The organism is Microseira wollei NIES-4236, from assembly GCF_020521235.1.
GTDB classification, from domain to species: domain Bacteria; phylum Cyanobacteriota; class Cyanobacteriia; order Cyanobacteriales; family Aerosakkonemataceae; genus Microseira; species Microseira wollei.
This window is the reverse complement of the sequence record NZ_BLAY01000016.1, coordinates 1-57671: the sequence shown is the minus strand read 5'-3', so window position 1 is coordinate 57671 and position 57671 is coordinate 1. Positions and strand designations below refer to the sequence as shown.

General features: G+C 45.9%; 43 protein-coding genes and 4 pseudogenes (1 of these 47 running past the window's edge). 12 read left to right on the top strand and 35 right to left on the bottom strand.

The genetic code is table 11. The features are described 5' to 3' along the window. Positions 1 to 50 carry the end of a hypothetical protein gene (locus MiSe_RS07430; protein WP_226576833.1) on the top strand. The gene continues 109 nt to the left of window position 1, outside the view, so only the last 50 of its 159 coding nucleotides appear in the window; the start codon falls outside the window, past its left edge; the stop codon is at positions 48 to 50. 1246 nt (positions 51 to 1296) lie between these two features. Continuing rightward, positions 1297 to 1710 (top strand): gamma-glutamylcyclotransferase family protein, encoded by a 414-nt coding sequence (locus MiSe_RS07425; protein WP_226576830.1) that lies wholly within the window; start codon positions 1297 to 1299, stop codon positions 1708 to 1710. Here the strand turns inward: MiSe_RS07425 and MiSe_RS07420 are convergent. Both MiSe_RS07420 and MiSe_RS07415 read right to left on the bottom strand, forming a co-directional pair. Beyond that, the gene (locus tag MiSe_RS07420; RefSeq protein WP_226576827.1) at positions 1707 to 2282 is read right to left on the bottom strand and encodes an anti-sigma factor family protein; all 576 of its coding nucleotides are present in this window, start codon (positions 2280 to 2282) and stop codon (positions 1707 to 1709) included. The genes MiSe_RS07425 and MiSe_RS07420 overlap by 4 nt on opposite strands. A 169-nt stretch (positions 2283 to 2451) precedes the next feature. After that, positions 2452 to 3114, bottom strand: a complete 663-nt coding sequence (locus MiSe_RS07415; RefSeq protein WP_226576824.1) for a sigma-70 family RNA polymerase sigma factor — start codon at positions 3112 to 3114, stop codon at positions 2452 to 2454. 236 nt (positions 3115 to 3350) lie between these two features. On the opposite strand from MiSe_RS07415, the gene MiSe_RS07410 reads away from it, so the two are divergent. Continuing rightward, positions 3351 to 3905 (top strand): L,D-transpeptidase, encoded by a 555-nt coding sequence (locus tag MiSe_RS07410; protein ID WP_226576821.1) that lies wholly within the window; start codon positions 3351 to 3353, stop codon positions 3903 to 3905. Positions 3906 to 3942: 37 nt separating this feature from the next. On the opposite strand, the gene MiSe_RS07405 is transcribed toward MiSe_RS07410, so the two are convergent. Together MiSe_RS07405 and MiSe_RS07400 are read right to left on the bottom strand one after the other, a co-directional pair. Further along, complete coding sequence (locus MiSe_RS07405; protein WP_226576818.1) at positions 3943 to 4266, bottom strand: cache domain-containing protein; 324 nt, start codon at positions 4264 to 4266, stop codon at positions 3943 to 3945. Next, positions 4239 to 4772: a hypothetical protein gene (locus MiSe_RS07400; protein WP_226576815.1), complete on the bottom strand. Its 534-nt coding sequence runs from the start codon at positions 4770 to 4772 to the stop codon at positions 4239 to 4241. Before MiSe_RS07400 ends, MiSe_RS07405 begins: the two co-directional genes overlap by 28 nt. A 430-nt stretch (positions 4773 to 5202) precedes the next feature. On the opposite strand from MiSe_RS07400, the gene MiSe_RS07395 reads away from it, so the two are divergent. After that, positions 5203 to 5343 (top strand): hypothetical protein, encoded by a 141-nt coding sequence (locus MiSe_RS07395; RefSeq protein ID WP_226576812.1) that lies wholly within the window; start codon positions 5203 to 5205, stop codon positions 5341 to 5343. 48 nt (positions 5344 to 5391) lie between these two features. On the opposite strand, the gene MiSe_RS07390 is transcribed toward MiSe_RS07395, so the two are convergent. From MiSe_RS07390 to tnpA, 4 genes and pseudogenes are all read right to left on the bottom strand, one after another. Further along, positions 5392 to 5955: a late competence development ComFB family protein gene (locus MiSe_RS07390; RefSeq protein WP_226576809.1), complete on the bottom strand. Its 564-nt coding sequence runs from the start codon at positions 5953 to 5955 to the stop codon at positions 5392 to 5394. Between the two features lie 81 nt (positions 5956 to 6036). Beyond that, positions 6037 to 6389, bottom strand: a pseudogene (locus MiSe_RS07385) (zinc ribbon domain-containing protein); the annotation flags it as partial. 16 nt (positions 6390 to 6405) lie between these two features. Next, a complete protein-coding gene (locus MiSe_RS07380; protein WP_444980470.1) occupies positions 6406 to 7344 on the bottom strand; it encodes a M23 family metallopeptidase in 939 nt (312 codons plus the stop codon). Positions 7345 to 7547: 203 nt separating this feature from the next. Then, positions 7548 to 7908 (bottom strand): annotated as a pseudogene (gene tnpA / locus MiSe_RS07375) (IS200/IS605 family transposase). A gap of 177 nt (positions 7909 to 8085) precedes the next feature. On the opposite strand from tnpA, the gene MiSe_RS07370 reads away from it, so the two are divergent. The 3 genes from MiSe_RS07370 to MiSe_RS07360 all read left to right on the top strand — a co-directional run bounded on the left by MiSe_RS07370 (position 8086) and on the right by MiSe_RS07360 (position 13097). Next, positions 8086 to 8277 (top strand): hypothetical protein, encoded by a 192-nt coding sequence (locus tag MiSe_RS07370; protein WP_226576802.1) that lies wholly within the window; start codon positions 8086 to 8088, stop codon positions 8275 to 8277. Positions 8278 to 8490: 213 nt separating this feature from the next. Beyond that, entirely contained in the window at positions 8491 to 8655 is a 165-nt protein-coding gene (locus MiSe_RS07365; protein ID WP_226576799.1) for a hypothetical protein, read from the top strand. A 647-nt stretch (positions 8656 to 9302) separates the two neighbouring features. Continuing rightward, complete coding sequence (locus tag MiSe_RS07360; RefSeq protein WP_226576796.1) at positions 9303 to 13097, top strand: hypothetical protein; 3795 nt, start codon at positions 9303 to 9305, stop codon at positions 13095 to 13097. A gap of 884 nt (positions 13098 to 13981) precedes the next feature. Here the strand turns inward: MiSe_RS07360 and MiSe_RS07355 are convergent. The 9 genes from MiSe_RS07355 to MiSe_RS07315 all read right to left on the bottom strand — a co-directional run bounded on the left by MiSe_RS07355 (position 13982) and on the right by MiSe_RS07315 (position 24069). Further along, positions 13982 to 14662: an SAM-dependent methyltransferase gene (locus MiSe_RS07355; RefSeq protein ID WP_226576793.1), complete on the bottom strand. Its 681-nt coding sequence runs from the start codon at positions 14660 to 14662 to the stop codon at positions 13982 to 13984. A 31-nt stretch (positions 14663 to 14693) separates the two neighbouring features. Next, the gene (locus MiSe_RS07350) at positions 14694 to 16025 is read right to left on the bottom strand and encodes an APC family permease (RefSeq protein WP_226576790.1); all 1332 of its coding nucleotides are present in this window, start codon (positions 16023 to 16025) and stop codon (positions 14694 to 14696) included. Between the two features lie 364 nt (positions 16026 to 16389). Further along, the gene (locus tag MiSe_RS07345; protein ID WP_226576787.1) at positions 16390 to 16989 is read right to left on the bottom strand and encodes a nucleotidyltransferase family protein; all 600 of its coding nucleotides are present in this window, start codon (positions 16987 to 16989) and stop codon (positions 16390 to 16392) included. 182 nt (positions 16990 to 17171) lie between these two features. Beyond that, positions 17172 to 18329 (bottom strand): XdhC family protein, encoded by a 1158-nt coding sequence (locus MiSe_RS07340; protein ID WP_226576784.1) that lies wholly within the window; start codon positions 18327 to 18329, stop codon positions 17172 to 17174. A 206-nt stretch (positions 18330 to 18535) separates the two neighbouring features. Then, positions 18536 to 20791, bottom strand: a complete 2256-nt coding sequence (locus tag MiSe_RS07335; protein ID WP_226576781.1) for a xanthine dehydrogenase family protein molybdopterin-binding subunit — start codon at positions 20789 to 20791, stop codon at positions 18536 to 18538. Positions 20792 to 21020: 229 nt separating this feature from the next. Further along, positions 21021 to 21992, bottom strand: a complete 972-nt coding sequence (locus tag MiSe_RS07330; protein ID WP_226576779.1) for an FAD binding domain-containing protein — start codon at positions 21990 to 21992, stop codon at positions 21021 to 21023. Then, entirely contained in the window at positions 21979 to 22464 is a 486-nt protein-coding gene (locus tag MiSe_RS07325; protein ID WP_226576777.1) for a (2Fe-2S)-binding protein, read from the bottom strand. Before MiSe_RS07325 ends, MiSe_RS07330 begins: the two co-directional genes overlap by 14 nt. Before the next feature lie 390 nt (positions 22465 to 22854). Next, positions 22855 to 23268 (bottom strand): type III secretion system chaperone family protein, encoded by a 414-nt coding sequence (locus MiSe_RS07320; RefSeq protein WP_226576775.1) that lies wholly within the window; start codon positions 23266 to 23268, stop codon positions 22855 to 22857. Between the two features lie 462 nt (positions 23269 to 23730). Next, positions 23731 to 24069 (bottom strand): hypothetical protein, encoded by a 339-nt coding sequence (locus MiSe_RS07315; protein ID WP_226576773.1) that lies wholly within the window; start codon positions 24067 to 24069, stop codon positions 23731 to 23733. Between the two features lie 98 nt (positions 24070 to 24167). Here MiSe_RS07315 and MiSe_RS07310 point away from each other — a divergent pair, with 98 nt between their 5' ends. The 3 genes from MiSe_RS07310 (at position 24168) to MiSe_RS07300 (ending at position 26508) form a co-directional block, all read left to right on the top strand. Continuing rightward, positions 24168 to 24374 carry a hypothetical protein gene (locus MiSe_RS07310; protein WP_226576772.1) on the top strand — a complete coding sequence of 69 codons (207 nt, stop codon included), beginning with the start codon at positions 24168 to 24170 and terminating at the stop codon, positions 24372 to 24374. A gap of 262 nt (positions 24375 to 24636) precedes the next feature. Beyond that, complete coding sequence (locus MiSe_RS07305; RefSeq protein WP_226576770.1) at positions 24637 to 25548, top strand: hypothetical protein; 912 nt, start codon at positions 24637 to 24639, stop codon at positions 25546 to 25548. Positions 25549 to 25554: 6 nt separating this feature from the next. After that, on the top strand, positions 25555 to 26508 hold the full coding sequence (locus tag MiSe_RS07300; protein ID WP_226576768.1) for a DUF1822 family protein: 954 nt from the start codon (positions 25555 to 25557) through the stop codon (positions 26506 to 26508). A gap of 731 nt (positions 26509 to 27239) precedes the next feature. On the opposite strand, the gene MiSe_RS07295 is transcribed toward MiSe_RS07300, so the two are convergent. The 4 genes from MiSe_RS07295 to MiSe_RS07280 all read right to left on the bottom strand — a co-directional run bounded on the left by MiSe_RS07295 (position 27240) and on the right by MiSe_RS07280 (position 30771). Beyond that, positions 27240 to 27953, bottom strand: a complete 714-nt coding sequence (locus tag MiSe_RS07295) for a peptidylprolyl isomerase (RefSeq protein ID WP_226576765.1) — start codon at positions 27951 to 27953, stop codon at positions 27240 to 27242. Between the two features lie 271 nt (positions 27954 to 28224). Next, entirely contained in the window at positions 28225 to 28983 is a 759-nt protein-coding gene (locus MiSe_RS07290; RefSeq protein WP_226576762.1) for a PPC domain-containing protein, read from the bottom strand. 283 nt (positions 28984 to 29266) lie between these two features. Continuing rightward, the gene (locus MiSe_RS07285) at positions 29267 to 29674 is read right to left on the bottom strand and encodes a HetP family heterocyst commitment protein (RefSeq protein ID WP_226576759.1); all 408 of its coding nucleotides are present in this window, start codon (positions 29672 to 29674) and stop codon (positions 29267 to 29269) included. A 689-nt stretch (positions 29675 to 30363) separates the two neighbouring features. Next, entirely contained in the window at positions 30364 to 30771 is a 408-nt protein-coding gene (locus MiSe_RS07280; RefSeq protein WP_226576757.1) for a HetP family heterocyst commitment protein, read from the bottom strand. Positions 30772 to 31253: 482 nt separating this feature from the next. Between MiSe_RS07280 and MiSe_RS07275 the strand changes: the two genes are divergently transcribed. Beyond that, positions 31254 to 33659: a CHASE2 domain-containing protein gene (locus MiSe_RS07275; protein WP_226576754.1), complete on the top strand. Its 2406-nt coding sequence runs from the start codon at positions 31254 to 31256 to the stop codon at positions 33657 to 33659. Then, entirely contained in the window at positions 33626 to 34450 is an 825-nt protein-coding gene (locus tag MiSe_RS07270; RefSeq protein ID WP_226576751.1) for a DUF928 domain-containing protein, read from the top strand. The genes MiSe_RS07275 and MiSe_RS07270 overlap by 34 nt, the downstream gene beginning before the upstream one ends. Before the next feature lie 574 nt (positions 34451 to 35024). On the opposite strand, the gene MiSe_RS07265 is transcribed toward MiSe_RS07270, so the two are convergent. The 14 genes and pseudogenes from MiSe_RS07265 to MiSe_RS53700 all read right to left on the bottom strand — a co-directional run. Next, a complete protein-coding gene (locus MiSe_RS07265) occupies positions 35025 to 37700 on the bottom strand; it encodes a CHAT domain-containing protein (protein WP_226576748.1) in 2676 nt (891 codons plus the stop codon). 1 nt (position 37701) lies between these two features. Continuing rightward, positions 37702 to 38142: an HNH endonuclease gene (locus MiSe_RS07260; RefSeq protein WP_226576745.1), complete on the bottom strand. Its 441-nt coding sequence runs from the start codon at positions 38140 to 38142 to the stop codon at positions 37702 to 37704. An 8-nt stretch (positions 38143 to 38150) separates the two neighbouring features. Next, positions 38151 to 38405 carry a hypothetical protein gene (locus tag MiSe_RS07255; RefSeq protein WP_226576742.1) on the bottom strand — a complete coding sequence of 85 codons (255 nt, stop codon included), beginning with the start codon at positions 38403 to 38405 and terminating at the stop codon, positions 38151 to 38153. 378 nt (positions 38406 to 38783) lie between these two features. After that, positions 38784 to 41537 carry a beta strand repeat-containing protein gene (locus MiSe_RS07250; RefSeq protein WP_226576739.1) on the bottom strand — a complete coding sequence of 918 codons (2754 nt, stop codon included), beginning with the start codon at positions 41535 to 41537 and terminating at the stop codon, positions 38784 to 38786. Between the two features lie 167 nt (positions 41538 to 41704). Beyond that, positions 41705 to 42487: a PEP-CTERM sorting domain-containing protein gene (locus tag MiSe_RS07245; protein ID WP_226576736.1), complete on the bottom strand. Its 783-nt coding sequence runs from the start codon at positions 42485 to 42487 to the stop codon at positions 41705 to 41707. A 119-nt stretch (positions 42488 to 42606) separates the two neighbouring features. Then, a complete protein-coding gene (locus tag MiSe_RS07240; RefSeq protein WP_226576734.1) occupies positions 42607 to 42849 on the bottom strand; it encodes a hypothetical protein in 243 nt (80 codons plus the stop codon). Between the two features lie 71 nt (positions 42850 to 42920). Then, positions 42921 to 46346: a hybrid sensor histidine kinase/response regulator gene (locus MiSe_RS07235; protein WP_226576731.1), complete on the bottom strand. Its 3426-nt coding sequence runs from the start codon at positions 46344 to 46346 to the stop codon at positions 42921 to 42923. Between the two features lie 277 nt (positions 46347 to 46623). Beyond that, a pseudogene (locus MiSe_RS07230) lies at positions 46624 to 46836 on the bottom strand (four helix bundle protein); the annotation flags it as partial. A 258-nt stretch (positions 46837 to 47094) separates the two neighbouring features. Then, entirely contained in the window at positions 47095 to 50625 is a 3531-nt protein-coding gene (locus tag MiSe_RS07225) for a GAF domain-containing protein (protein WP_226576728.1), read from the bottom strand. Between the two features lie 46 nt (positions 50626 to 50671). Further along, the gene (locus MiSe_RS07220; protein ID WP_226576725.1) at positions 50672 to 51211 is read right to left on the bottom strand and encodes a chemotaxis protein CheW; all 540 of its coding nucleotides are present in this window, start codon (positions 51209 to 51211) and stop codon (positions 50672 to 50674) included. A gap of 84 nt (positions 51212 to 51295) precedes the next feature. Then, complete coding sequence (locus MiSe_RS07215) at positions 51296 to 51658, bottom strand: response regulator transcription factor (protein WP_226576723.1); 363 nt, start codon at positions 51656 to 51658, stop codon at positions 51296 to 51298. Between the two features lie 69 nt (positions 51659 to 51727). Next, entirely contained in the window at positions 51728 to 53038 is a 1311-nt protein-coding gene (locus tag MiSe_RS07210; RefSeq protein ID WP_226576720.1) for a response regulator, read from the bottom strand. A 492-nt stretch (positions 53039 to 53530) separates the two neighbouring features. Then, complete coding sequence (locus MiSe_RS07205; RefSeq protein WP_444980469.1) at positions 53531 to 56782, bottom strand: GAF domain-containing sensor histidine kinase; 3252 nt, start codon at positions 56780 to 56782, stop codon at positions 53531 to 53533. Next, a pseudogene (locus MiSe_RS53700) lies at positions 56780 to 57295 on the bottom strand (GAF domain-containing protein); the annotation flags it as partial. The pseudogene MiSe_RS53700 and the gene MiSe_RS07205, both read right to left, overlap by 3 nt. Positions 57296 to 57671 lie beyond the last annotated feature (376 nt).

Genomic DNA, 57671 nt, shown 5'->3' with positions numbered 1-57671 from the left:
TTCGTTCCTTAAAACGAAAAACTAAGAAGAGTCCAGATAAGTGCCAATGACCGGAAATGTCCTGTTAATCATGAATTAAATCGCTGCTTCACAGAACTTGGCTAAACTTGCTTAAAGTTCACCATTCAACCAGAAACAGTTTTTGGAGGGTCTGCTTCCTGCTTCAACCTTGGGAGTCGGCTCCTTCTTGTCCACAGGCGTTGAGTGCAGACTTTGCCAGCCGTACTATACCAACAAGTATAACTGGGATCCAGCACCAGTCAATTTTTGCCGCTTTGGAGCTTTGAAACTTACCTAAAATAGCCAAGTTTAGATAAGTTTAGGAAAGAAATTCGTTATGCAAGTCTACCTCCTCCTATTGGTTTGGCGATAATCGCGTCTGCTTCAGTATTTTTACATATCTCAGGTTTGAGAATGTGGGGCGGATCGCTTCGCTATGTGCGATATTGCTCCGCACGCTGTATGCGTTCGCTTTCCGCGAGTGCGTGCGCTGAACTCGCTCAGCCTGCGGTCGGCATATCGATCTTATACTACTTATTGTATTATGTAAATTTCCGATTTACAGGGATGAAGCTAAGCGCCTCTCTTCCTTAAGGCCGAGTCTGGTAACGCGGAATGCTCACCCGATAACTATGCTGGCGATCGCTCAGTCATCATTCATAGGAATTACGCAACAACACTAAATATAGTGTAATGGTGCCTTACTCTCATGGCTAACGCACCCTACATATAGAAAATTTGCGTAAGCCCTAATTCATACAATACTTTACACAGCATTCAAATTTACTTTCTAGTTTGCGTCCCCTTACGGGTAATTCTGAATAGAAATCTTCTAGGACTGCCATCCCCTCTAGGTCATCCTTATAAGTTTCCATCCCCGTGAGGGGAAGAGTTAGAAGCAGATTCGGATATTTGAAATATCTGAAACGGTCACTTTTTTTGTTAATAAGTTTCCATCCCCTTACGGGTAATAAGCAACCACAACTCTGCTTTTTTAATACCGTTCGCAACCTGATTCAGAGGGAAATATCTGAATCAGTTGCTTTTTTTGTTAATAAAGTCAGAGTTAATGTCTGAACTCTATTAATTTCAAACGCTTACATGGTAAGCTGTCTGAGGTGGTTAGCAAATTTGTGCAATTTGCCAGATTATAGCAACCGCTTCAGATATATTACTCCCTTCCCCGTCTTCTCTTCGTGTCCTAGCGCTAACGCGCGTCCAATAACACGAATTATTCGGGAGGGAAATGAGTAATTATTATTCTACTGGAGATGGCGGAAATTGTCTAGCTAGCAAATGTTAAAAGTTTTTGTATACGGAACTCTCAAACCTGGGGAAATAAATTATCAACGATTGTGTGCGGGTAAGGTAATCGAGGAAAAAAAAGCGATCGCCCAAGGTCACTTATTTGCCTTACCATTTGGTTACCCAGCAATGACCCCAGGCGATGGACGAGTTCAAGGATGTGTGCTGACTTTTGCTGACCCAGAAGTTCTACAGGCGCTCGATCGGCTAGAAGATTACCATCCAGAGCGTCCACCCGAACATAACGAGTATAATCGACAACTTATAGAAACATTTAACTTATCTGGCGAACCCTTAGAAACTGCTTGGGTTTACTTAATGAGTCCCTTGCGAGTCCGCAGCTATGGAGGTATATTTTTACCCTCTGGATCTTGGAGTAATTGCGGAGATTCTCCTTCTCCTTAGTGTAGCTCCTTACCGTGGCTGGGAGCGGTGCTAGAATGCGGCAAAGACTTGACGGGGGATGCAACCGCAGCTTTGGGAATATAGACCAGCGGTTCGTTCAAAGCGACCATCAGGGGTTCGGCAGTTGGGGTGGGAGATTGGGCTAGCTGGGGCGAGAATGAATTGCGACCGGGCAAAACAGTTGCCAAAGCGCCGACGAACAAGGCAGCGATCGCTACTCCACCCCATCGCAAGGCGCGGGTTGGACGGCGGCGGTCAAGTTTAGCAAACACTGCATCTACTGTTTGTTGCACAGGCACTGCTTGCGGCGCTGACATTGTGGTTAGGGTTTGGCGCAACTTCAGCAGCCGATTATACAGGCGCTGCACTTGCGGGTCGGTATCGAGCCATTCCTGGACTTGGCGGCGTTCTGCGGCTGTTACCTCGCCATCCAGGTAGGCACTGAGTAACTCAAAGCGATCGCGTTTTTGCATATCCAGGGTTCCTAAAGGGGAATTTTCCACCTTTGGAGATGGCAAATCTTCAAAAGAATGGGATGACAGATTTTTGTGAGATTCAAACTCAGGGGTCATTTTAAATCACTTCCAAGTCAGACAAATAAAACACAGCGGTTGCGTGCGCTCTAGTTTACTACGGCTCTCAAAATTCTACTACCGATCTTAGGTAACAAGAAAGTCCTTTGCTTCTAGCAGTTGACAGATTTCCATCAGGCAGTTGCCAAAATTGGCTCTCAAGAGAATTTTAACGCTCGTCCAGATATTTTTGCAACTGGGACTGGAGTCTAGACCTTGCTCTAGCGATTCTCGATTTTACCGTTCCCAAGGAAACCCCGGTGATTTCGGCAATTTCCTCGTAGGCCATGCCTTCGATTTCCCTTAATACAATTGTAGTGCGAAACGCTTCGGGCAACTCGGCGATCGCTTGGTGCAACTGCTCGTAGAACTCGCGGGTGGTCAGCTGATCGAAGGGTCCGGGATCGTCGGTGGCAATTTCCCAGTCCATCTCGCCATCTTCCAGGGTTCTGGGGGCATCTAACGACAGGGGTGGAGACACGCGCTTGCGCTTGCGTAACTCATCGTAAAACAAGTTCGTCGCGATGCGGCCCAGCCACCCCCGGAACTTGACAGGATCTTGCAAGCGTTTGATATGGCGATACACTCGAATCCAAACTTCTTGGGCTAAATCGGCGCGGTCTTGCCAATCGGGGGCCAAGTGATACAATAGGCGGTCAACGTGGGACCCATAGCGACGCATCAGTTCGGCAAAAGCCGAGCGATCGGGACGCAGTCCAGATTGACAGCGTAAAACTAAATCGTGGTTAGGGAGGTTTTCAGGTGTTGGCACTTGCCTGTTATGAACCCTTACCTCAACGGTAGAGCAGGATATGGGAATTGACTGAGTCATGGGCAACTATTGGCTCTACAAGTTTCATTGCCAATGACGCTGCCCCATTTTGAGAAGTTCCCCCAATTTGTCCCACGAGTCAAGCCCCGATCCCCCCTAACCCTCCTTGTTGCTACAGCATGGATGGGGCATTTCCGGAAACAGCGGCCAAAAATCCGCGAAAATTCGGAATAATGGGTCAATCTTGTGGTTTTACAATCCCTAACACAGGCAAAAAGATATCGCAAGTAACGGCTATGTTAAAACATGACTTTCTCCGCCGCAGCTTGGTGCTGTTCTGTGCTGGTACTGGCATTCTCTTAATTTTGGCGCAGTGGCGGACGGTTGCTTCCACGACTGCAACTGCTGTTGATTCATTGTTAGCGCCGTCACTTGCGCCTGTTCCCCCGCCTGCTAGAGTGAATGGGTTGCATTTGAGGGTGGATTTAAGCTTACGCCGCGTTTTTCTATATCGAAGCGATCGCCAGTTAGCCAGCTACCCCATAGCAGTCGGTCAGCGGGGATGGGAAACGCCTCTCGGCGCTTACCAAGTGATGGAAATGCAAAGATACCCGGTTTGGCGTCATCCCCTCACCGACGAGATCGTACCCCAAGGACGAGATAATCCTTTAGGCAGTCGCTGGATCGGTTTTTGGGATGACGGACGCCATCACATCGGATTTCACGGTACTCCTGACGCTAAATTAGTCGGACAACCTGTTTCTCACGGTTGTTTGAGAATGCGAAATGCAGATATCCAAACGTTATACGAGCAAGTTTCTCTCGGCACGCCAGTCATCGTCGAGGACTAGGCTACCGTTGAGCCAATCCGCTTCAGTATCACCAAAGTTATATCATCAAACACCTTTTGTTCAAAACTCCTACAAGCTTCTTGTTATCATCGTAAACTGGATAGCTAGAAGAGATAGATAAAATCTCTTGATTGTCTCCTCCCCCTGTCCAGCGATAAATTTTACTCCACAGGGGTTTACCGGCTTTAACTGCATCTGCATACCAGGGTTCTAGGGTAAAATCATATTCCCCAGTAATATCGTGTCCGGTTGCATCGGTTGCGTTTGGAGAGCTGGGGGAGCAAAGGGGATGGGGGAGCAAAGGGGAGAAAAAACGCTTTTTCGCACAATCAACTATACACAACTGATCTCTCGCGGACATGATATAAAAAGCAAGTTCGTGCGGTTTCCCTTATCGTCAGTAGCATACCTGGAAAGCTTGTTACTCTGAGAGCGGTTAAAAACCTCAACTACTACCTGATTCCGGTTTTTAGAGTCAAAGGTGACTCCAATAAATTCACCTTTCTGATTTGCATAGTTAATATAGCCTACCTGAAAAACCTGGAGTTGTTTTCTGAAAACCCGCTCGATAGTGCGAAAGTCTTCTAGATTAATTAAACCTGAATTAAGCGCATCCAAATTAATTTGATTGCTCTGATGCGGAGTTTTGAGGTAATTGTTAAGGTACTGGTGTACGCGGGTTGAAGCTTCAGATTGAAGTTGGTTAACTAGCTGCTGAATTCCTCGTTGTCCCTTGGGAAAGGAAAACCAGCCCACCAGTTTGGTCGCAGCCACAATCGGAATAATGAAAGGAATAACCAAGACATTACTCAGGCGAAATTTTTCCCTAAACTTGCCTTGATTCTGGCTCGCTACTTCTTCAGACATTGTGTTTTGACTATTACTTTAGTTCATAGCCTAACACTTATATCCGGTAATTGGTGGCTTTAGCGGAATTGAAATATTACTAATGTTTAAGGTTGTCACTGCCTTTTCCATATCAAGCAATAGTTTATTTAACGCAAGTTGCTAGTTATAAAATTGGGCGTTGCTAATGGCTAATTGCCAGCTGGCTAATTGCTAAGGGAGCATTTTTCCCGAGGGATCCATTAGCCATTAGCCATTAGCCGCTCCCAGAGAGATAACTAGCAACTTGGGTTATTTAGTTTGTCATTATCAACCACCTGTTGTACAACAATGAGAAGAACCTGAGTGCCATTTTGAGGTAAATTTAGAATATATAGCCATTTTCAGTCGCATCAACAGGGGGTAGGGACACGGCAGGAGAAAAACTTTGAGTTAACGACAAAATTTACTGATGCCCTGTCCCTACAATGTTATGCTGCACCCAATGGAAAACCGCTGTATATCCTTTTTGGATGTATTGCGCTCGCGGGGAGCAAGTTTATCTGCAACGCTGCCAACAGACAAAAAAAATAAGTTATTAGTTATTAGTTGAGCGCGAAAACTAATAACTAATAACTAACAACCGATAGCTAATAGGGAATCAGAGATCGCTGGAAGAACTGACATCGGGTTTAGCTTCAAAATTAGGGGCGTAAGCCTGAAGCAGAGAACTCACCTGTTGGATCATATCCCTTGGCATACTCTTGCCGATGGGTTGCCGTTCTGGGAAGATATCGGGGCGATCGAGATTGCGAAGCAGCGCTTCCCTGACTTGGTGAGCTATTAAATCAAGTAGCTCTTCTTTGGCTCGCTTGCGCTGGTAAGCTGCGCCTTCTTCCGTCGTAGCATAGAGCGGGGGAAGCCGATTGAGGGCATAAGCCGCGATGTCGCCCACATCGAGAACGTGTTCGGTGGTGGCTTCAATTTCCGCTACCCTTGCGATCGCCTCTGTCAACACCAATTCTTCCATCACGTTGATAAACTGCTTGCGCGGAACTGCGACCACTTCCCCAGTTAACAAAGCACCCATCAGCCGATCCAGAGCCATATACTCTTCAATCGAAAGCTCACTCGCCGTGTCGCAGATCCGCGCCACCTCGGCTTCCATCGCTGGGGTGAGATAACCATCTTGCAACGCCTGTTCCACAATGTTTTCAATACTCATAATGCCTCAACCACTTCCAGGCTTTGTTGCGCGAGCAACATCGCTCTGATTTTTGCTTACTTTTTGACATTCCCCGCTCTCAAGATACGGGGATTCTTGGAGAGCAGACTCACCTAAGAGCAGCAGGGTAGCCCCAACTGCCCAAGATGGTAAGTCTCCACGGCAGTCGCTCATGGGGCAGACCCCCAAGACCGCGCTGCCTCCCAAGCGTAGGTTCCCGTGTGCCCCACGGTACGCAGTCCTAATCTAAGGATATTGACACTGGCGTTTACATCTCTATCTGCTACATACCCGCAATGCAGGCAAATATGGGTCCTGACTGACAAAGATTTCTTGAGTACTTTCCCACAGTTGGAACACTTTTGACTGCTATAGTGTCGCAGGACTGCAACCGTCACTTTTCCATAATTAATTCCAAAGTATTCCCACCAGCTTAAGACGATCATCGCGTTATTCAAAAGTTTGATTTTTCCAAGGTAGCGGATCGACGGACTTTCCGTTGACGTATAACCCCCAGTGCAGGTGGGGACCCGTCGATGCACCTGTGGAACCTATAGCACCGATGACTTGACCTGGCCCGACAAAATCTCCCTCCTGCACGTCGATGCGGCTGAGGTGCAGAAACACGCTGGTCACGCCTTGACCGTGGTCGATGCCGATGGTGTTCCCGTGCAGGCGGAACCCGTCGGCAAGGCGTCCTACCAGCGCTACCCGCCCCGCTGCTGGCGCAAATACGGGGGAACCCATCCCACCGGCATAATCAAGCCCGCGATGGAAATAATCGTTGGCAAACACCCCATTGTAGTAGCGGCGGACGCCGTAGACAGTGCTGATGCGACCTCGGTTTGGCCTCACAAACGGTCCACTCCAGTATTTTTCTGGTGTCACTAATTGCCGAAAAGCCCTGACGCGGTTTAGTTCGTACTCGGTTGGTCGCATCCCGCCGCTGGCTGAAGAACGTATGCGCAGGCGTTGCACGGGAAAGGTTCGCCCATTCACTCGCAACGATAGGTTTTGCACCTGACCGTCTCCGGGGTTGACTTTAAGATCCCAGGTTCCCGGTTTGTCTAGGGGTGTCGTTGGTAACAAAGCCCGAAATCGATTTTGACCGATGGGAAAGGTTGGGTAGGTTTGCTGTTGCATCGAAACCGTTGGAGGTGTTCCACCCGCCTCTGTTTCAATTACGACTTTTATGGTATCGCCCAGCAATGCGGTGCTAGGTGTTACCTGCACTTGAGGGGCGACTGCTGCCGTTGCAGTTATTGTGGCGATACTGATGGCAATTCCTAGTGCAAGGCTGGTGGTAATTTTGTTTAATCTTAAACGGGGGATTTGCTGGGTTAGCTGAGATTTGGGTAACGCCTTCCGCTGATGTCTGGATTGATGCAATGGATACACGATAGACCCTTTTGAATGTAAAACTATTGCTGCTATTGACTGTTTTCCACAACAAGTTAAATGTACGATAGCGCGAGCAGCTTTTGCCAAAAAATTTATCAACCAGGACGAGACGCGCTTGCACCCCCTCTAAGAGGGGGGATTGGGGGGAGCGGGACTTTTAAGTCCCGTCAGGTAACGTCGTGATGACGCTGCTACTCAATATATCTCCTCACAGTCTCGCTACTAACATTCCCAGCAGTGGAAACAAAGTAAGGTAGTTTCAATAAGTGCGGAAATTCTTGTTGCAAATATCTAGAACTCCTGCCTTTATACGCACTAGCAACGCAAGTGCTACTCTCCGCAAGGCGGAACGTTGATCAACAAATGCACGTAGTCGGGCATAATCTCCAAAGCGATGATATTCGATTGATTATCTGGGCAAACCTCCCAGATAATCTGCCATTGCCTAGTTTCTACATCGCTGGCTAAAACCTTCTTCCGTCTTTTTGGTATCCAGACTAAATGATAGTTTACCAAGGCGACGGAATTTTTGTTTCGGCGGTACTGTTGCATTTTTGGTTGGCATCGATTAGTATTTACTCTATACAAAAATAATACAGCTACAAAGAGAACAGTTCATTCAGGGTAACTACTGCGATATCAGGACTAGAGCTACTGCTTGTCCACTAAGGTGCTTTGTCAGCAAGAACGGTGCATCTCTTGAACCTTGGAAGGACACCAAAGTAGACTTTGAAGCGAAGGCCAAAAATCCTCGCCGCAGCGAGTCGTGACATTCAAATTACGGCATTACCACAGTTAAAACTAGCTAGACCCTGGTACGGAGAAATTGATTCAACCGTAATGCAACCAGAGAATGTAAAACGGTTAGATGTTGCCTACAATAATTTTTTTGAAGGCAGGGGTTTTCCGAAACAGGACTGACGCAGGTCGATGCCATCACCAAAGTTTCGACCATGATCTCTAGTTTCCCAAGCCACGATTTTTCCAAGAAACTTTGGTGTTTGCGTCAGTTTTGCGAAATTCAAAAACCACAGCAATTTCACCGACTTCACATACGCGGTTGGGGTAAAAATTAAAGCGAATAAAGTCTATTTACCCAAACTGGGTTGGATGGGGTTTCACAACTCTAGACCTGTGCCGGATGGGTTCACCATTAAATCCGTTACCGTCCGGCAGCGCCAAGATGGTTGGTATATTTCGGTCAGAATTGAGGAGAAAACCGTACCCGATTATGCTGCCTTTGTCTTGAGGGGAAGTCAAGTCGATTATTGGTGGCGATTTAGGCATCACCAAGTTTGAAAATCCTAAGTTTGCTACCAATAAAAGGACGAAACATCTGCTTAAAGTTAGACAGTGCCGAGTCAGTCGCAAGGTTAAAGGTAGCAACAAACGCTTGCAAAGCGTCCCAGAAGATTGGGCGCTTGCATAAAAAGATTGCTGCTCAACGGCAAGCTCGCTCAGTGGTGGGTTGCGAAGACTATTACCTGAGATAAGTTTAGCCAAGTTCTGTAGAGCAAATAGTTACAATATTACTCCAGGCGCGCCGGAAGAATAACTATTTAAGAAACCGCGTTAGCGTTCGCTAACGCTTGCGGATGCGCTTAGGGATTCAAGGGTAGCGAATTAGACAGGAAGAAGAAAGAGGTAGATAGTCTTCTATCGCGAAAGGAGTAATTATGCAAAGAAACCGGGTTGCTACGATCGTCGTGGGTAAGTCCTGTACAAAATACCTGGAACGGGTGAGGCGTTGATACAGAAACCTGTGTATAGCTGGAAGTAACATCCTACCACGCTGACTGCCAGCAGTACAGCGATCGCTCTGCCAAATTCGCTATCGCGCCGCTTCGCTAACAGGATGGGGGATTCCTATTTACTTCCCCTTCCTGATGTCGTAACTTTTGCCAGCAGCTTCACATCTAAAATATCGGTTTTGAGGCTCTCCACATATGACATATCGCGCCAATCGCCCGATTGAAATTATTCTCAGAGTCTACCCTGATTCCGCTTTGCTGGAAGGCTTAGACCTATGGCTAAGTCTGGGATTATTAACTGAAATTCAAGTTAGACGCTTGTGTCAAGAACATCTAACTTGTCCCCTTCCCACTATTGCGCCTGTTGTTACCTCCTCACCCAGTGAAACTGCTGATATCGTCACAGTCCCAGATTTGGTTCTCCCAACCCCGCCTACGCCTGCTGCAAGCACAACGATCGCTAAGAGCAAACCCGCTCGTTCTAGTGGGTTGTTGCAGTCTTTTATGGCAGAAGTTAGCGTTTTGTGGCTGCTATTTTTGGGTGTATTTCTCATAGTTGTATCCTCAGCAGTTCTGGCGGCGAGTCAATGGCGTAATTTCTCTCCTGTCGGACAATACGGGATTTTATTCGCTTACACTTTAGTATTTTGGGTAATTAGTGCTTGGGCGAGAAGACAGTCGAATTTACAGCTAACTGCCAGAATGCTGCAAGTAACGACGCTATTAATTATTCCCGTCAATTTTTGGATGATGGACGGGTTTAAATTGTGGAATTTCCCGTTGGGATGGATTGTCGCACCAGTAGCAGCATTGTCTCTCACGGCTATTTTAGTTAATCTACTGGAACGAAGTCTTTCCGCCTCCCGCCTAACTTTAGCGAACAGTATCGGTTTAAGTTGGCTGCATTGGGGTTGGTCGCTGACGAATTTTCCCCTAATTGCGACGTATATCGGTACAATTGGCACGGCGTTAACGCTGTTTTATCAAAGTCGAAGGCGCAGAGTAGAAGCAGGAGTAAGCATCTCTAATTCTATTTCTCTTGGCGGTATTACTATCACCTTTGCGACGCTTTTGCTGGTGGGGAGAGCAATTTTAGCCGCGAAAATTCCTATCAGTAACCTTGGTTTGGCGTTGGGAATTTGTGGTTGGTTGCTAGGTTGGTTATCTCGGCGCGAACGCACGGGTGAAATCTGGTCAAACCTTGGCTGGGTGTTACTTTTAGCTGGTTGGTTGGTTGCGGTTGCGGAAATACCCCAACAAGCGATCGCCGTCAGCGTTTTAGCTTTATGGCTACTAGCAGATAGACTCTTCCTACTCAAGCAAGCTGCCGATTTAATCGCGCTATTTTTAGTTGGGTTACAAAGTTTTTGGTTGCTGTGGCGCGCGATTCCTTTCCCATTGCGGCAAGAAGTTATTGCTTTTGGCATTCGCCTTGCCGGAAACGAGTTTATGCCTCAAGCATTAATCGGATTGGGCGTTTTTCCTTACGTCATATTAACGCTAGTTTTAGCAGCTTATCTGCGGCGACAAGAGGAGGAAGGATTGGCGCTGCAAGCAGAAGGGATGGCGTTAATTCTGGGTTTATTTTTAACGATTGTTAGTTATTTCAATCCTCTAGTTCGCGTTATCAACTTGCTACTATCTTTTATTACCCTTGCGGTTGTGGTTATCCTCCGGACTGCGGCGGGAACGGGGTTAATTTACTTAACCCATATTGCTGGACTGGTAACAATTGCGGCTTGGATTAATTATGGCTTCCCCAATCTAACGGTAAATACTTGGTTACTAATTCTGTTAGGCGGCGCGATTGCCGAATGGATTTTTAGCATTGGCACTAACTGGCAGCAATGGCGGCGCAGTTCCTGGCATTTGGGTTTAGTACTAGCGGCAATAAGCTACACTCAATTATTCAATCCCGCTTTAAAAAATCCCACAGATTGGTATCTTGCTTGGTTGGTTGTACCAGCTGCGCTGACTTTGCTATCTTATCTCCCCAACTTTCCCGAACCTAAATTGGCAAACTGGCTGAGCGTTACTGCTCTTTTGGCAATTCAACCTTTAACAATAATTTCTACTACGCCACGGTTAGTGAGTTTAGGAATTGCCACCATTCTGATGCTGCTGAATACGCAAAACTTGCCAGAATTAATAGCAGCATTGCTAACAGTTGGATTTGGTTTATGCTTCGGCGGTGCTGCGATTTGGGAAGTATTTTCCCCACGCATGACAATAGGTTGGTGGGTGACAGTTTTAGCGATCGCGCCTTTGATTCTCTGGTTACTCCACAGTTGGCTGAGAAAAGGTTCTAGCCGCCTGCGCCAAGTTTATACCCAAGCAACCGATGCTTGGGCGATCGCGCTAACGATTCCTACCCTAACTTTCCTGATCGGCTACAATGTCACCGCCTATTGGTATCCTTCTGTCACGGCTTTTGAATTTATCGTTGCATCTGGATTTATTACCGTTGGTTTGGTTTATCGTTGTTGGAATTTACCTACTAACGTCAGCTTTTACAGTCTGGCGCTAGCTGTAGAATTGCTTGTTGCGAGTATAATCGCCTCAATCAATCGTTCCCCCGTATGGTTAGCGATCGCTACCCTCGCTCTCGGTTTAACTACTCAACTCGCTGGCGATTTCGTGGCAGGTAGGCGAGTAACAAATCCATACCTTTCGAGTTGGCACGCTATCCCCATTTTCTATGCAATTTTAGGATTAATTATTGCCCATCACAAGTTTGATACTTACACTGGCTTATATACTCTAGCTGCGGCTTTAGTTGGGATTGGAATTGGGCGGCGAAACGTTAACTTTAAACCGATTTCCTATTTATCTATTTTCGGTGTTTCCGCTGCAGCTTACGAGTTATTAATTTATCAACTAATGCAAGCTAAAGCAGGCAATCCGGGAGATGGATTAACTTTATTGGCAGCTTTGGCGACGGCGATCGCTATTTCTCAAAGATTATTTGCTCGCTGGTTGTTTCCCTACCTGCGTCTGGATAATTCCGAATTAAAAGCGATCGCTCACTTGCACTGGGTTGCTGGTAGCGGATTAATATTACTAGCATTAGTTAGTTCCCTCAGCACTCCAGGGGAAAAAATTTGGTTAGCAGTAACCACAATCTTAGCCGCTTATGCGCTGATTCAAGGTCGTTCGACTGCAAGCTGGACATATGCAGGGATTGTGGAATTAGGCATAGCAATTGCCTATGGGTTGCATCTAGTTTTACTCGATGCAGTATTGCTTAATTGGTCGGCAGCGATCGCTTGCTTTTTTGCCTATTTTATGTACGTTCTGCCCTGGACAAGTTGGGGATGGTCGGCGACGCCTTGGCAAAATTCGGCAATGTTACTGCCAATTTCGATTATCTTCCTCAATGGATCGAGCGTTTCTATCCAAAGTTTGCTGCTGGTCGCGGCATTTTATGCTTGGATTGCCAAAGCGCGATCGCAAGTCCGCCTCAGCTATCTCAGCGTTGGATTGGCAAATTGGGCAACGATCAGAATATTCAACGCACAATCCATCACCGAACCTTTATGGTACGCTCTGCTTTGGGGCGGGTCGTTATTATACGTCGCACAAATCGATCCCGAATTGCGATCGCCTTCAGGAAGGGAAACGCGCCACCTGCTTCGCTGTTTGGCAATCGGACTGATTTGTTTTACCGCTCTTTATCAAGCTGAAGTAGGAATTTACGGTATTTCTCCCCTGTTTTTAGGATTTCTGACAATTGGTTTAGCGATTGTCGCGATTCTCATTGGTATCGCCTTGCGGGTGCGAGCATTTCTCTACATTGGCACGCTGACGTTTATCATTAGAGTATTGCGGCAAGTTTGGCTATTTATCAACGATTATTCCTTATTTTTGTGGGCTATTGGGATTGTTGTTGGTTCCCTATTAATTTGGATAGCGCTAACATTTGAAGCGCGGCGGAGTCAAGCGATCGCTTTTGTCCAATATTGGATGACGGAATTAGAAAATTGGGAGTAATTGCTAATTGCTAATTGCTAATTGCTAATTGCTAATTGCTAATTGCTGCGATCGCGTTGAGTAATATCAAATCCGGGAACAAAGTTTGTGTATAATTTTTGATTTTGTAGGGGCGGGTTTTACGAGAGATCCAGGACTGACGCAAAAAAACTTTGGTGAAATCGATTAATCGTGGGTTTGGAGTCGCGAGATTGACGCATCACCAAAGTTTTTGGCCCCGCGTGCTAATGTCCTGAGATCTTTGATCGCAGCGCCAAGAATAAATAAACCCGCCCCTTGTGTGGCACATTGATGGGAAAACATTATTATTGTAGGGGCACGGCACCAATAGGCTTTGCTCTTAACTCGAAGGTTTTTTGCTGCCGTGCCCGTGCAATCAAAGTTGAGCCACTCCGCGCTCTAAAGATGCGCGGATTCAGGCTAGGAGTTGGGGAAAGCTTTTCGCCCTGAACCTCGAGGGACAGCTATCTGGCTGGACTTTCCTAGCTATGGGGCGATACCCTCACCAGGGGAATCAGCCACCTGCTTGAGGAGGCGCTTACTTGCTTGCGAAAGGATGATGATTCTGTCTTTTTACCGCCCGCCGGAACGGCTCCGTCCCTGAATGTTGTTGACATTCCGTAAAAAGACCATCCTGATTAGGGCAGTCGATTCGGGTACTGAACGACTGGATTTTCGCCAACTTCTCAGCAATTTCAGCTATAGAAGTTTGTTTTTTGGCGTTAATTTTTTATTGCATTATGCACCACAAAAAACAACCTATTATAAAACCATGTTTGGTGCAAGTTGTTAGATAGAAAACTTAATAATTGTGACAGCGAATAAATTCGCCCGCGTCAACTTTCCGCCCCGCAATAAATTGACGGGGCTACCAGCCTCTTGTTTCATTGTGGTGTAGGTGTTTGCAACTGTCGTAACTGCTGTATCTCGGCGTCTACATTCAGCAATTCGGGTGGTACTTTTTCGGGAACTACCCACAAAGAAACGATATGCTCGCGTCTGGGACCTTTGACTATTTCGATTCTCTCGGGTTTCCAGATACCCATGTTGAAGTCGTGGGAGACGATGCGAGTACCTGGTTTTAATGTTCTCAGCAGGGTTGGTCTTAGCCTTAAATTGAGTTCGGGTAACAAGTATAAGGTGACGACACTTGCTTTGCTGATGTCGGTTTGAAATAAGTCTTGTTCGAGGAACTGGACGCGATCGCTTACTTTCGCCTTTTCAGCATTTGCCGTTGCTTGCTTCACCAGTTTCGGGTCAATTTCTATACCAATGCCTTTCGTGCCAAACTTTTGTGCTGCGGTAACGACAATGCGCCCGTCGCCGCTGCCAAGGTCGTAAAGTACGTCATTTTTCCCCACTTTTGCCATTTCCAGCATTTTATCGACGACTACTTGCGGTGTGGGTACGTAAACCACATCGGGAACCTTTTTCGGAGTTGGCGTGGCGGGTGTGTTGGCAGCAGGGGGCGTTGTCACCTGTTTAGGCGGAACTTGCTCGGTGCAACCTGCGAGTACTAAGCTGGTTGCGATCGCGGTTGTCATTGCGACCTTTAGTAGTTGCATTCCCATAAAATCTTCCTCTATTCAACATTCCCTATTCTGACTCGCTCTCCCTAGTTTGACGGGAAAGCAGCAGTAGGGGAACGCCTGTCAGCAAAACTGCTACGCCGATAGTTCCTCCAATGCCGGTATAAACCAAACTCGAATAAAGCAAGTAACCACAAGTGACGCAAAAAAGCAATGGGATAACGGGATAAAATGGCACGGGAAACGGACGGGGTACGTTCGGTTCTTTCCGCCGCAGCACCATGAGGGCGATGCCAGATAAGAGAAAAAAGAACCAGAATACTGGGGCGGTATAATCTACCATTGTTTCAAAGCCTTTGCGGGTAATTGCTCCCAGAAAGACTAGCAATAGGGCGATCGCTCCCTGTACGAACAGCGCATTGGTGGGTGTATTCCCACGCGCTTGCCAGCGTCCGAGTAAACTAAACATTGAGAAATCTTGCCCTAAGGCATAATTCGTCCTCGCGCCTGTAAAAATGGTAGCGTTAGCCGCGCCCAATGCTGAAACCGCTATTAGAAAGCTGACGAATTTTGCCCCATTTTCTCCCATGGCGCGGCGCATCAAGTCGGCAGCGACTGCCTTTGATTTTGCCATTTCTTCCAGTCCTAAACCGTGGATGTAAGCAAAGTTAATCAGCAGGTAAATTACGGCGATAATGCTAATACTTCCTAGCAATACGCGCACCATGTTACGCTGGTTTTCTCGCAGTTCGGCTGAAATATAAGCAGCTTCGTTCCACCCGCCATAAGTCAGCAATACAAAAACCATCGCCAGTCCAAAGGTAGTTTTGGGTGCAGTTGCGGTGATGGTATCTGGCGCTAGGGGTTTGGCTAGGGCTATTCCGGCTAGGATGACTAATAGCAATCCCAGGACTTTAGCGGCGGTGAGCCAATTTTGCGTCCACTTACCTTGGCGGACGCCTAGTACGTTCAAACTGGTGAGCAGTGCGATCGCTATTCCGGCATAAATCGCCGGGGAATCATCTCCCAAACGCCACAACTCGGAAGCGTAATCCCCAAATACAAATGCTACCAGCGCGATCGACCCGGTTTGAACGATTGTCATTCGCCCCCAAGCAAATAAAAAGGCTAAATTTTTACCAAAAGCACGCATCAGGTAGTGGTAATTTCCCCCTGGGTGGGGATAGGCAGTTGCTAATTCTGCATAGCAAATAGCACCTACGAAGGATATCCCTCCACCAAGTAACCAAGCGAACAAAGCTAGGGAGGCACTTGCGGTATTTGCTGCTACCAAAGCTGGTGTTTCAAAAATACCTGCACCTATTACCATGCCTACAATCAGCGCACCGGCGTCGATGGCTGAAAGTGTTGGCTGGGGGGCTGTTCCTTTTGTTGCCATAATTTAAGATTTGGTCTTTCTCTTGGGGCAATAATTTAGGCTGGGAGGATTTGTTTTACTTTACTGTTTTATATTTTATTTTTAATCTAGCGCCAGGGGGAGCGGTAACAACAATTTATATCTAATGCGCTTAGCATTTACTTTTTTTTAATGAACCGCGTTCGCGAAGCGTGCGCGCCAGCGCATAGACGCGAAGAGCGCAAAGAAGAAGAGGAAGAAGTAAAGAGGTTTTTCAGGTAGATGCCCCGTCGCCCCATGCGCTTGTCATATGATATCAGGCTTTTCACCCCTAATTAAAACTCGACCCGTCCCCTTCCGAGTCCCCGCGTCAGTCATAACTATGGGTATTCAAGCGGACATGATATCAGTCGGTTGTTGTCTGCAATTGTTGATAATCTTGTGGTGTATCTATGTCTATTGCGCCTTGTGGGAAGGGTATGCAGAAGGTTTGGTGGTGGTGTTTTTTGATGATTTGTTTTGCGCCTTCTGATTGTTTTAAGGCGTTTAGTTCTGAGAAAATAGTGCGAGCGAATAAAGCGGGGACGCCGCATGTGCCTGCGTATTCGGAGGCAATAATCGGTTTTTCTGTGGTATGATATGCTTCAACAATGCGATTAATAATTTGAGCAGAAATAAAGGGCTGATCGCCAAGGGTGAGCATGACTGCTTCTATTTTTTCATGTAGGTGAGAAAGCGATTGAATTCCGGTTTTAATCGATGTCCCCATTCCTTGGTTCCAGTGTAAGTTTTCGACGATTTGAATCGGGAGTTGGTTGAGTGAGGGATAAATTTTTTCGGCATTCGCACCCAGAACAACAATAACAGGTTGGCAGACTGAAGCGATTGCTTCTTCTACCACGTGTCGCAATAAGCTAGTTCCCCGATAAGGTAACAGTTGTTTTGGCGTTCCCATGCGTGTGGATGCACCGGCTGCTAAGATGATTGTGGCTATGGTTTTAGTCATTGGTAATTGGTCATTGGTAATTAACTCAAGTTGCTAGTTATCTCTCTGGGAGCGGCTAATGGCTAATGGCGTTCCCAGGCAGTCGCCTCGTTCCCAGGCATGAGCCTGGGAACGAGGCGAAATCAGTAAAAATCCTATATTAGCAATTAGCAATTAGCAATTAGCAACGCCCTTGTTTATAACTAGCAACTTGCGTTAATTAGTTTTTGATGGGATGGTGGTTGGTGAATCGATCCCTGGCGGTGTTTCAAAAAGCCTCCCACACGATTGGCTAATACGGCTTGGATTTCAGCGATAATTGCGATCGCTATCTCTTCCGGTGTCTCCGATCCGATATCGATTCCCACTGGTGCGTGCAATCGGTTCTCTTGGTCTTCGGTATAAAATATTTCTTCTTTACGCAAGTCCCGCAGTAATCTTGCAGTGCGTTCTTTTGACCCCAAAGCACCAATATACGGCACTGGAGAAGGTAGGAGCATTTTCAATATTTCTAAATCGTCTAAGTAATTGTGGGTCATTATTACTACTACGGTATGTTCGTTTGCGGATACTTGTTGGCGGAGAGTTTCGCGACGGGTGAGAAGGATTTGATCGGCGAGGGGAAAGCGAAGTCTTGTTGCTAAGGAAGCTCGACAATCAACTATGGTAACGTGCCAACCTAATGCTTTAGCAAATTTTACTACAGGTACGGCATCGCGACCCGCACCAAAAATAATCAGCGGTGTGGGAGGGTGAATAACGTCGATGAATGCTTCTACGATTCCTGATGATAATTGATATTTTTTGACTGTGTAATGTTGATTTTGCAGCGCAGTTTGAGCATCTGCCATTATTGCTGAATTTAAATTTATATCTTCAATATTGCTGCTGAGTTTACCATCTATGTTTAGCATTAAGCGGTTGCCAATTTTGGCATTTACTTCCCCTTCAATTCCAAAAATAGTGGCGATAGCAACCAGCTGTTTTTGAGTAAAGCATTGGGAAATAAAACGAAGTGGATTAAATTTGTTATCTGGATCTAACCGTTCGAGCAAAACTTGCACAACGCCGTTGCATCCCAATCCAAATCCCCAGACAATATCTTCATCGGCGGTAGTATCGTAAGTGATGACTATGGGTGCGCCCGATTGCATCGAGTAGCGAGTATGTTGATATATATCGTTTTCCAGACACCCACCGCTTACCATTCCTACCATTTGACCTGCGTTGGTTATCAACATTTTTGCACCGGGGCGGCGATAGGTGGAACCTTTGGTGCTGACAACTGTGGCGAGAAAAGTCGTTTCGCCATTTTTTTTACTTGCTTCAAATGCGTTGATGATTGCTTGTAGTTCATTCATTTAATTGCTAATTGCTAATTGCTAATTGCTAATTGCTAATTGCTAATTGCTAATTCAGGACTTACGCAAACACCAAAGTTTCTCTGAAAAATCGTTGATTGGAAACTAGAGATCTAGGTCGAAACAAAGGTGATGGCGGTAATTGGTAATTGGGGAGGAGGCATATGCGGAAGCAAGAGATATATCGTTAAACCTGCCCGTACTTGCTACAACAATTTATCGGGCGAAATTGGTAAATCCCGGACGCGCTTACCTGTGGCGTGGAAGATGGCATTGGCAATTGCCGCCCCGGCACCTACCATGCCTATTTCCCCAATTCCTTTGACTCCCAAAACGTTAATATGAGGGTCAACTTCATCGATAAAATCAATTTCGATTTCGGGAATATCGGCGTTGACGGGTATCATATATTCCGCCAAGTTGGGGTTGGTATAGCGCCCAAAGTTATAGTCCATATGGGTATGTTCTAACAACGCTTGCCCGATGCCCCAAACTATACCGCCCATCAATTGACTGCGGGCGGTTTTGGCATTGAGGATGCGTCCAGCACCAAATACGCCGACGCACTTAACTATTCGCACGATGCCAAAATCTGGGTCTACTTTTACTTTGGCAAAGTGCGCCCCAAAGGATTTCATCGCATATTTAATGCTGGGGTTCTCTTGGGGTGCTTCCCCCGTATCGACTCCCGTTCCTTCTCCGACTTTCCAAGTGCCGATCGCTTCTACAGATGGTTGTTGCAGGCGAGATAATAAAGCAGTGTAGCTTTCCCCTTTATTACTATCTGACTTCAAGCATAGACGACCGTTTTCTGTGGCAATATCATCTACTTTTGCGCCGAAAAGCAGTGATTCGGAATTGGATTTCGCCAATTCTACTAACTTGTTCCGCAGTTCGGTTGCGGCGACGTGGACGGCAGAACTCCACGCCGCTGCCCCCATCGAACCCCCGGCAGAAGTAACAAAGGGGAGGGTAGTATCGCCAATTTCCACTTGAATGCGATCGCAACTAATTCCCAAAACATCGGCAGCAACTTGCGCCAAAATCGTGTAGGTTCCCGTGCCAATATCTGCCGCCCCGCATTGCACGATTGCGCGACCATCGGCAAGCATTGTAGCGCGGGCAGATTGAACCGTTCCCGGAGGCAAAACGGGAAAGCTAGAACTCGCCATGCCATAACCAATTAACCAATTACCTTCGCGCATCGAAGCAGGTTTTGCATTTCTTTGGGACCATCCGATTAGTTCCGCACCGCGCGCATAACATTGTTTTAGCGACTTACTCGAATAGGGTTGTCCAGTCGCTGGTTCAACTTCAGTATAGTTACGCAGGCGCAATTCAATCGGATCGATTCCTAACTTATCCGCTAACTCATCCATTGCCGATTCTAAAGCATACATCCCCGGTACTTCTCCCGGTCCGCGGGTAAAAGTCGGGGTCATGACATTAGCTTTAATTAATCGGTAACTTGCCTCAAAATTATCGCAAGCGTAGAGGCCATTCATAATCATGCTACTCGGTTCTGCCCACTCATCAAAAGGGGAAGTGGGAGAAGTTTTCACATGCTTAATCCCAGTCAACTTACCATCCCGCGTTGCCCCAATTGTCAGTTCAATCTTCTGTTCTTCCCGATATCCAACCGAGGTATACATTTGCTCGCGAGTCAGGGCGACTTTCACAGGACGATTGACTTGACGGGCAGCGATCGCGCATAACCAAGTATGAGGCCAAACGCTGCCTTTGCAACCAAAACCGCCCCCCACATATTGACTAATTACCCTGACATCTTCTACCGGAATTCCCAACAAATTCGCCACAGTTGATTGAGTAAAAAATACCCCTTGCGTCCCATCGTATAGAGTAAGTTTATCCCCTGACCAAGCCGCAATAGTCGCCGAAGGTTCTAACGGATTGTGGTGGTTCCCCGCAATAGAATAAGTTTCGGCGATCGTTACCTCTGCTTCCCCCAACCCTTGCTCAACATTCCCCCGCGCCATGCGATTTGGAAACATGCCACCCCACAGCATTTCCGGTTCGTAAACTTTATCCAAATCTTTAGCAGTGACGGGTTTTTCCACTTCATAACTAACCTTCACCAATTTTGCAGCATAGGTCGCCCTTTCCAAAGTATCCGCAACAACTAAAACGATCTGCTGTCCGCTATAAAAAATTTCCTCTCCTTGCATCGGCGCAAAACTTTGCGTCACTTGGATCGCCCCAAAACCAAGCTTAGGTTCTTTTGCCAACTTAGGCATATTGAGGTGCGTCAACACTGCCAAAACCCCCGGAGATTCTTCAGCTGCTGCCGTATCGATCTCCTTAATCCGTCCGCGCGCAATACTACTCGTAACAAACACCCCATGCGCCATATTCTCTAGAGGAAATTCCGCTGAATAACGCGCTTCCCCCGTAACTTTTGCTCGTCCATCTACCCGACTGACAGGTTTGCCAATTTGAGACATATCGGTTTTGGATTCTACTAAACTAAATAAACCGCGTTCGCGAAGCGTGCGCGCCAGGGCATAGGCGCGAAGGACGCAAAGAAGAAGAGGAAGAAAATTAGCGGATTTGGTATTACTTCTACACCAGAAGATGATCTATTCCTTACTTCGCGCTCTTCGTGTCTTTGCGGTTGATTAAATAAATACTCTCCAGGCGGCAAAAGAGTAAAAACAAACCCCATTTTCTACCTCAAACACTTTCCAATGCCCTAACTAAAGCGCGTTTTGCCAATTCAACCTTATAACCATTATGTGGCAGAGGTTTTGCACCTGCTAAAGCCACTTCTGCTGCTTGCCTAAAATTATCTCTTGTCCCAGATTTCCCTTGCAGAAAACTTTCTGCTTCAAGACTCCGCCAAGGTTTTGTTCCCACACCTCCCAAAGCAATTCGCGCTGCTTTGATTGTGCCATTTTCGCTCTCTAAACCAACAGCAGCGGCAACCAAAGCAAATTCATAGGAAGCGCGATCGCGTATTTTCATATAATGCGATCGCGCCGCATAAATTGCATCCGGCACTTCCACAGCAACAATCAATTCCCCCGCTTCTAATGCGGTTTCTTTATGCGGTGTATTCCCCGGTAACAGATGAAATTCTGTCATCGGAATCCGGCGTTCCCCTTTCGCTCCTTGCACCCAGACCACGGCATCTAATGCTACCAAAGCCACAGCCATATCCGATGGATGGGTAGCAGCGCATTGCTCGCTCGTTCCCAAAATAGCGTGCTTTTGATGTTCTCCCGCCATCGCCGGACATCCAGACCCAGGGTTTCTTTTATTACAAGGAAACGCCGGATCGCGGAAATATCCGCAGCGGGTGCGCTGCATTAAATTGCCGCCAATCGATGCCATGTTGCGGAGTTGGGGGGAAGCGCTGAGGAGGAGGGATTGGGAAATTGCCGGAAAGCGATCGCGAATAATTGAATTTTCCGCCACATCGCTCATCCTTGCCATTGCTCCAATTCGCACCCCATTCGAGATATTTTCAATTTGGGAAAAAGGCAGCGAATTAACATCTACCAATTGGGTGGGTTTTTCCACATCTTGCTTCATCAAGTCGAGCAAGGTTGTCCCGCCTGCGATAAACTTGGCTTCTGGGTTGGTTTGCACCGTTGCGATCGCACCCGTTACCTCTATTGCTCGAGCGAAACTAAACGGACGCATTTTCACCTCCTGGCGTCACTTCCCGAATTGCGGCGACGATATTAGTGTAAGCTCCGCAGCGACAAAGATTGCCGCTCATCCATTCCCGGATTTCTTCATCCGACTGGGTATGTCCTTCTGTTAATAATGCGATCGCCGAGCAAATTTGTCCCGGCGTACAATAACCGCACTGGAAGGCGTCGTGCTTGATAAATGCTGCTTGCATCGGGTGTAATTCATCACCCTTTGCCAGTCCCTCAATGGTAGTAATTTCCTTACCCACATTCATCGCCGCTAATGTCAAGCACGAGTTAATTCTGCGACCATCTATCAGTACCGTACAAGCACCGCAAGCACCTTGGTTGCACCCTTTTTTCGTACCCGTCAAACCGATATATTCCCGCAGCGCATCCAGCAAGGTAACGCGGGGTTCGATCTTCAAAGCACGTACCTCGCCGTTGACTTTTAGGTCTATTGTTTCAGTGTTAACCATAGTGAAAACGAGTCTTGCCCTTTGCCCAAGTATTGAGGAGTTTGGGCAGAAATGCAATAGACCTCTGCAATAAATCTTGTGGGGTGGGCATTCTGCCCGCCTTTGAGGGTAGTTTTTGCAGAAGTCTGATGCATATTTACTCTTTTTTGATTTTTGTAATTTTTATGACTTACGCAAATCACCTTTGTTTCTTTGCTCCGAAGAGCGTAGTGCCCAGACCGCCAACCTAAGTAAAAACTCATAATATTAATGTGAATTTTAATACTAATATCTATTACAACAAGTAGGAGACAAGAAGCTATCTTCCTTGTCCTCCTTGTCTCCTACGGTTCTGTCTGGCGCGATCGTTGGCAGCTGTAAAGTTAGTGGGCGTACCTGATGATTTTTTTCTTACTGCAAATACTCTTGCGTTAGCTCGTGTTCCGCCAAAACTTCCATGTCTGATTCTATGTTATCCAGAAGCGTTGAAAAGTTTTTCCGGTCATAGTCGCCGTCAAAAAAAGTTTCTAGAAACAAAGTTTTTTCTTCATCAATATATGCCTTTATAAACATAAAATTTGCATTCAAATCGTTGGCATATTTCAAAAGTTCTATTTTCTCGACATCTGGCTCGCAATCGTAAGGTATGATGATTAATACTCCTCTGTCTGGAATATTTCTTAGCATCATATTGGCTTTTCTTGGGTGACGGCATAGAAGCAGATCTTCTTCTTCTTCTTCTACCTGATATCCATTGAATTCCAAATGATTGCGATATTTCGCCAAAGGATGAGCTACTGCATCATTGATATTCATTTCGGTCATGGGTTTTCAGCCTCGCAGATTTTTTTTCAGGTACCCGAAAGGAATCCAAGGAACTGGGGAGGAGAGGAATGTAGAACATTCTGCCTCTACCCCAATACGATCGTGCCCCATGCCCAATCCCAGCTCAATAAGATTGTCCACAAGCTTTCTCCACGGTTATCACCTTGTCGGGCTTTAATTAATTTTACTAAATTGTAGTAATTTTGACTGCTTAAACCCAAAATTTCTGGTTCGCTTGTGTAGGTGGGATGCCGATGGTGATGCTGGGATTCGGGGGTGGCGCGATGCTAGCTGCAAGGGCTTTTTCTCTAATTATTGCACGAACCCAAGCAGCGAATGCCTACGCCACGCTTACGCTCTCCCGTAGCTAGGGGTGTGCATATCGCGCCGAATTTCCCCAGACTCGGTGCTGGTAAGAGCGTGGCGGCGGCTAATTGCTAATGGCTAATTGATTATTAGCGATTAATCTTCATCTAGGGCGGGAAAAGCTTCTTCTATCCGCCACAATTGGTTTTTATATTCAATCAACCACTGGCGACTTTCTTTAGTCAATTGCTCCCAGACAATTTCCATTGGCACGTGGGGAGATGAATACCGATACTTTTGCCCCAAGGTTTTAAGATTTTCAGCGACGCTCAAGGGAATACCTAACTCTTCCCAGTCGGTTTCTACAACAATTCCCGAAACTCCAGCCGCTGGGTCGCAAATTAATTGCGAGGCTCGGATTAAATCGGCAAAATGTTTTGGTTTCAGTCCGGTTGTTGACTGAATTAAGAGTGCTTTTTGCTGAGCTGGCGTCATTGGAATATCCGTGGCAGGAAAAAGGAATAATCTCAATATTTAACGCTTGTTGCTAGTTATCTTTTTAGCGCTGAAGACAGGCTAATGGCTAATAGCTAATGGCTGGTAGAACCGAAAAATCTTCCCATCAGCAATTAGCAAGCTTGCGATTAGCAATTGAGCAACCCACGATAGTTATAACTAGCAACTTGGGTTATTTATCAGTTTACCGTCGCCATTCATCTATCTTTGAAAATCAACAAATTATTTTAAACTTTTATACCAGTCAGGCACAAATCTCGGCATTTACGCATTTCCTCCGATAAATAAAGCACTTGAGCCTGCCGCATCTGGGTTATACCCTAACCAGAAATATTAAGTTTTGTAAAAAATGCAGAAAGTTCTAACTGTCCAGGCTGAGTAAAAAGTAGAAGTACAGTTTGACAATCAAAAGCGCAATGAACAGACACTCTTAACGCGACACCTTGCGGTTACGAGAGGAAGGAAAACAAATTGCGAACGCGAGTGCGTGCGGTCGGCATATCGCACCCAGCCATGAATAGCACTTTTGGTGTTACTTTTTAGATTATGGATGAGCAACTTGAACAATTAGTACTAGAGGCGCAACGGCACGCTCGCCAAACTCCGGAGCGGCAGTTAGCCTTAGAGGAGCTAGTGAAAGAAATTTTGCGCTCGCGCAAAATTGCTCGTCCGCCTATGGGTGAACCTTTATCTGGTGTTTATCAAGAGATTTACGAGCAAGTAAAACAGCAGTTTTTGCACCAAATTGAGGAGGAACTGCACAATTACAACCCAAAACTTATATCGATGAGAGAATGGGCTAACACCCTGCGGAATCAAGCTTGTAAAAAAGCCCTGGAGGATGGGCAACTGCTCAAAAATCTCGCATTAGAAGCGCAACGACACCCGCCTGGTTCTAGGTTACGGCAACATGCTTTAACACAACTGATTGAAGCCATTAGACTTTCGGGTAGACTTTGTCATCCAAAACGACCTGGATTATCCCCCAAGTTTTATAACTTGCTTTATGATGAAGTAGTGAATAAAACTTTAATCTATGTCTGTCGAAAGATTGACAACTACGACCCCGAAAGGGGAGAACAAAAATTTATGAACTGGGTCAACTTTCGATTGGAACGAGTATTTATAGAATGTGAGGGAGAATACAGAAATCAGGAGATCGATGTGTTACCTTGGCCTGACGATCCATTCGATATTGTCGCACCAGAAGAACCAATTTCATTGTTTGACATGGTACGAGAATGTCTAGAAGAAGACGCTGAAAAAGTGTTTCAAAAAGAATATATTAGACCTAAAAAAGATGCGAATTTTAGAGCGATAGCATTAAAAAGATTTGATGGAAAAAGTTGGAAAGAAATTGCCCAAGAATTAGATGTGAAAATTCCAACATTGAGTAGTTTCTTTCAAAGAAGCTGCGAAAAATTTCGCTCCCAGTTAATGCAATGTATTAGAGAGTGAAGAGCCATGAGGGTAAATCAATCAATCATCAACACCGATATCGAACCTTGGACGTTTAAAGTTACGCTGGCTTTATCAGCGCACGCGCGAGCGAAACAGTTTCAACGTTACCATTCCAATCCTCAAAAAGCCAAACAAGTTTATCTCAATACTTTGGCGGTGTATGCAGTCAAATTTTACCTGGATTGCATGGGAATTGAAACAAATTGGTCAGCCAGTTTTAGTTGTAATCCATTAATGCAAACAATCCTGGATGTCGCCGATTTAGATATTCCTAAATTAGGCAAATTAGAATGTCGTCCGGTATTACCAGAAGATGCGGTTGTTGGCATTCCGTTAGAAGTGTTGTCAGATCGAATTGGCTATGTAGCGGTACAGCTTGACGAAACGCTACGAGAAGCGACATTGTTGGGATTTAGCAAAACGGTTCCAAACAGCGGTGAATTAGCGATTGGGGAGTTGCGAGCGCTACCAGATTTGCTAGAAGCAGTAAAACCAGTTCCCCAACCCATCCAACTCAGCAAATGGTTTGAGAATATATTTGAAGCTGGTTGGCAATCATTGTCAGCGCTTTTAAGCACAAATCAAGGGAATCTAGCGTTTAGAAATAGCACAAGTGTAGCCAGTTTCAGAAGTAATGAGGAGACTGTTAAAGCAGCCAAACTGATTGACTTGGGAGTAGAACTGGAAAATCAATCAGTAGCGCTGCTGATGACGATTACGCCGACTTCGGAGCAGCAAGCGATCGTCTTAGTGCAAGTGCATCCAGTGGGTAGAAAGACTCTGCCAGCCAACCTAAAACTAAGTTTACTCGCAGCGGGAAAAACCGTCGCGGAAGTACAATCTCAAGGTCAGTATAACTACATTCAATTAAAACCATTTCGGGGGGATTCAGGAGAAAGCTTTGATATCCAAGTAAGTTTAGGTGAAGTTAGCGTCACCGAGACTTTTGAAATCTGATTGCAGGTGCGGTTAAAAATGGTGATATAGCAGTTTTATGGAAAAAAGCTAGAAACCCGGTTTCTCAAATAATACCTTCGCCTTGCATCCGGCACCCTTAAGGATGCCGCTACACAAACTTTGGCTGCCTACGCAGCCTGTAAGAATTTTAGCCCACGCAGGTGGGCTTGGTTTGTGTAGCCACACCCTTTAGGGTGTGGGCGTTTCAGAAAATTGGCGCAGGTATGATCAAAGAAACCGGGTTTCTTTGCGGTTAGAAAGGGTTTGGCATAGATCTGTTGCAGAACTTACGCATCGATCCCCCCAACCCCCTAATGCCTTGGGGGGCTTTTATAGCGGTTTGCAACGGGCGTGAAATACACTTATAGCCATTTTCAGTCAGATCAATGGGGGGGTAGGGAACATCAGTAAGCTTTGTCGCCAGCTCAAAGATTTTCGGATGCCGTGCCCCTACAATGTTGTGTTGCACCCAATTGAAAACAAAACTGCTTGCAAAGTTTGGCAAGACGTAGGATGAAGTGAGATAGTTGTGCGATCGCATCCTCTGGGCTGGAATTTACCGCGACATCAAAACGATGATGGCTCAGAGGGGTTGGCTTGTCAGGAAAAATTTGAGCGATCGCATCCTCACCCTGGTGATAGGGTTTGGGTTAACACTGTTCTTTTTTAGCGATAAAAATATAAATTTGTCAAAATTGCCGAATAATTTGGCTGTTGAGGCCGAGTACCAATCAGAAGTGACTCAGATGCTCTTGCAACCAGGCTTCAAAAAGTTCGCGGAGCAACCGTTGGCGCATCGATTCATTCAACTGCGCTGGAATCAATTTTTCGAGGCGCACAATCAGCAGGCATTCTCCTAACGGCCTGGGGGGCCAAAGTTGACCCGGTTGGCTAACAGAAAGCAACTGAGCCAGATTTGGATGGATATTGCCTAGCTCAATCGGACCAATAATTCCACCGGATTCGGCTTCTGGGCCTTGTGAGTATTCGTAGGCAAGTTCGGCAAAGGTCTGCTCTCGTTCTTGAATGCGAAAGTAAAGTTCTTGAGCCATCTCTTTATCTTTAGTCAGAATTAGAGAATAGACAACTTGATCTAGCGCACCCTTGCGTTTGAGAAAGTAAGATTCTAGTTTATGACCCCAAGTCGCCAGTTTAAATTTTTCAATTTTCAACAGCCGCACGATCAATAGTTCTTCTAAATATGGTTGGTTCATGCAGTAACGCTCCAGCCAAGTCTGCCGCTGAGTTTCTGAGATTAGCTGATTTTGCTGATAAAATTTCTCGTAAGCAAAAGCGATTTCCTCAGGAGTACACTCAATAGGGGCAATGGCTTGGTCAATGATACTCTCGCGCAACAATTGGGGCAGCATCTGGTAGCTGCTCAGTAATGGCATGACTTGCTCTGCCGCGATCGTTCGATTCCCAAGTTGTAAAACTGTTGTCATATCTATCTACTTCTGATGATTGAGTCTATCTGTTTAACTAGAAAGTGACAGGTGTCAGTGAAAGGTGAAAACACTTGTCTACGGCGCAATTGTGCCAGATTGGATATTCAAATTCTTGAATAATTGTGGCAGTAAGCGGCGCTAAGGCCGCTTACTGTCAATCACGAACACAACCAAGTTATGAACTTTTCAGGGCGAATATGAATTAAATTCACTGCAATGAAATAGTCGCAATTACCTGATTGCTTGCTAAGTTTTTGCAACTCCGAATTTAAGCAGTAGGATTCACCTGCAATTGATAGTTGGTATCACCACTATACTGAAAGACCTGGACGTAAAATGGGATGCCACTTTGGTGGAAAAAGGAAAAATTTTCTGACGATGTACCGCTACGAGTTGAAGCAAACTGAGTGCTAACTTCACCGGCATCAACGATGCGATTGTTGTTGAAGTCCCGAATCAAACGAATATCAGCATCGCTGGTCAATCCCGTGAGCCTAACATTGACATTACTGGCTGAGGCTAGACTGAATCTGTAGATATCAGATGTATCAGTACTACCTACCGATCCGGAGGAGGTGTAGGTCTGTCCGCGAGACAAGACACCGCCATCAACCTCGTTAGGGATTAGATTAGGGGCGGTTGTTGCAGAGGGATACTGTTGGGTGCTAGATAAGTCCAGTGTATAGTTTAAACCACCATTGCTACCGGGAGCGAAGCGCTGAACCCGTGCAAAATAAGTACCTGTCGAAGCTACATAGTTGATTGAGTCATCGCTGTTGCTCCCACGAAGAGAACTTGCAAGCTGTTGGTCGCTCGTATCCCACTGACCGTTGTTGTTGCTGTCCAGATACAGATAAAGATCGGCGTCATCACCAGCACTTATGTTACGCAGGTCTAGATTGATGCTATTAGTTTCACTGATGTTGAAGCGATAGACATCATCAGTGTAAGTTTCATTTAGGAAGTCGGTGCGAGTAACCGGGGTGCTGGTTAGGTTGCCAATAACGTAGTTAGTAATGGGAGGCATATGTTCTACTCCTTTTTAGGGTGAAGCGGTTTTGTCTTCCTTCTGTCTATAACTCCGGTCAAAAAACCAGGATTTTCTGCAAAATATAAAATATTAATTTATGTAAAAAATACATAAAAATCTGGCTGTTGAGGCTGAGTAATAATCAGAGGTTCCAGATTCAAAACCCGGCGAAAAGACACTCGTATTCGTTAAGCACGCATACCAAAGAAACCGGGTTTCTGGGGTGGACAGAAACCCGGTTTGGATCGTAAGTTATGAATCAGTTAGGTGTTTTATCGGGTTATTCGGACATATAAAACCAATGGGATAAATCTAACGGTAGTTCTCGATTACCGCGTTTGATTTCGGTTTGGCGATCGCTCGCTATTTCCAAATACTCTAAGTCGGCGATCGCTCCTAACTTCTGCCGCTCGTAGCTTCTGTCATTGTTAGTAACAACCGCTGAATTAACCCGGGCTATGCTATCGGGTTTATTTTGATGACTTTGGCGCTTTTGACCTGTTGATTTTAGGATAAATTTGTAAGTGCGGTAAGGTATATAATGGAGAGGATTATAGCCAGCAAAGCGCAAGATTAAAACACAAGCCCAAGCATACTTTTCCTGGCGAATGGCTTCAACAACTTGCTCGAACTGTTCGTCAGTCAGGAATTTATCGAGCGTATTGTCAGAGGAGAGTTGCTTATTCATGAAAGTTTACTCCTGTTAAATTCGGGATTGGGAGTTGATAAAATTAGGTTTTTGAGTCAATTGAGTTCGCTCGTCATGGCTAAATGCCGCACAGATAGTCTTGGTGCGATCGCGTGGCGCTGTCCTCCATCTGTCTATAACTCTGGTCAAACCCCCAGTGTTTTATGCAAAATCGTAAATATTAATTTGTGTAAAAAATGCGTAATTTTCGGCTGTTGCGGCAGAGTAATTATATTTGTAGAGACAGGACTGGCAAAAATGTCATGGTAAATTGAGCGTACGCACGCCTATGTTCTTCTTGCGTGCAGGGGATGGGAGCGTACGCATAGTTGTTTGCAACGCTTCAGTTGGCTTTAATTCTGCTAGTTGATGAAATGATGCGTACGCTCAAACCTGTTCATCTGCTTATCGGTTCATCTCTGTTGAGCGTTTATAGAGACAGCACTTATAAAAAGGTGATGGTAAGTTGAGCGTACGCGCCCCTACGTTCCTCTTGCGTGCAGGAGAGCGTACGCTTGCTCGATAGCAATAGCAGGACTTACGCACGACGATCCTAGAAACCGGGTTTGTAGCGTAGGGGCACGGTGGGCGAAATATTCTGTACAAGCGAACATTTTCTGCTTGCCGTGCCCCGACAAAGCGAATATTTTTCACAGAACCCCGGAATATGAGCGTAAGTTCTGACCCACTTATTCGGACAAATAATACCAGTGGGATAAATCCAACGGTAGTTCTCGATAACCGCCTTTGATTTCGGTTTGGCGATCGCTCGCTATTTCCAAATACTCTAAATCGGCGAGCGCTCCTAAATTATTCGGATCGTAGCTTCTGTCATTGTTAGTAACACCCCCTGAATTAACCCGAGCTATGCTATCGGGTTTATTTTGATGACTTTGGCGCTTTTGACCTGTTGCTTTTAGGATAAATTTGTAAGTGCGGTAAGGTATATAATGGAGAGGATTATAGCCAGCGAAGCGGAAGATTAAAACACAAGCCCAAGCATACTTTTCCTGGCGAATGGCTTCAACAACTTGCTCGAACTGTTCGTCAGTCAGGAATTTATCGAGCGTATTGTCAGAGGAGAATTGCTTATTCATGAAAGTTTACTCCTGTTAAATTCGGGATTGGGAGTTGATAAAATTAGGTTTTTGAGTCAAGCGAGTTCGCTCGTCATGACTCAATGTCGTACAGATCGTCTTGGTTTGATCCCGTGGCGCTGTCCTCCTTATATCTATAACTCCGGTCAAACACCCAGGGTTTTATGCAAAACTCCAAATATTAATTTATGTAAATAATGCAGAAAACTCTGGCTGTTGAGGCTGAGAAACGCTCGTAGGTGTTTATTCTGGATATCCGGAGGAAGGACTGACGCACGACCAGGCCAGAAACAAAGGTGAGACCGTCGTTCGCGCCAGCTAGGGTATGCATATCTCTCGCAACCAAACCAACGATTTTTTGTAGAAACCGGGAACTTGCGCGTAAGTCCTGATTATGAAGGCTTTATGACAAGTGGCGCTCTAAGTGGTAAATTCAAAACAACGGATACTTTTGCGATCAGACGGCTGGTAGTCACAGGCCAATGAGTAAAGTAGTCTTGAGCTTGGGACATGGTAACTTGCAAAACGGCTTTCCCGCCGTTACGGCGCAGCTTTGGCAGGCGACTTCCACCGCGTCGATGCAGTTTATAGCGAGTTTACCACCAGCACCAGAAATTGCCTCACTCTACAAAGATTGGCAGTTGCAGTATTCGGCGTCTTATCAATGTTTAGATTTGCTTCCCCGTCTCGAACTACTCGATTTTCCTGAAGATGTGCCTGACGAGACTGGGTATTCCTCTGAAAAGTTTAACGATTTATGCCAGCAGTTTTCAAAGAAAATCAATGATTGGCTAAATTCGGAACAGTTTCGCAACATCAACAATCGATTACGAACGCACTTAGGTCATTCAGAGGAAATTCGATTCATTATTGAAACCGATGATAAACTGTTGCGGCGACTCCCTTGGCATCTTTGGGATTTTTTTGAGGATTATCCCTATGCGGAAGTTGCTTTGAGTGCGCTAGAGTATAAACCAACCAACAAAACGCCGACCCAAAAAATAGGCGATAAAGTCAGGATTTTAGCCATACTTGGCAATAGTAAAGGTATTAATATTGAGCGGGATAGGAGTTTTTTAGAGAAATTACCTGAGGCGGAAGTAAAATTTTTGGTAGAACCTGAGCGCTCGCAACTGAATGACCAACTTTGGGCTAAGCCTTGGGATATCCTGTTTTTCGCGGGTCACAGTTTCAGCTATTCAGATGGGGAAAGCGGACGAATTTATATCAATCAAACCAGGAGTTTAACCATTTCGGAATTGAAACATGCGCTCAAAAATGCCATGGCTGGCGGTTTGAAGCTGGCAATTTTAAACTCCTGCGATGGTTTGGGTTTGGCGCAGGCACTGTTCGATTTGCATATTCCGCAAACTATTGTAATGCGAGAGCCGGTGCCGGATGCGATCGCTCAAGCATTCTTAAAGTATTTTATAGCAGCTTTTTCGGGTGGAAAATCTTTATATACTGCGGTAAGAGAAGCGCGACAAAGGCTGCAAGGAATAGAGGAAAAATGTCCTTGTGCGAGTTGGTTACCAGTCATTTTTCAAAACCCCGCTGAAGAACCACCAACTTGGCCCCCCTTACCAGAACCCAGCCTTAATTGGAGGACGGTGTTACTAGCGAGTGTGGCGGTAACTGCTTTGGTAATGGGTGTGCGACACTTAGGAATGCTTCAGAAATGGGAATTGCAGGCTTTCGATCATCTAATGCAGTTGCGACCGATTGAAAGCCAAGATCCGCGTTTGTTGATAGTCACAATTGATGAAGCGGATATTCAGTATCAAATTCGCCAGAAAATGAAGATGCGCTGGTCGCTATCGGATAATGCACTCGCGCAATTATTGAAAAAATTAGAACAGTATCAACCAAGAACTATCGGTATTGATATTTATCGCGATTTTTCTGTAGACCCCGATTATCCAGATTTAGCAACTCGCTTGCGGCAAGACGAACGCCTGTTTGCTACATGCAAAGTTTCTGCACCTGAAGATGGCGCACCAGATGGCAATCCTCCCCCGCCTGAAGTTCCAAAAAAACGTCTGGGTTTTAGCGATTTTGTGGCAGATGATGATGAAATTGCCCGTCGCCATTTGTTGCATTTAATGCCTCCCCTAACATCTCCTTGTGCCGCAGATAATGCCTTTAGTCTCCAGATGGCACTTGATTATTTGAATGCACAAAGCATAGAGGCCAAATTTACGAAGCAGGGGGAATTGCAAATTGGCGATGTTGTTTTTAAGAAATTAAAATCCCAATCTGGCGGCTATCAACGAGTGGATGCATCGGGTTATCAAGTGTTGCTTAATTATCGTTCCCTACGCTCTTTACAAAACATTGCCCCCCAGATTTCTCTCAGAGATATTCTGAATAACCGAATTAACCCTGAATTAAGGGAATATGTGAAGAATCGGATCGTTTTGATTGGCGTTACTGCGCCAACTACTGCCGATCAATGGAAAACTCCCTACAGCGTTAATGCGCCGCCGAATCAAACTTTAATTCCAGGGGTGTTTGTGCAAGCGCAGATGGTGAGTCAGATTCTGAGTGCTGTTTTGGATCGTAGACCTTTGTTGTGGTGGTGGCCTGAGTGGGTGGAAGTTTTTTGGGTATGGGGATGGGCGTTGGTGGGAGGAATGCTAGCACTGTGCATTCGACAGCCACTGGGTCTTGGATTAGCCGGAGTTGTCACTTTAGGAATGCTTTTTGGGATTTGCTTTATCATCTTTACAGCAGCTGGGTGGGTGCCCTTCGTTCCATCGGCGTTGGCTTTATTAGCGACTGAAGTAGCATTAGTGTGGTGGTCTACAAGGAGTTCCCTTTTTGTCAATAATAGTAGACCTTTGGATGCTGAATTATGGCTAGGAAGAAGTTTGTTTTCCAGGAAGTGAGATTGGGTTTTGCGATCGCTTTAGCACTCGCTACTTTTATTAGTAGCCCTCTACAGGTGCGATCGCAGGTTGCCCGATCGGTCAGTAACTCTGTCGTGGCGCAGGTGCGATTTCCCCCCGGTGACGGCGCACCCACAGGTCGTCGCAGAGGAGGAACCAGTCGTGATGGTTGCCCAGAATTGAATAAACCTCTGACTGCTTTGGTGCTTGGTAAAGAAACTTGGAAGCTGGTTAACGGCAAAAACGTACTCGATGAGTCGAAATCTTTTTTGGCATTAACAGTTGCCGATCGTCCAACTTTTTGGGTTTATGTTCCTGAGTTACCAGCGAACCTGCGCGCTGGAGAGTTTGTGTTGCAGGTGTCGCAAAATGGTGAAGAAAATGATGTGTACCGCACACCTCTGACTCTGCCTGAAAAGTCTGGTGTTATTAGTCTCAGCCTGCCTCCAAATCCGCAATACTCTTTAGAAATAGGCAAGAAATATCATTGGTACTTCAAAGTTTATTGTGGCAATCCGCAGCAAACATCTGATAATTTTTATGTTGATGTTTGGGTAGAACGGGTGGCGCTGACCCCGGAACTTGAGAGTCAGTTAAAAGCAGCACAATCAAGCGAGTATATTGCCTATGCTGCTAATAATATTTGGTACGATGCGTTAACCAATTTAGCTGACCTCCGCCGCACCGATGCAGGCAATGCTAGGTTGGTTCAGGATTGGGCTAACCTATTAATAGGGGTTGGTTTGGAAGACCTGGCTCAAGAACCGATTGTTCAGCGTTATAGTTTTTAACTACTCCCTTCGCGTCAGAAGAATATCTAATTAACTAACCACAGAGGCACAGAGAACACAGAGGTAATAGAAAAGAAGAGATAGGTAATCAGGACTTACGCAAACACCAAAGTTTCTCTGAAAAATCGTCGCAAGAGAACTAGAGATCTGCGAAGAAACCCGGTTTCTTAGATCGGGTTGTAGGGAACATCCGAGATATTTTGGCAGATACAAATAACTTAAAGATGCCGTGCCCCTACATGCGGGGTATCTGTGCGGCAACCTGGTGAGATTTTATTACGGGTGATTCAACGGACATGATATAAGTAGGTGTAATATCGTGTCCGGTTGCATCGGTTGCGTTTGGAGAGCTGGGGGAGCAAAGGGGATGGGGGAGCTGGGGGAGAAAAAACGCTTTTTCGCACAATCAACTATACACAACTGATCTCTCGCGGACATGATATAAGTCTCCACTATAGAAGATGGGGAAGATGGGGAAGGTGATGAAGGTAGGGAAGAAATTGTTTCTACTTCCTCATCTCCATCATCTCCCTCATCCCTCATCCGAGTGCAACCCGCTGTAGCGATGGGCAGTTCACAGCCAATTTCCTACTAACACGTAAGATGCCCAAAAATAGGGTCGTTTTTCATTGGCAAAAACAGCTAATTGAGCGCGTTGAAGTGCTTCGGCTTTATTCACTCCAGTCTTTAACTCTCGGTAGAAGCGACTCATCAGTTTGGTAGTGGATTCATCGTCCACTGACCATAAAGTTGCTAGGGTACTGCGCGCGCCTGCTCGTACAGCAATACCAGCTAATCCTAATGCAGCTCGTTTGTCTCCCTGAGCAGTTTTGCAGGCACTGAGGACGAGTAATTCAATCGTGTTAGAAAGATTTTGGTTACTAACTCGCAGTAAGTTATCAAAATCTCTGGCTTTCAGGAGTTGATTCCAAGTTAGAATAAAAGTTGCTTCGGGATTAGAACTGAATTCGCCGTGAGTTGCGATGTGAACGACAGAAAAGTTAGTCGATTTGAGTTGGTTTTGTAGGTTGGTTATTGTAAACGTTTGATTCAACAGTTCTTCACTGTTAGACACTTCAGACTGAATTCTCTCTAGTTCAATCCTGACGTTTCCCAGGGGGGGAAACTTGCGGTCTTCGATTTCGCGTCCCTCAGCTACTCCACCCGTTAGGGCGCGCAATTGTTGTTTTTGCAGCGGTTTCGTTTGTATTAATTGTAGACCTGGAGCTAAAGCGATCGCATACTTTTCTACCAAATATTTCTGCTGTTGTTTGTCGTAGAGTACTGCCATCGGAATATTCCGCAATGACCCATCCAGAACAAACACTAAATTTTTGATTTTGCTATTAGCCAACTCTGATTCTATCGGGAGAATTAACAATTCATATACCAGGTGAGATTGCCGCTTAACCTGAGAAGTTTGAGTCACATCTAACAGGGATTGTCGCAGTTGTTCTAAGGTTGTTTCTATTTCGTTTTGCGATTTATAACTTACGTAATGGCGGAGTTTTTCTTGAGTGGGTAATTTGAGGATGACTTCTAGGCGATCGCCTAAAATAATCGGATAGATAACCGCTGCTGTTTTGTCTTCTTTATCGACAATTCGGTCGATGAGTTCTGGGTTAGCATCCAAACAACTTGCCCGGAAAAAATTCTCTAATTCTGCTAATTGCAAAGATTCAATTAAATTGCGAGCTTGAACCAGATTTTCTTGACTTGGTTCGGATTGCAATAGCAAATCAACCAGCTGTCTATATACGGGTTCGACTTCATCGCGAAAGTTAAATTGCACATCAGGATTGACAGCAGATAAATCTCTGCGGATAGATTTGAGGTTGTTTACCGCTTCGGTGTAAGCTGCGATCGCTCCTTTTATATTCCCCTCCTGTTTCAGCAACCTTCCCATTTGCCATTGCCAACGATAAGCAATATCTTTGGCATCAATTGTTTGGGCGATAAATAAAGCTTGCTGGGTAACTTCTTGAGCATTTGAACGCTGTTGAGCGACTTCGTATAATTCCCCCAGAATACCGAGTGCATAACTGGTTGCTTGTTGATCTTGGAGACTTTTCGCCTGTTGAATTGCTGCCACCAAAACTTGAGCAATTTCCGACTCTGCTGGAGCGTTTGTATAATTTTGTTGTTTGAGGCGAATTAGACTTTGAGCTAAATTAATTCTGGCATAAACTGTTGCTCGACTGGGAGGCAGATTATTCAGGTTAGCTTCTATATTGGGAATGGGTAATTGGTAATTGGTAATTGGGGATGGGGAATTCTCACCTGCTCCCCTGCTACCCTGGATTTCAACTAAGAGACTTAACTGATTTAATTGAGCTTGGATGCGTTCGCTCGCTGAAACTGCTTCCTCACTTGCTTGTTGATACAATGTTAAAGCAGTTGGAATATCTGCTCTGGCGCGGGCGGTATTGCCCAAACTGAGTAGGGCGGCGCTAATATCTTGGGGAGATGGCGATCGCTTCGCCACTGCCAAACTTTGCTCTAAGATTTCCTGGGATTGTTTTAAATCGCCAATTACTCGCAAAACATTCCCCAAACTCCGCAATCCTTTCGCTTTCAGCGGCGAGTCTGGTTGTTTTTGCAGACTTTGATTCGCTTCAGTTAAAGTGTTCTGCGCTTGATGATAAAGTCCCAAAGCTTGTAAAGCTTGCGCTTGGTTAATGCGGTTACGGATTACTCCAGTTTCATCCCCCAATCTTGCATAAATATTAGATGCTTGTCGCCAGGTATTGAGAGCATTTTCCCCTTGTCCCCGCAGCAAATATAGACGCCCTCGAACATCTAAAGCTTGGGCGAGAATTTGAGTTTGTGCGTTGCTTGTATTTCCGCCAGTTTGTAATAGATTGAGACTTTGGGCAATCGCATTTTCTGCCAAATCCCACTGTCCGAGTTGCTGATAAACTAACGAGAGATTGCTTTGGGCGATCGCGCCCTTCAATTCATTCCCATTCGCTTTAAAATCGGCGATTGCTTGTTGCAAAACTGTCGCTGCTTCCGCATATCGTTGAGCTGAGTACAAACTTCTGCCCAAATCAACTAATTTTTCGGCATCGGATACACTTTCACCGATGGAATCCGCAACAATAGGGGCGAAACTCGGCAATGAAGCGCCGCCCAATAATATAGCCAAAAACAGCATCAGAGGGGGCGCGATTCTCCTGGGGAGACGCTGCGCGATCGCATTTTCCCGTCGCAACAGAATCGGTAAAAATCCAGACCGTTTCTTAACCATATTACCGAGTCATACGTTGTAGCGCAGACGCTGAAGGATACCTACCAACTGCGATTAATAATTGGCGCTCTATAAGACGGTCATCGCTGTTAAACTCTAGAATACGCGCCGTTACTTCTCCAATATCTGTCCGGGGTTGAATTACAGCTTCATTGAGTTGAAAATGATCGCCCCAAAAGTCTCTGCGGGGGTTGAAAAACCGGACAAGTTCTCCAGTCCGCCAAAGAATTGAGCCTAGATCGGTTCCTTTCTGGAGATTGCAGAAAACACAAGCATAAGCAAGATTATCTGCTGTTGTCGATCCACCATGTTTTACACTAATAATATGGTCAACTTGATAACCCGATCTGTCTGCCTCTGAAATTAGGCAGTATTCACAGAGATAATCCGAGCGGAGGGCAACTAAACGTCGAATTTCTGCATTAATGTAAGGACGAGACATGACAACAATTACCCCTCCTTGATGTACGAATGAGCGCGGGCTTTAATTAGTGTAATCAGGTGTTCTAGTACCAAAAATTGGTCTAATTCTTTTTGCTCATCCTTTGTCAGACCTTCTGTTTTATATCGATAAATCAGGTCTTCTATATACTCTTTACCTTCATCGGATAGTTGAAAATCGATAATGCTTTGGGGAGTGGTTCCAGCGGCAAAAAATTCAACGATTTCTGCGTAGGCTTTGGGGATATTGGTAGCTACAGTCACGCTCGGATACCTCGTGAAGTACAGCATATATAATTGTATAGCGGCAGAATTAATTCTGCCGCTATACAATTGATACCAAATCCGCTTCGATTCGCCTCGTCGCCTCGTTACCAGGCTCCGGCCTGGTAACGCAGATCGTGTTGCATTTCCTCCCAACCCGCCAGGGAATAAATTCCCTGGCTAATAGCTTAAGTCGGTTAAAACCGACTATTAAACTTCTGCAACAACTCTTGTGGGGTGGGCATCCTGCCTGCCATAGAGGGTAGTTTTTGGAGAGGTGTATTGGGAATCGATGGTTTTCAGTCCGTTTTAACGGACTTTGGCTACTCGCTGTGGGAATTTATTCCCTGGCGGGTTATGGGCGAAGCGAGTTATGGGTTAAGGGCATTCAATTGGCCTTTGCCAAGAATTATGGGACGTGGCGGTAGGCGGATATGCGGTGAGAATCACCTCGCCGTTGGGGCCTTTAACCCATCCTTGCGCCTCTACAATGCGCGAGCCAACGATAAAATTATCCTCCTCTGCCCCCCTGCTCCTCTGCTCCTCTGCCCCCCTGCCCTTCTCCTGGGGAAGAGTAACCCAATTAACATCAATCGCGTCACCGCTGAGGACTGCAATTGGACTCGAAGGCAAACCGCCGCTACCCGTAACTACAAAGCGACTGGCGCGATTAGAAGGCGAACAGCGACGGTCAACTAGACTGGAAGCATCGACGAAATTCTCTGGCAATTGGATTAATCCGGAACTGGGGTCAACATCGGGAGTGTTGATGATTATCGTGCCTGCTTTAGTTTCCCCAGTCGCGGTAATGTCGCTCTCATTCGTCTTTGCATCGCGGGGTTGCGTGCCAAAAATGGCTTGAGCGTTGATGGTGACATTACCCCCTTGGAATTCTTTAGAATTAGCGCTGATATCGCTATTTTCTAAAGCAACGAGAATATCGGTGTTGAGGGTGATGTTGCCGCCGGGGATATTGCTTCCCTCTGCGTTGGTGGTGATGCTGCTGTTTCGGCGCATGATCAGAAAGGGCGAAGTCACTGTGATATCGCCTCCACCTCCTTTGGTATCAGCGCTAATACTTCCAGAGTTGTCCAGTTGGATAGAGCGAGCATTTATTACCAATGTACCCGCCTCTCCCGCCTGTCCTGAACCTGTACTGCTCACAGTGACTTGCGCTCCATTTCGGACGCTTAAATTCCTGGTAGTAATGTTTAAGTTGCCAGCGTCTCCAGAAGATTGAGCTTCAGTGAACAACTCGCTGGGAACAGTGGTAGAACCAATGATTCTTGAACCAATAACCTGTACAGATTCAGTAGCGTTTACATTCAAAATACCGCCTGGACCTGTGCCAAAAGAGCCAGCCCTAACTTGTCCTCCGTTCCGAATAATCAACTGCCTGACATTTAAGGTTGCATTTCCTCCTATATTGTTTGGACCACCAAGATTATCCGCTGATATTCTGGCACCATCTTCGACCGTTAACTGTCCAGTGCTAATGTTTAATTCCCCTGCCTGACGGTTAGCCCCTGATTCAGCCGACACAAAAATACCACTTCTACCTTCTTCAGACTCCGGTTTCGGTCCGGTTCCACTCAGAAGGACAGAATCAGAGGCGTTGATGGTCAAAGTTCCCCCTTGTCCGCCACTTCGGGCAACCGTTAATATCTGTGCCCCACCCAGAACAACCAGCCGTCGAGTTGTAATTTCTAAATCCCCGGCATCACCCGTAGGTACGGGAAAGCCAGGAGCTTCTGGCTCACCCTGATTAGATGCGGACAGACCACTAGCTTCGTTATCTTGCGTCCTGCCCACCAGTTCTACTGACTCCAAGGCGCTTACACTCAAATCTCCGGCGCGACCAGAGCCAAAAGTATCGCTTGATACTTGTGCCCCATCTTGGACAATCAGCCTTCTTGTTTTGATCGTTAGGGTTCCGCCATTGCCCGTGGCTCCCTCTCTAACGCGGGCAAACAGACCACTTGGCTCATTACGAGTTGGTGAGTTGCCTACCAGTTCTACTAACTCTGAGGCACTTACTCTCAAGTCCACACCTCTACCTGTGCCAGACGTGCCAGTGGATACTTGTGCCCCGCCCTGAACCCTCAGCCTTCCGGTTTCGATTGTTAGCGTTCTTCCTTCGCCTGTGGCGTCCCCTCGGACTTGATAGAACAGACCTGTGGGAAACAAATCTGTTGGGGCACCTACGAGTTCTACTGACTCGGAAGCACCCACCTTTAAATTTCCTGCTTGAGGCACTTGAGTAACGGAATTAACCTGACTCCCCTCAGTAAGTCTGATCTGCCTTCCCTGAATCTGGATATCAGCGCCCCTAAAATTGTTACTACCGATAAAAGCAGCTTGGGATAGGCTAATGTCCTGAAAGTTTTGGATGCCCTCGTAGCCGAGTACCCAACCTTGGTTTGTTGGAATTAGACTAACTGAATTGTTGCTGGCAACACTTCCCACCTCAATTCGTCCCCCAGGTGTTGTCAGGAAACCACCCTCCAGCGACACTTCACCTCCCACAAGCGCCAAGGTTTTCCCGGATTGAATCTGAAGACCAACTGGATTCTGGTTGGTATCGACTAGAGCAGCTCGATTAACTATTCTCCCAGGCGTTGCTCCAAATCCCAGACCCACAGGTACGCTAACGGTGAGTAGCGGTGTAGCCTGAGTTGTTGTGGCACTCAACTCCGTACCATCAGAAAATTTCAGGCTATTAGCGGTGCTTGCCACAAAAGAACCGCGAATGTCTAGGGAAGCATTAGGGCCAAAAATAATTCCATTGGGGTTGATTAGAAGCAGATTCGCTGCACCGTTAGCGCGGATTAACCCATCAATGTTAGAAACCGACTTACCCGTAACACGGCTGATGATATTCTCAATCGTCACAGCGTTGTTGAAATAGGCAGTACCACCTGTGAGAATGGAAAATTGCTCAAAGCTATGAAACAGATTGTTGCCAACGGTGGTACCACCTGTGATTTCGCAGTTAGTGCAATTGGGCGAGACGATAGAATTATTGGGCAATGTGGCATCTGGAACAATCTGCGCCGCTGTTGGTTGAGAGGCTAGCAAATAAATTAGAAAACCTCCATTAAACAACCAAAATTTGAGGGAAGATTGCTGCATAATTTCAGGGTGTCGGCTAAAAAGGTAACTGGACAGATTGTTTCACCGTCAGGACTTACGCAAAGCAACCCGGTTTCTAGGAAAAATCGTTGGTTTGTCAACGAGAAATCGACGAAGAAACCGGGTTTTTGGTCTCGTCGTGCGTAAGTCCTGACCGTTTAAGCTGTTCAGCTCTGCTTTATTTTACGCTTCAGCAATGACCCTGCACCCAAAACTGCCAAAAGCCCTAGAGTGAAGCTAGGTTCTGGGAGAGAAGCAACAGGGACACCCTGCTCAAATTTTTCCCGCAAAACAATCTGGTTAAGACTACCTCCGATTCCGATACCTTCTGTCAAACCTAAAAGGTTGTTATCCAAGATATATGATAAGGATTTAATGGCTGCATCTTTATCAAAATCAACAGGCAATTTTAGGTCGGCTGGGCGGAATGCATTTTGTATGCTGAAGTTTGGGTTTAAGAAATCTAGTCCATATACCAAAGTATTCTGATTGCTTCCTGCTGGAGCAACGATACTATATTGAATAAATTCCCTACCAGCGAAAATTGCTGGCGAATTGTTTCGATTAATATCTGCCTTCAAATTTCCCACACCAGGTAAGACTTCCCTAGCATTAAAAACGCCGCTAATATAATTTCCTTCACTATCAACGCGAATCTTACGATCAACATCCCTAAGACTTCCTGACCCAAGAGTATAGTTTTGGATAGCTCCAGTAAAAAGACATGTGGTGGGTGATTCTGTTACCGCATCAAAAGTACATTGACCATCTTCTCCTGTAGCGATCAAACTAAATTTAGCTATAACACTCTCTTGATCTGTTCCTGTGTTGAAGTACGTATTACCACTTGTTACCCGCTGCGCTGCTGCCGGTTCCATAAAAGCTGACATTCCAAGCACCGTAGCTGAGGTCACGGCTATCATTAATTTCGCCTTCATTGAGTAACTCATTGAATTTCCTCCTAAATTTCACTGTTTGAGCCGAACCCGTCACAGCCAGCGCTAACAGGGTGTGCTGATGCCTTTATAAACTACTCTGATTCAGTTTCCGTAGTTTTACGCATTATTAGTCACAAAATTTTACATATATTCCCGAATACAAAGGGGAAACAGAATAAATACTTAGCGATCGCATCTTCATCTTCTCCACTAGCAAGAGAGATCGCACGCTGCAAACTTCTGTAACCCACAGCGATCGCACGCAGATTACCGTTACAGCGGATTGCAAGCGAGTGAGGTACAGCCTTCAGGCTTTGTTTGTCAAGCGCGCAGCAAAAATGGCAGCGCGCTTGACAAACAAAGGTGTACCTCATACGAGTGCAATCCGCTGTAAAGAAACCCGGTTTTTTAGCAAAACCGGGTTTCTGGGTAGGTGCGTATAACGCTAATTTTGCTCGATCAAAGCAGCGATCGCGCGTAAAATTTCCTCTTCTCTGAACGGTTTGTTAAAGTAACCCAAAGCTCCCAATTCACAAGCTAAGCAGCGATGTTTTTCCGCCGTGCGAGAAGTCAACATAACAATGGGCAACTTGGCTAATACCCCATCCTGACGACAATAACTTAAAAACTCAAATCCATTCATCGAAGGCATTTCAATATCGCAAATAACCAAGCGAATTTCGGGATGGTGTTGCAATTGCTGTATCGCTTCGCGACCGTTCTGTGCTTGTAGCACTTTGTAGCCAGCTTTTTGCAGGGTCAGCGCTAAAGTTTGCCGCACGCTAATTGAATCATCGACGACCAAAACAACTTTAGCGGCAGGAAGTTGCTTTAATTGCAAATTTGAGCTTTCAGATTGCAAATTTAAAGCATAATTTTTACTTTCAATTTGAAATCTAAAATCTGAAATATGCAATTTCCCACCGAGTTGATTCAGCCAACTATTTACCAAAGCTGTACTATCAATTACCAGAGTGAGGCGAGCATCGGCTAAAGTGCTGCCACCATAAACATAACTGGGGGGTGCGATCGCTTTCCCCAAAGGTCGAATAACTAACTCTTGTTCGCCCAAAATTTGGTCAATTTCTAACCCTACCAATTCCGCTCCTTCCCATAACCCGGTCTGAGAACGTTGGCGCAGCAATAACATCGGATTTTTCTGCTGTCCGTTTTTAGCGCTCGATAGTTCTTTGCTGCTGATTCCTAACAAATCGGTCATAGTATACGCGGGAACGATGCTTTGAATACCGCCTTGTTTCAAGTGCAAAACTCTTTGACCGTTATTGTGTTTAATTTGGTCAGATTTGGGAATTAAAATTTGCTCGATCGCATCGGATAGCAAAGCATAAACAGCACCACCCGCCTCGCAAATCATCAACTTAGCCATCGTCAGACTAAGCGGAAACTGCAATAAAAATGTAGTTCCTTTTTGAGGTTGAGATCGAACGATAACCGCTCCGGAAAGTGCTTGCATCTGGGTGCGGACAACATCTAGCCCAACACCTCGCCCGGAAAGATCGCTTAATTTAGAAACGGTAGAAAATCCCGGCTGGAATAATAAATCTAATATTTCGTCTTCAGATAAATTGCTCGCTTGTTCCGCAGACATCCAATGGAGTTCAACCGCACGCTGACGGACGCGATCGCAATCTATTCCCCCACCATCATCCCTGACTTCAATAATCGTTTGATTCCCCTGATGATAGGCGCGAATTTCAATTTTACCTGTTGATTCTTTCCCCCGCTCAGCGCGAATTTCAGCAGGTTCAATACCGTGATCGAAAGCGTTGCGGACTAAGTGCAATAGGGGGTCATACAACTTTTCTGTCAGGGATCGATCGACTAAAACATCTGTCCCCAAGAGCGTCAACTGGACTGGTTTTTTATGAGCAATTGAGAGTTGTTGCAACAGTCGAGAAAAACGGGAAAAAATGTCTCCCAAGGGAGACATTCTGGCCTCCTGCATATCGTCTTGCACGGTATTTAACAGGCGGCGCTGTTTTTCTAAAATTTGCGCTGATTGCGTTGTTAATAAATCGATCGAGTCGCTAGCTTCTTCCAGTTGCACCATTTCTTCCAAGAGTGACTGCAACAGCAGGTGAAGTTCGCTGTAGCGGTCTAACTCTAAAGAATCAAAGTTACTGGTAATGGGTGATGGGTAATGGGTAATGGGTAATTGGTAATTGGGGAAATTTTCTTTGGTATTATTTGTTTGGATACTGAGTAGGCGATCCGACCAATCGCGCAGTTGATTGGTGGTTTGCTGGTGTCGCCTGTGACGCCATCGTAGTTGCGCGAGCGCTGCTTGCAATTGTTCGTTAATATTAGCTTGTCGGTTGTGGTTGATTAACAGTTCTCCCCCCATGTGACTGAGGCGTTCTAGCAACTCTAAATCAACCCGCACAATCGAGCGGGGAATTTTAACCTTTGGTGGGGAATTGGGAACTGGAGATGGGTGTAATTTTAAACTTGAGATAGGGTTAGATGGCGCTGTGTTAAGTGATGGCAGATTGGAGTTATAATCTTTATTTTCATTTGGCAATTCCGGAGCAGATTCTGTTTTTGAATCAGCATCTTCAGCCTTCTCTATAAAGTTGCCAAAAACCTCAGTTAAACTGGGTGGCAAAGCAGATTTTGATAAATCTAAATCTTCTGTATTTTCTGGAGCTATGCCTGCCTTTGATTCATCCCCGCAGTTAGATAATTCCCCATGCTTAATTTCCCTGACGTTGCTATCAATTAAAATTTCTTCAATTTCTAGTTCTGTTGATTCATCGTTTGGCGCTAAAGTTGACTCGGGAAAATCTTCTGTTTCTATCTCAATTACGATCTCCGATTCATCTAAATAACCATATTTTTCCGAATCAAACGTTTCATATTCTCCATCGCTTTCGGTGAAATTATCTTCAATTTCCCAGGGGTCATCCTCAATTATAACGGGGTCATTAGCCTGAGATGTATTAGCAAATAAATTAGTCTCAATTCGCTCGGTATCTTCTAGACTTTTAAATTCAACTAAATCGAAAAAGGAAGTTTTAAAGGGATTTAAGTATTCGGAATTGTCTGCAGTTTGAAATTCTTCTATTGTTTCGGCTAATTGTTGTAATTCTAAAGAAGGTTCTCCACCAAAGGTGCGATCGCCTGATACCACCGCATCCCACCCTGCCTGAAAGTCCTTGAGCGCGACTTCTAGCACCCGATGCGCGTCGAGGGGATGAGCGTCTAAGGCGGCGAGGGTGCGCGATGCGATCGCGCCAAACCCCGGTAAATTTAAAGACTCTGCCAACCCGACAAATATTTCCGCTTGCTCGCGCAACGCCGATGCTACTTGTGTCGGATCGGAATTATTTAATAAAACCGCTGCTAAACTTTCCAGGCGTTGCTTTACACCCACCTCAAAAATCGATTGGGTAATATCAAACCCCAATTCAACAGAAGTCGGGATAGGAGTTTCCCGATCGAAATAGTCTCCCAATTTCTCTTGCAACTGAGCGAAAACAGAAACTGCCCGTTCCGTTACTTCATCATTATTAACATAACCCCCCGTCATTTCTGCCATTAAAGGTAAGCGCAGACATTCATAACCTTGCAGCAGCAGCGCTTCTAACTCTGCATCAATAACTACATCCGGATTATACAGAGCTTTAAATACATCTTCCAAGTGGTGAGCAATTGTTTTAATTGTCTCTAACCCCACATTGGCAGCAGCACCTTTAAGCGTATGAGTTGTCCGCATCAGGTTATGTACTTTAACAATAGTGCGCTCTTCTGCCAGACTAAACAAATCTTGTTCAAGTGCTTGCAATAATTCGGGTGCTTCTTGAACGAAGTACTGGTAAGCTTGTTGGCGAATGTCGGTATCGTAGCTCATTGGATTTTAGATTTCAGATTTGAGATTTCAGATTGAGGGAATTGGAGGAATAGCATATTTTAGATTTCAGCTTTGAGATTTCAGATTGAGGGAATTGGAGGAATAGCATATTTTAGATTTCAGCTTTGAGATTTCAGATTGAGGGAATTGGAGGAATAGCAGCTTTGAGATTTCAGCTTTGAGATTTCAGATTGAGTAAATTGGAGGAATAGCAGATTTTATATTTCAGATGGCAGATTGAAGATTTATTTAAATCTGCCATCTGAAATCTGCAATTTCATTGTTGTCTTTTAGCTGTATTAAGACTAACGACAAATATAGATACCAATTCTTCAGCTTCGTTCATAAGTGACCTCAAGAGGTCAGGCTTTACAATTTCAGTCTCGGCGAGTATTTCTAACCAGTAGAGCGATTCGTCAGCTGCTTCTAAGACAATACCGAGTTTGGCTATAAAGTCAGATCGCGAACGCCCCCGACAAGCTGCCCGATAATTTGCACCTACTCAAGTTCCCGATCTAAAAAGTTGGTTTCCAATCAGCTTACCTTCTCTAGTTTCTGGAAGTGTTCTGCATAGATTAATCACCCGTTTAGCCAAATTTTTAGTTCGGCTTTTCATCTGTTCTTGATCCACAATCACTCCTAGATAATTGCAAATTTTGGATCGCAGATACCAGAGCTAATCTGAAATCTGAAATCGGCAATCTCAAATCTGAAATCTAATCTGAAATCGGCAATCTCAAATCTGAAATTAATTAACTTTAAACCTCCCCACGCTAGCCTGCAATTCTTCTGCCATTGTGAGTAACTCTTTGAAAGAGTTGGAAATTTGCAGGGAATGATCGGAAGTTTGGCTGGCGATCGCAGCCACTTTGGTCATGGTTTCTGTCACGGACTTCGATTGCTCGGTTTCCAGTTGAGTGGCTTGGGTAATTCCCTCGACTAACTGTTGAATTTGTGCCGTTGCTGTCACAATTTCATTCAAACTTTGCCGAGTTTCATTCACCAAATTAGTCCCAAGAACTACTTGTTGAATGCCCGTTTCCATTTCGGTGACAACTTCACCCGTTTCGGCTTGAATTCCCTGCACGAGTTGTTCAATTTCTGTCGTTGCTGCTGCCGATTGACGCGCCAAACTCCGCACTTCATCGGCAACGACTGCAAACCCTTTACCGTATTCTCCCGCTCTGGTAGCTTCAATCGCAGCATTGAGCGCCAGCAAGTTGGTTTGAGTCGCTAAGTTGCCAATCAAATTAACAGCTTTGGAGATTTTTTGAGATGATTCGCTCAAGCGTTTAATCTTCTTCCCAGTCTTGGCAACTGTTTCTCGAATTGCGATAATTTCATCTACGGTGCGGTTCATTGCCATATCGCCTTGGCGCACAATTTGGTTGGCTTGTTGGACGGCAACTTCTACCAATGTGGCGTTTTTAGCAACGGCTTGAATTGAACTTGCCATTGATTCAACTTGGTTCAAAGCGGAAGTGAGTTCGCGGAACTGATTTTGTGCTTGTGCGGATAGTTCTTCAATTGAAATGCTGCTAACGCCAGAAGTTTGAGCGACTTTTGCAGTAGCGTCCTGCACTTGTACGAGGATTTTGCGTAAGCTTTGAATCGTGTTATTGTAAGCGTCTGCAATCGTTCCGACTTCATCGGTTGAAATTGGCAGGCGCACGGTTAAATCGCCTTTTAAAGTTGGTTGAATGTTTTGCAGCAATTGAATCGCACGCTGTTGCAGTTGTTCTTTGGCTTCTTTTTCTCGTTTCGCGGCAATTGCCAATTGTTCTGATTGTTGTTGCAATTGTTCCAGATAGTTAGCTTGGCGCAATACGAGTCCTAGTTGAATGCCAATTTGAGCCAACCAACCCATCTCGGTATCTTCCCATTGCCTAGTTTTGGAGTGTTGATACGCAGCTAGCAGTCCCCAAAGCTGTTCCCCTTTAAAAATCGGTACGATCGCATAAGCTCGGATCTGGAATTGCTCTAAAATGTCCAGGTGGCAGGGAGACAGACCGGCTTCGAGAACGTCGTGAGCTTTGTAGATGTCAGCAATCGCTAATTTTTGATTGTTGCGATACCGACCCCCTTGAGTTTCTTGCAAGTGCGTATCTTCCCAAATTGTTTTGATCCCAGATCCCACCCATTGCGTCCAACCAATCCCCACTGACTCTGCTACAAATACACCACTCCAATCAGGTTGGAATTGGTACACTGCTACTCGTTCTACATTGAGCAACTGTCGCATTTCTTGGGTCGCTGCTCTGAAGATTGTATTGACATTCTGCGACTGACGAATTTTTTCGATCACTTTGGTTAAGGCTTTTTCCTTTTCTGCGACAAGTGCCAGTTTTTCCGATTTCGCCCGCAATTGTTTAAAGGTTCTGTCTTGCAGCAAAGCCATCCCTAATTGAATCCCAACTTGAGTCAGCAAATTCAGTTCTGATTCTTGCCAATGACGCGGCCCAGAATTTTGATAAGTTGCCAGCAAGCCCCAAAGTTTTTCTCCCATAAAAATTGGGACGATCATGTAGGCTTTGACTTCCAATTGCTCCAAAGCTTCGATGTAGCAATCGGAAAAACCAGCTTGATAAATATCATCCACGAGGAAAGTTTGGCGCTGCTGGAAACCGCCTCCTCTCGTTTTCTGCATATAAGTATCTGGAAGCCTCGGTGCAACCACATCTCCCAGACGCAACATGCCGCATTCCACAATACCCGATACTAAGTCTCCGCCTTTCGATTGTTGCGACAAAATCGGCGTCCAACCAGTAGCAACGGACTCGACCACAAAGCTACCACTCCAGTCAGGATTGAAGCGATAAATAACAGCTCGATCTGCTTTCAATAAGCGTCGGACTTGTTGCGTGGCGGATTGGAAAATGGTTTTAACGTCTGACGACTTCTGAATTTGCTCGGCGATCCATTGTCCCATCTTGCCGAGGCCCTGAATATAATTTTTCTCCCGTTCCGCGACAGTCGCTAATTCCTCAGACTTCTGGTGCAGTTGTTCCAGGTAGTCAGCTTGTGCTAAGGCCATGCCAAATTGAGCTGCAATCCGCTTGACAAACTCAATTTCATAACTTTGCCATTCATGGCTATCTCTACACTGGTGAATGCACAGCATTCCCCACAATTCTTCCCCTTTCATCAACGGCACAATTAAGTTGGATCGGATTTGAAATTGGGCGAGTTGTTGCACGTGGCAATCTGATAATCCCGCATGGTAGATATCAGCAACTGCTTGAATTCTACCCTGGCGATATTGGGTTGCGTAATCTCGACCGAAATAGCTGTCGTAAAACTTATTCCCCAAGGTGGCAACAAACCCCGGTTGCACGTCTTCGGCGATAAATTCTCCTTCGTTAAAGTTAGATTCCGCCAAGAAGCGAAACACGACGACTCGGTCTACTTTAAGTAACTGCCGCACTTCGCGACAGGTTGACTTAAATAAGGTATCCAAATTCTGACATTGCCGGATACGGCTGAGTAGGTTATTGAGGCTTCGCTCTTGTTCTGGTTGCAGTTGTAACTGCCATCGAAACTCGGATTGTTGCAGGTGAATTGTCAGTTCGGTGGCAATGGTGTAAAGCAAGTGGATTTCGCTTTCCAACCAGTTACGAGTTGCATTGCATTGCTGCGCTACTAGCAATCCCCAAACTTGTTCGCCTACTAGCAGCGGTACGCTGACACTTGCCTTTGCTTGTACCTTATCCCATGACTGGATTTGCTCCGATGTCAGTTGGATTTCAGAGATGTCATTAATAGTAACTAACCGCCGATGCCGATAATCTGCCGCAGAGTCGGCTCCAAAACAGCTAGTAGCCACTTCCCCCAATAATGGAGTGCATCCCATCTCGATTGCTTCTGCCATCACAGCACCGCTCTTTTCCCCTTGAAAGCGATAAACGAGTACGCGATCGCTAGCCAAGTGTTGGCGCAGTTCGCTAACGGCGGTTTTGAGCTTGCTGTCCCAGTTCGGAGATTGGCGAATACTCGATGCGATCGCTAGTAATTTCTCCTGTTCCGCCTTGAATTTTGCCTGAATCGAAGTCTCCCAAACCGGGTGAAATTTTTGCTCTACGGCTGTTACTAATTGTTCTAAACGCAGAAGTTTATGAGCAATTTCTGAACTTTCCCAGACTCCAGATTGCTCCAGGTCATTTTTTAGACTGCTTAATCCAGTAGCAATCGCTCGAATCGGAGAGTTGCCGTTGGTCGAATTTGTCTCAACTTTCTGACCGTTTTTCGTTACATCAGTGGGGGAATAGGGTGTTGTAGTCATTGCTAATTGCTAATTGCTAATTGGTAATTGGGTTCGTAGTAGGCGCTTAAGCGCCTACAAACCTATTAATTTGCCACAGGGGAGCATTGGCGATCGCTGAGCCATTTAGTAACATCAAAACTTCTTGATTTGATCCGATTATGTAACCCTGTAAATACGGCATCAATTCGGGAGCAAATAATCCGATAGCAGGCAGGTTGATCTGGTCTAGGTGATGGCGATCGATGTCGTTAATTTGTCTTACGACTAATCCCAGAATTTTGTCTTGAATTTGGATAGCGATCGCCATCACATTTTCTGAACTAACAAGCGGCAGAAATCCTACCAGTTGACCTAGATCGACCAACCAGAGCATTTCGCCGCGCCAGTTGTAAATTCCTAACACGCAACCAGGCATTTGAGGCACGGGCAAAATTTCATTCACCGACACCTGCATCACCTGTTTGATAATGTTCAAAGGAAGTAAGGCTATCGCTTCTGCGCCTAGCTGAAAGCGTAAAAACTTTTCTCCTTCTTCTAGGGAAGCATTGATTGCCTCAATCCTAGCAACCGACGTTGAATTGGAATTTTTTGCAGCATCAATCATGGTTTATTTGATTAATTTCATATTTTATATTGCAGATTTTAGATTCTATTTAAATCTGAAATCTTAAATCTGCAATATAAAATTCTACTGAATTAATTGTCGAATTGTACGCACCAAGTCTGTCTGATCCACGGGTTTGGCCAAGTAAGCATCAGCACCTAGCATATTCGCCCACATTTTGTCAACATCGGTGTTTTTTGTCGAGCAAATTACTACCGGAATTTTATTAGTTCCCGGATCGGTTTTAATTTCTCGGCACAGTTCAAACCCACTTTGATCGGGCAGAACGACATCAAGAATAATCAAACTTGGTTTTTGTAAATGCAGTTTTGCTTGAGCCTCTTCCCCGCTTTTGGCACTCACCACAGCTAAACCGGCTTGTTGCAGATAATGGGTGAGGATTTCCCTCTCGGTTAAACTGTCTTCAACTAATAATACGGTACTCATGTAAACCTCTGAATGAATTGCCAATTAAATGAACGATAGCCGAGTTGAAATTTGAAATTTAAAATCGATTCAGGTTGAAGTTTGAAAGCTTAAATTTGCCAGGGCTGCATCTGGGGGTAAAGATTCCAAATTCAAGTGCTTTTGCAGGGCTGCCAAAACTTTTTGTTCTGAGATTGGTTTAGCCAAAAAGTCGGTGGCGCCGACCATCTTGGCGCGAACTCGGTCAACAATGCCATCATTGCCCGTAAGAATAATAACAGGGGTATCTTTGAAGATGGAAATTCTCCGAATTTGGGCGCAAATTTCGTAGCCGTTGGCAACTGGCATGACCAAATCCAGGAAAATTAAATCGGGCTTATGTTCGAGCAGCAAAGGCAAGGCTTGCATGGAATCTTCAATGCTGGCAAATCCATAGCTAGCCCCTGTCAAGATCTCCTGCATCAGTTGGCGTTCCTGTAAGCTATCTTCTACATGAGCCACTAGGGGTCTAACTATTTTGGGTTTGGTGATGGGTAATTGGGAATGGCAGGCTGCGACGGGAGAAGAAAAGGCTTCTGCTGCTACTGCTTGATGCTCCTCTAGGTTGGATGCATAAACTTCGGGGGTAGAGTGGTTTGCCTTTGGGGATGTTGTGGCGTTTGTAGTTGGTGGGCGAAAGTCGGGAATGTTGGTCAGTACTATCACTTTTTTGCGGATATAGGGGATGAGACTTCGCACCAGTACCAGTTCATCTTGCTTGACCTTAACCGCCACATCCCGCAGACTTCGCTTTCCATCTATCAGCTTCACCAGGGTTTGGTAAACCTGGGGTGAAGCCAGCTGTTGCAGTTGCTCTGGTTGCTTAATCACCGCCCCCATGTTGGGAGATACACTCGCCAAGCCAGCATTGCGCCAGGTTTTCCAAGCTTGCTGCGCTTCAGAGAGCGCTTGTATCGGGTGGATCGGGATGAGTGAGGTATCCAGAACCGTTTGCTCGTCGGAAAAATTGCAGATGAAAGTCAGCGGTGCTTTCTCTTCCTGCTGGAGGATATCGAACAAAACTTCGGCGATCGTGCTTTTGATTACACCTACGGCTTGTTCGTGTTGGATCTTTTGTTGCTTCACCAAGATGGTTAAGGCTTGATACTTCCAGGAGTGAGAATCATCGACCAGGCGGGGACGGATACTCTTGGGAGGTATTTGGGGACAGTACTGACTCAGAAGTCTGTACCAGCGCCTAATGCCATGGGCGCCTCCCCCTATCCAGACCAGGCGACCGAGGCAAAAGTAAAGGTTCCAAGTGACTGGTAATGCCTGTACTTCCAGCTTGCCTGTAAACTGCCTTTGGCTCAGCGTTTCTAACAGGTCGCTCAGTTTGTCTTTAGCTAAATCGTTGGTCATCCTGATTACCTAAGCGAATATAAGGACAAATGTTGACTTAATCTTGCTGGAACGCGATGTTTTTTCTGGCAACTAGGTTCAGTATTTCTATTGAGAATCACCTTGGTATCGAAAGATGCACGCACCAGCTAGCTTCCTCTCGTCCGTTGGACTAATAGGTTTCTCTGACTTTTTCAGCAGCTTAAAATAGCTACTTTTCCCATGAGAAAGCATCGCTCACTTCGCGTCCAGCTGGCGAGCAAGTTTCAACTCCTATAAGTTTCTTTTCTGTTGTATCGCGTTTGTTAACAATAAGACACTGATGAATTCAACATAATTTAAATATAAACTGAGAATTTAATCTACGTGTTTACCCTTAAACAAGCTATAAAATGTGACCTAGTACACATTTCCCTTGGGATACAGCTTGCTCTTGTTGATCCCTTGCCCCTACTATTGGGGACGCGGGAGAAGATGTTTGAGGGATGCCATCAAGCTGGTTGATTTTCCCTATTATTGATCTGACTGCTTGATGGGAATTTCAATTTGGAACTCAGTGCCTTGCTCTGGTAGGGCAATACACCTAAGCTGACCTCGGTGTTTTTCCACGACAATTTGGTAGCTAATAGAAAGTCCCAGACCCGTACCTCTACCGATGGGTTTGGTGGTGAAGAAGGGGTCAAAGATGCGCGAGCGCACTTCTTCGGGAATCCCAGGTCCGTTGTCAGAGATCCGAATTAACACTCTATCGGCGATTCCTTGTTCTCTATCGCGGATCGCACAGGTGCGAATCCGAATCCTCGGTAATTTGTCATGGGTCATTGGTAATGAGCGAGGGGAACTGCCGTTCCCAGCTGCGATGCTGAAGAAACCTTTTCCGTTATTTTCGCGGGTGCGGTCAATTGTAGCTGTTAGGGAAGAAATGTCTTCCTTCTCCCATCGATCCCCAACTGGTTTTGACCACCCCCGATCTTCCCCCCTACTGGGAGAGATGGCGGGGGACGATCCATGACCATCTTCGATCGCATCGATCCCATTACTGAGGATATTCAAAAACACCTGATTCAACTGCGCCGGATAGCACTCGACTGGTGGCAAATCTCCGTATTCTTTGATCACCTCAATATCGGGTAAATCTGTATTTCCTTTTAACCGATGTTGCAAAATTAACAATGTGCTGTCTATGCCCTCGTGCAGGTCAACTAATTTCATTTGCGCCTCGTCGAGTCGGGAGAAGGTGCGTAACAACAACACTAACTGCCGGATGCGGTCTGCCCCCATTTTCATTGAGGCTAGGGTTTTAGGCAAGTCTTTGCTAATAAATTCCACATCGATCGCTTCGACTTGTTCTTGAATTTGTGGGACGGGACTGGGATAGTATCTCTGGTATAGGTTCAGTAAGTTTAGCAAATCTTGGGTATATTCGCTGACATGGCTGACGTTGCCGTAGATAAAGTTAACGGGGTTATTAATTTCATGGGCAACTCCAGCCACCAACTGTCCCAAGCCAGCCATTTTTTCCCGCTGAATCAGTTGGTCTTGCGAGCGCTGCAATTCTTTGAATGCCTGGGTCAGTTCCTCTGCTTGCTGGCGCGTTTGTTCGAGTAATTCGGCTTGTTGAATGGCAATTCCCAGTTGCACGCCGACTTGGGCGAGCAAGTTAATTTCCTCATCTTGCCAGTAACGCGGCTGGGAGTTTTGATAAGCGACTAGCAATCCCCAAAGCTTTTCACCAGGCAAAATTGGTACAAATGTTTCGTTGCGGGGATAACGCCCTGCTTGAGTTTTTGGCAAGAAAATATCTTCGATCGAGGGTTGATTTTTTACCAAGGGTTTCCAACCATCAACGATAGAATCGGCGACAAACTCCCCACTCCAATCGGGGTAGAACCGATAAATCGCCACGCGCTCGACTTCCAGTAGCTGCCGCACTTCTTGGGTCGTCGCTCGGAAAATACTATCGAGATCGAGAGACTGGCGAATTTTTTCCACCGTTGTGGCGAGCGCCCTTTGCCTTTCGGCGGCTTTCTCCAGTTCTTCGGCTTGAGTTTTGACTTGTTGCAGGTATTCGGCTTGCTGCAAGGCGATGCCCAATTGAGTGCCGATCTGGGTAACTAAATATACCTCATCCCCTTGCCAGTGGCGGGGGCCGGTATTTTGGTAAGCGCCCAGCAAGCCCCACAGCTTGCGATCGTAATAGATCGCCACAATGATATAAGCCTTAGCGTGATAGCTTTCTAGAACTTCAATGTAGCAATCGGGAAACCCAGCGCTGTAGATGTCATCGCAGATGCGGAACAATTCACCCTTAGTGAAGCGCCCCCCCTCGGTGTCTTTTAAGTAGGTATCGCTAAGAAGCGAGTTATTACCTAAATATGTAAACGTACATTTACTGATATCTTCGACGATATCGGGTTTCTCTAGCTGCTTCTGGATCAAGGAATTCCACCCTTCGGCGACGGATTCTGCCACGAATTGACCGCTCCAATCAGGATTGATGCGATAGATGGCGACTCGATCGGTTTGCAAAAGATGCCGGACTTCTTGGACGGTATTGTGGAAAATAGTTTCCAGGTGGAGGGACTGGCGAATTTTATCGACTACTGTTGCCAATGCGCGCTGCCGTTCGGCTATTCTCGCCTGTTCTGCGGCTTTTGCCAGTTGTGCCGATTGGGCTTTGACTTGTTCGAGGTATTCCGCTTGCTCTAGCGCTACCCCCATGTGTTCGGCAATTTGACTGACGAATTCGATTTCGTAGGATTCCCAGCGACGGGGACCGCTGCATTGATGGATGCACAACAATCCCCAGAGGTCTTTTCCTTTGATTAGGGGAGCGACTATGTTGGCGCGGACTTGGAATCTTTCTAGAATCTTTATATAACAATCGCTAAATTCCCCGCGATAGATGTCAGCGATCGCGTTAATTCTACCCTGCTGATACAGACGGGCAAACTTGTCGCTAAAGCAGTGGTCGTAAACTTTGGCGGCTACAACTGAATTCCAGCTTTCTCCCACATCTTCATAGATAAATTCCCCTTCCCAGTCGAATTCCGGAGCGAAGCGAAACACGCCAACGCGGTCTGCTTTCAGCAGTTGGCGCACTTCGGTGGCGGTGGTTTTAAATATGGTTTCCAAATCCAAAGACTGGCGAATCCTGGCGATTACCCCGGCTAAAGCTTTTTGTTGCTCTGCCTGGGAACGAGCTTGGGTGAGGGATTCGGTGTGTTGTAGCGCCACGCCCAGGTGTTGGGCAATTTGACTCGTAAATTCTATTTCAGAGCGCTTCCAATCACGGGGACGGCTGCATTGATGAATGCACAGCAACCCCCAAAGATCTTTGCCGTTGAGCAGGGGTGCGATGACGCTGGCGCGGACTTGGAATTTTGCCAAAATCTGGATGTAACAATCGCTAAACTGGCCTTGATAGATGTCTGCGATCGCATTCACCCGCCCCTGGTGATACAACGCAGCAAATTTTTTACTAAAGCAATGGTCGTAGACTTTGGCGGCGAGGGCACTATTCCAGCCATCCGCCACGTCTTCGGAAATGAATTCTCCCTCCCAGTCGAATTCCGGATAAAACCGAAATACGCCAACCCGGTCTGCTTTGAGCAGTCGCCGCACTTCGGTAACGGTGGTTTTGAAGATGGTTTCTAAATCCATCGGTGCGCGAATTCGCGTAATTACTCGAGCCAATGCTTTCTGTTGCTTAGCTTTTCCCCTTGCTTGCACGAGTAATTCGGTGTATTGCAGCCTCACCCCCAAATGAGCTGCAATTTGTTTAACCAATTCCATCTCGGATTCTTTCCAGCGACGGGAATTACTGCACTGATGAACGCAGAGCAACCCCCACAGTTCTTTTCCTTTCAGCAGGGGTACAACTAAGTTAGCCTGGACTTGAAATTGTTTGAGCATCTCGATATAAGACTGGCTCAACTTGGCCCGATTGATGTCAGGGACGGCTTCAACGCGACCTTTTTGATAGTGGGTAAACCGTTCGCCAAAGCTGCTTTTGTCAAGTTTCACCGCTAAAATTGAATTCCAGTCTGATGCTTTGTCCTCGCAAACGCACCTCCCCTCCCAGTCCAACTTGGGATAAAAGCGAAACACCGCCACCCGGTCGGCTTTGAGCAGAGTTCGTACTTCGGTAGCGGCGGTTTGGAAGATGGTTGCTAAATCCAGTGACTGCCGAGTCCTCGCCAGTACTCCAGCTAGTGCGATTTGTTGCTCTGTCTGGTTTTGCGGCTGACTGGCGATAAAATCGGGCTTCGTTTCCATCTCTGGTGGGGTTGGTTGTATGGCGTTGCTGGTTGGAGTTGTTTCCATTTTGGCTTGACTGCACCAGTGCCGAGTAGGTTTTATAGCTGAAAATCTCTTGTGGATTGGGTCGCAAAGGCTGTTTGAATCAACGCCTCCTTGTTCAAGAATGCCCATGACTTGTGCAGATAGCAACAGTGCATCTACCCCATTCCCGAATTGGATCCACCAATTTTGTCTAAGTAGGGGCACGGCAAGCATCAAATCAGAGCTTGTAGATCGTTTTCTCCTGCCGTGCCCCTACCAAACCGATGGTGCTGGATCGGCTTCGCTGGTGGCGGCACGGCAAGCATCAAATCAGAGCTTGTAGATCGTTTTCTCCTGCCGTGCCCCTACC

Coding starts and splice junctions, on each gene's coding strand:
- MiSe_RS07425 (WP_226576830.1), top strand. CDS start 1,297: ATGTTAAAAGTTTTTGTATACGGAACTCTCAAACCTGGGGAAATAAAT.
- MiSe_RS07420 (WP_226576827.1), bottom strand. CDS start 2,282: ATGACCCCTGAGTTTGAATCTCACAAAAATCTGTCATCCCATTCTTTT.
- MiSe_RS07415 (WP_226576824.1), bottom strand. CDS start 3,114: ATGACTCAGTCAATTCCCATATCCTGCTCTACCGTTGAGGTAAGGGTT.
- MiSe_RS07410 (WP_226576821.1), top strand. CDS start 3,351: ATGTTAAAACATGACTTTCTCCGCCGCAGCTTGGTGCTGTTCTGTGCT.
- MiSe_RS07405 (WP_226576818.1), bottom strand. CDS start 4,266: ATGTCCGCGAGAGATCAGTTGTGTATAGTTGATTGTGCGAAAAAGCGT.
- MiSe_RS07400 (WP_226576815.1), bottom strand. CDS start 4,772: ATGTCTGAAGAAGTAGCGAGCCAGAATCAAGGCAAGTTTAGGGAAAAA.
- MiSe_RS07395 (WP_226576812.1), top strand. CDS start 5,203: ATGCCCTGTCCCTACAATGTTATGCTGCACCCAATGGAAAACCGCTGT.
- MiSe_RS07390 (WP_226576809.1), bottom strand. CDS start 5,955: ATGAGTATTGAAAACATTGTGGAACAGGCGTTGCAAGATGGTTATCTC.
- MiSe_RS07360 (WP_226576796.1), top strand. CDS start 9,303: ATGACATATCGCGCCAATCGCCCGATTGAAATTATTCTCAGAGTCTAC.
- MiSe_RS07355 (WP_226576793.1), bottom strand. CDS start 14,662: ATGCAACTACTAAAGGTCGCAATGACAACCGCGATCGCAACCAGCTTA.
- MiSe_RS07350 (WP_226576790.1), bottom strand. CDS start 16,025: ATGGCAACAAAAGGAACAGCCCCCCAGCCAACACTTTCAGCCATCGAC.
- MiSe_RS07345 (WP_226576787.1), bottom strand. CDS start 16,989: ATGACTAAAACCATAGCCACAATCATCTTAGCAGCCGGTGCATCCACA.
- MiSe_RS07340 (WP_226576784.1), bottom strand. CDS start 18,329: ATGAATGAACTACAAGCAATCATCAACGCATTTGAAGCAAGTAAAAAA.
- MiSe_RS07335 (WP_226576781.1), bottom strand. CDS start 20,791: ATGTCTCAAATTGGCAAACCTGTCAGTCGGGTAGATGGACGAGCAAAA.
- MiSe_RS07330 (WP_226576779.1), bottom strand. CDS start 21,992: ATGCGTCCGTTTAGTTTCGCTCGAGCAATAGAGGTAACGGGTGCGATC.
- MiSe_RS07325 (WP_226576777.1), bottom strand. CDS start 22,464: ATGGTTAACACTGAAACAATAGACCTAAAAGTCAACGGCGAGGTACGT.
- MiSe_RS07320 (WP_226576775.1), bottom strand. CDS start 23,268: ATGACCGAAATGAATATCAATGATGCAGTAGCTCATCCTTTGGCGAAA.
- MiSe_RS07315 (WP_226576773.1), bottom strand. CDS start 24,069: ATGACGCCAGCTCAGCAAAAAGCACTCTTAATTCAGTCAACAACCGGA.
- MiSe_RS07310 (WP_226576772.1), top strand. CDS start 24,168: ATGGCTGGTAGAACCGAAAAATCTTCCCATCAGCAATTAGCAAGCTTG.
- MiSe_RS07305 (WP_226576770.1), top strand. CDS start 24,637: ATGGATGAGCAACTTGAACAATTAGTACTAGAGGCGCAACGGCACGCT.
- MiSe_RS07300 (WP_226576768.1), top strand. CDS start 25,555: ATGAGGGTAAATCAATCAATCATCAACACCGATATCGAACCTTGGACG.
- MiSe_RS07295 (WP_226576765.1), bottom strand. CDS start 27,953: ATGACAACAGTTTTACAACTTGGGAATCGAACGATCGCGGCAGAGCAA.
- MiSe_RS07290 (WP_226576762.1), bottom strand. CDS start 28,983: ATGCCTCCCATTACTAACTACGTTATTGGCAACCTAACCAGCACCCCG.
- MiSe_RS07285 (WP_226576759.1), bottom strand. CDS start 29,674: ATGAATAAGCAACTCTCCTCTGACAATACGCTCGATAAATTCCTGACT.
- MiSe_RS07280 (WP_226576757.1), bottom strand. CDS start 30,771: ATGAATAAGCAATTCTCCTCTGACAATACGCTCGATAAATTCCTGACT.
- MiSe_RS07275 (WP_226576754.1), top strand. CDS start 31,254: ATGAGTAAAGTAGTCTTGAGCTTGGGACATGGTAACTTGCAAAACGGC.
- MiSe_RS07270 (WP_226576751.1), top strand. CDS start 33,626: ATGGCTAGGAAGAAGTTTGTTTTCCAGGAAGTGAGATTGGGTTTTGCG.
- MiSe_RS07265 (WP_226576748.1), bottom strand. CDS start 37,700: ATGGTTAAGAAACGGTCTGGATTTTTACCGATTCTGTTGCGACGGGAA.
- MiSe_RS07260 (WP_226576745.1), bottom strand. CDS start 38,142: ATGTCTCGTCCTTACATTAATGCAGAAATTCGACGTTTAGTTGCCCTC.
- MiSe_RS07250 (WP_226576739.1), bottom strand. CDS start 41,537: ATGCAGCAATCTTCCCTCAAATTTTGGTTGTTTAATGGAGGTTTTCTA.
- MiSe_RS07245 (WP_226576736.1), bottom strand. CDS start 42,487: ATGAGTTACTCAATGAAGGCGAAATTAATGATAGCCGTGACCTCAGCT.
- MiSe_RS07240 (WP_226576734.1), bottom strand. CDS start 42,849: ATGAGGTACACCTTTGTTTGTCAAGCGCGCTGCCATTTTTGCTGCGCG.
- MiSe_RS07235 (WP_226576731.1), bottom strand. CDS start 46,346: ATGAGCTACGATACCGACATTCGCCAACAAGCTTACCAGTACTTCGTT.
- MiSe_RS07225 (WP_226576728.1), bottom strand. CDS start 50,625: ATGACTACAACACCCTATTCCCCCACTGATGTAACGAAAAACGGTCAG.
- MiSe_RS07220 (WP_226576725.1), bottom strand. CDS start 51,211: ATGATTGATGCTGCAAAAAATTCCAATTCAACGTCGGTTGCTAGGATT.
- MiSe_RS07215 (WP_226576723.1), bottom strand. CDS start 51,658: ATGAGTACCGTATTATTAGTTGAAGACAGTTTAACCGAGAGGGAAATC.
- MiSe_RS07210 (WP_226576720.1), bottom strand. CDS start 53,038: ATGACCAACGATTTAGCTAAAGACAAACTGAGCGACCTGTTAGAAACG.